Annotated in this window: 55 protein-coding genes (1 of these 55 cut by a window edge); 34 read left to right on the forward strand and 21 right to left on the reverse strand. The window is 68.6% G+C overall.

Going from position 1 to position 55849, the window contains the following annotated elements:
- The first annotated feature begins 126 nt into the window (after window positions 1–126).
- The 7 genes from ACE11G_RS04155 (at window position 127) to ACE11G_RS04185 (ending at window position 7182) form a co-directional block, all read left to right on the forward strand.
- Window positions 127–576 carry an Rv3235 family protein gene (locus tag ACE11G_RS04155; protein WP_260868579.1) on the forward strand — a complete coding sequence of 150 codons (450 nt, stop codon included), beginning with the start codon at window positions 127–129 and terminating at the stop codon, window positions 574–576.
- 69 nt (window positions 577–645) lie between these two features.
- Window positions 646–2106, forward strand: a complete 1461-nt coding sequence (locus ACE11G_RS04160; RefSeq protein ID WP_006895555.1) for a wax ester/triacylglycerol synthase family O-acyltransferase — start codon at window positions 646–648, stop codon at window positions 2104–2106.
- A 45-nt stretch (window positions 2107–2151) separates the two neighbouring features.
- Window positions 2152–2649: a DUF6912 family protein gene (locus ACE11G_RS04165; RefSeq protein WP_006895554.1), complete on the forward strand. Its 498-nt coding sequence runs from the start codon at window positions 2152–2154 to the stop codon at window positions 2647–2649.
- 104 nt (window positions 2650–2753) lie between these two features.
- Complete coding sequence (locus ACE11G_RS04170; protein ID WP_375003779.1) at window positions 2754–3347, forward strand: DUF664 domain-containing protein; 594 nt, start codon at window positions 2754–2756, stop codon at window positions 3345–3347.
- Between the two features lie 115 nt (window positions 3348–3462).
- Complete coding sequence (locus ACE11G_RS04175) at window positions 3463–4578, forward strand: ferredoxin reductase (protein WP_006895552.1); 1116 nt, start codon at window positions 3463–3465, stop codon at window positions 4576–4578.
- Window positions 4579–4681: 103 nt separating this feature from the next.
- A complete protein-coding gene (locus ACE11G_RS04180; RefSeq protein ID WP_006895551.1) occupies window positions 4682–5953 on the forward strand; it encodes a fatty acid desaturase in 1272 nt (423 codons plus the stop codon).
- Window positions 5954–5961: 8 nt separating this feature from the next.
- Window positions 5962–7182 carry a fatty acid desaturase gene (locus tag ACE11G_RS04185; RefSeq protein ID WP_006895550.1) on the forward strand — a complete coding sequence of 407 codons (1221 nt, stop codon included), beginning with the start codon at window positions 5962–5964 and terminating at the stop codon, window positions 7180–7182.
- A 27-nt stretch (window positions 7183–7209) separates the two neighbouring features.
- Here the strand turns inward: ACE11G_RS04185 and rsgA are convergent, their stop codons facing one another.
- The 3 genes from rsgA to ACE11G_RS04200 are packed head-to-tail and all read right to left on the reverse strand — an operon-like array spanning window position 7210 to window position 9953.
- The gene (gene rsgA, locus ACE11G_RS04190; RefSeq protein WP_006895549.1) at window positions 7210–8268 is read right to left on the reverse strand and encodes a ribosome small subunit-dependent GTPase A; all 1059 of its coding nucleotides are present in this window, start codon (window positions 8266–8268) and stop codon (window positions 7210–7212) included.
- Complete coding sequence (gene aroA, locus ACE11G_RS04195; protein ID WP_006895548.1) at window positions 8265–9548, reverse strand: 3-phosphoshikimate 1-carboxyvinyltransferase; 1284 nt, start codon at window positions 9546–9548, stop codon at window positions 8265–8267. The genes rsgA and aroA overlap by 4 nt, the downstream gene beginning before the upstream one ends.
- 21 nt (window positions 9549–9569) lie before the next feature.
- The gene (locus ACE11G_RS04200) at window positions 9570–9953 is read right to left on the reverse strand and encodes a VOC family protein (RefSeq protein ID WP_006895547.1); all 384 of its coding nucleotides are present in this window, start codon (window positions 9951–9953) and stop codon (window positions 9570–9572) included.
- A gap of 35 nt (window positions 9954–9988) precedes the next feature.
- On the opposite strand from ACE11G_RS04200, the gene ACE11G_RS04205 reads away from it, so the two are divergent.
- The gene (locus ACE11G_RS04205; protein WP_006895546.1) at window positions 9989–10459 is read left to right on the forward strand and encodes an NUDIX domain-containing protein; all 471 of its coding nucleotides are present in this window, start codon (window positions 9989–9991) and stop codon (window positions 10457–10459) included.
- On the opposite strand, the gene ACE11G_RS04210 is transcribed toward ACE11G_RS04205, so the two are convergent.
- The 3 genes from ACE11G_RS04210 to ACE11G_RS04220 all read right to left on the reverse strand — a co-directional run bounded on the left by ACE11G_RS04210 (window position 10404) and on the right by ACE11G_RS04220 (window position 13691).
- Entirely contained in the window at window positions 10404–11525 is a 1122-nt protein-coding gene (locus ACE11G_RS04210) for a hypothetical protein (protein ID WP_006895545.1), read from the reverse strand. The two genes, ACE11G_RS04205 and ACE11G_RS04210, sit on opposite strands and share 56 nt — an antisense overlap.
- Window positions 11526–11560: 35 nt before the next feature.
- A complete protein-coding gene (locus ACE11G_RS04215) occupies window positions 11561–12730 on the reverse strand; it encodes an aminotransferase class I/II-fold pyridoxal phosphate-dependent enzyme (RefSeq protein ID WP_006895544.1) in 1170 nt (389 codons plus the stop codon).
- 118 nt (window positions 12731–12848) lie between these two features.
- Window positions 12849–13691, reverse strand: a complete 843-nt coding sequence (locus ACE11G_RS04220; RefSeq protein WP_006895543.1) for an aldo/keto reductase — start codon at window positions 13689–13691, stop codon at window positions 12849–12851.
- Between the two features lie 119 nt (window positions 13692–13810).
- Here ACE11G_RS04220 and ACE11G_RS04225 point away from each other — a divergent pair, with 119 nt between their 5' ends.
- Entirely contained in the window at window positions 13811–13999 is a 189-nt protein-coding gene (locus tag ACE11G_RS04225) for a hypothetical protein (protein WP_039867048.1), read from the forward strand.
- 22 nt (window positions 14000–14021) lie between these two features.
- On the opposite strand, the gene ACE11G_RS04230 is transcribed toward ACE11G_RS04225, so the two are convergent.
- Entirely contained in the window at window positions 14022–14951 is a 930-nt protein-coding gene (locus ACE11G_RS04230; RefSeq protein WP_006895542.1) for an NADP-dependent oxidoreductase, read from the reverse strand.
- Window positions 14952–15189: 238 nt separating this feature from the next.
- On the opposite strand from ACE11G_RS04230, the gene ACE11G_RS04235 reads away from it, so the two are divergent.
- Both ACE11G_RS04235 and ACE11G_RS04240 read left to right on the forward strand, forming a co-directional pair.
- Window positions 15190–16680 carry an NAD(P)/FAD-dependent oxidoreductase gene (locus tag ACE11G_RS04235; RefSeq protein ID WP_006895541.1) on the forward strand — a complete coding sequence of 497 codons (1491 nt, stop codon included), beginning with the start codon at window positions 15190–15192 and terminating at the stop codon, window positions 16678–16680.
- A 405-nt stretch (window positions 16681–17085) separates the two neighbouring features.
- Window positions 17086–17388, forward strand: a complete 303-nt coding sequence (locus ACE11G_RS04240; protein WP_231875640.1) for a hypothetical protein — start codon at window positions 17086–17088, stop codon at window positions 17386–17388.
- Here the strand turns inward: ACE11G_RS04240 and ACE11G_RS04245 are convergent.
- Together ACE11G_RS04245 and ACE11G_RS04250 are read right to left on the reverse strand one after the other, a co-directional pair.
- On the reverse strand, window positions 17330–17704 hold the full coding sequence (locus tag ACE11G_RS04245; RefSeq protein WP_045537954.1) for a DUF5313 family protein: 375 nt from the start codon (window positions 17702–17704) through the stop codon (window positions 17330–17332). The genes ACE11G_RS04240 and ACE11G_RS04245 overlap by 59 nt on opposite strands.
- A 9-nt stretch (window positions 17705–17713) precedes the next feature.
- The gene (locus tag ACE11G_RS04250) at window positions 17714–18460 is read right to left on the reverse strand and encodes an SOS response-associated peptidase (protein ID WP_006895538.1); all 747 of its coding nucleotides are present in this window, start codon (window positions 18458–18460) and stop codon (window positions 17714–17716) included.
- A 55-nt stretch (window positions 18461–18515) separates the two neighbouring features.
- Between ACE11G_RS04250 and ACE11G_RS04255 the strand changes: the two genes are divergently transcribed.
- Complete coding sequence (locus ACE11G_RS04255) at window positions 18516–19289, forward strand: sigma-70 family RNA polymerase sigma factor (protein WP_375003786.1); 774 nt, start codon at window positions 18516–18518, stop codon at window positions 19287–19289.
- Window positions 19286–19582, forward strand: a complete 297-nt coding sequence (gene rsrA / locus ACE11G_RS04260; protein WP_045537950.1) for a mycothiol system anti-sigma-R factor — start codon at window positions 19286–19288, stop codon at window positions 19580–19582. The genes ACE11G_RS04255 and rsrA overlap by 4 nt, the downstream gene beginning before the upstream one ends.
- 77 nt (window positions 19583–19659) lie before the next feature.
- On the opposite strand, the gene ACE11G_RS04265 is transcribed toward rsrA, so the two are convergent.
- Window positions 19660–19734, reverse strand: coding sequence for a 50S ribosomal protein bL37 (locus ACE11G_RS04265; protein ID WP_371865352.1), 75 nt, complete (start codon window positions 19732–19734; stop codon window positions 19660–19662).
- A 123-nt stretch (window positions 19735–19857) separates the two neighbouring features.
- On the opposite strand from ACE11G_RS04265, the gene ACE11G_RS04270 reads away from it, so the two are divergent.
- Together ACE11G_RS04270 and ACE11G_RS04275 are read left to right on the forward strand one after the other, a co-directional pair.
- A complete protein-coding gene (locus ACE11G_RS04270; protein WP_006895535.1) occupies window positions 19858–20079 on the forward strand; it encodes a biotin/lipoyl-binding carrier protein in 222 nt (73 codons plus the stop codon).
- A 44-nt stretch (window positions 20080–20123) separates the two neighbouring features.
- Window positions 20124–21665, forward strand: a complete 1542-nt coding sequence (locus ACE11G_RS04275) for a sensor histidine kinase (protein ID WP_062365830.1) — start codon at window positions 20124–20126, stop codon at window positions 21663–21665.
- A gap of 100 nt (window positions 21666–21765) precedes the next feature.
- On the opposite strand, the gene ACE11G_RS04280 is transcribed toward ACE11G_RS04275, so the two are convergent.
- Entirely contained in the window at window positions 21766–22020 is a 255-nt protein-coding gene (locus ACE11G_RS04280; RefSeq protein WP_006895533.1) for a WhiB family transcriptional regulator, read from the reverse strand.
- Window positions 22021–22272: 252 nt separating this feature from the next.
- A complete protein-coding gene (locus ACE11G_RS04285) occupies window positions 22273–23220 on the reverse strand; it encodes a diacylglycerol kinase family protein (RefSeq protein ID WP_006895532.1) in 948 nt (315 codons plus the stop codon).
- Window positions 23221–23287: 67 nt separating this feature from the next.
- Between ACE11G_RS04285 and ACE11G_RS04290 the strand changes: the two genes are divergently transcribed.
- From ACE11G_RS04290 to ACE11G_RS04300, 3 genes are all read left to right on the forward strand, one after another.
- The gene (locus ACE11G_RS04290; protein ID WP_039867043.1) at window positions 23288–23713 is read left to right on the forward strand and encodes a hypothetical protein; all 426 of its coding nucleotides are present in this window, start codon (window positions 23288–23290) and stop codon (window positions 23711–23713) included.
- A gap of 65 nt (window positions 23714–23778) precedes the next feature.
- Entirely contained in the window at window positions 23779–24570 is a 792-nt protein-coding gene (locus tag ACE11G_RS04295; RefSeq protein ID WP_039867080.1) for a ParA family protein, read from the forward strand.
- Window positions 24571–24686: 116 nt separating this feature from the next.
- A complete protein-coding gene (locus ACE11G_RS04300) occupies window positions 24687–26303 on the forward strand; it encodes a DUF222 domain-containing protein (RefSeq protein ID WP_346074964.1) in 1617 nt (538 codons plus the stop codon).
- On the opposite strand, the gene ACE11G_RS04305 is transcribed toward ACE11G_RS04300, so the two are convergent.
- Both ACE11G_RS04305 and ACE11G_RS04310 read right to left on the reverse strand, forming a co-directional pair.
- The gene (locus ACE11G_RS04305; RefSeq protein ID WP_062368010.1) at window positions 26197–27456 is read right to left on the reverse strand and encodes a hypothetical protein; all 1260 of its coding nucleotides are present in this window, start codon (window positions 27454–27456) and stop codon (window positions 26197–26199) included. The genes ACE11G_RS04300 and ACE11G_RS04305 overlap by 107 nt on opposite strands.
- Before the next feature lie 35 nt (window positions 27457–27491).
- Entirely contained in the window at window positions 27492–29102 is a 1611-nt protein-coding gene (locus tag ACE11G_RS04310; RefSeq protein ID WP_006895522.1) for a DEAD/DEAH box helicase, read from the reverse strand.
- 231 nt (window positions 29103–29333) lie between these two features.
- On the opposite strand from ACE11G_RS04310, the gene ACE11G_RS04315 reads away from it, so the two are divergent.
- From ACE11G_RS04315 to ACE11G_RS04325, 3 genes are read left to right on the forward strand one after another with little or no spacing between them, the layout of a single operon-like run.
- Window positions 29334–29978, forward strand: a complete 645-nt coding sequence (locus tag ACE11G_RS04315; RefSeq protein ID WP_006895521.1) for a ferritin-like fold-containing protein — start codon at window positions 29334–29336, stop codon at window positions 29976–29978.
- A 19-nt stretch (window positions 29979–29997) separates the two neighbouring features.
- Complete coding sequence (locus tag ACE11G_RS04320; protein ID WP_045539973.1) at window positions 29998–30231, forward strand: DUF3107 domain-containing protein; 234 nt, start codon at window positions 29998–30000, stop codon at window positions 30229–30231.
- A 5-nt stretch (window positions 30232–30236) separates the two neighbouring features.
- Entirely contained in the window at window positions 30237–31421 is a 1185-nt protein-coding gene (locus tag ACE11G_RS04325; protein ID WP_062368009.1) for a serine hydrolase, read from the forward strand.
- Window positions 31422–31443: 22 nt separating this feature from the next.
- Here ACE11G_RS04325 and ACE11G_RS04330 read toward each other — a convergent pair whose 3' ends face one another.
- Window positions 31444–32094: a TetR/AcrR family transcriptional regulator gene (locus ACE11G_RS04330; RefSeq protein ID WP_006895518.1), complete on the reverse strand. Its 651-nt coding sequence runs from the start codon at window positions 32092–32094 to the stop codon at window positions 31444–31446.
- Window positions 32095–32192: 98 nt separating this feature from the next.
- Here ACE11G_RS04330 and ACE11G_RS04335 point away from each other — a divergent pair, with 98 nt between their 5' ends.
- From ACE11G_RS04335 to ACE11G_RS04350, 4 genes are read left to right on the forward strand one after another with little or no spacing between them, the layout of a single operon-like run.
- On the forward strand, window positions 32193–33179 hold the full coding sequence (locus tag ACE11G_RS04335; protein ID WP_045539968.1) for a DUF3152 domain-containing protein: 987 nt from the start codon (window positions 32193–32195) through the stop codon (window positions 33177–33179).
- A gap of 60 nt (window positions 33180–33239) precedes the next feature.
- Window positions 33240–34415: an adenylyltransferase/sulfurtransferase MoeZ gene (gene moeZ / locus ACE11G_RS04340; protein WP_062368008.1), complete on the forward strand. Its 1176-nt coding sequence runs from the start codon at window positions 33240–33242 to the stop codon at window positions 34413–34415.
- Window positions 34416–34438: 23 nt separating this feature from the next.
- Window positions 34439–34744, forward strand: a complete 306-nt coding sequence (locus ACE11G_RS04345; RefSeq protein ID WP_062368007.1) for a hypothetical protein — start codon at window positions 34439–34441, stop codon at window positions 34742–34744.
- Between the two features lie 60 nt (window positions 34745–34804).
- Complete coding sequence (locus ACE11G_RS04350) at window positions 34805–35647, forward strand: TIGR02569 family protein (protein WP_006895514.1); 843 nt, start codon at window positions 34805–34807, stop codon at window positions 35645–35647.
- On the opposite strand, the gene ACE11G_RS04355 is transcribed toward ACE11G_RS04350, so the two are convergent.
- A complete protein-coding gene (locus ACE11G_RS04355) occupies window positions 35644–35970 on the reverse strand; it encodes an MGMT family protein (protein ID WP_006895513.1) in 327 nt (108 codons plus the stop codon). The two genes, ACE11G_RS04350 and ACE11G_RS04355, sit on opposite strands and share 4 nt — an antisense overlap.
- A 2-nt stretch (window positions 35971–35972) precedes the next feature.
- Window positions 35973–36782 carry an alpha/beta hydrolase gene (locus ACE11G_RS04360; protein ID WP_375003793.1) on the reverse strand — a complete coding sequence of 270 codons (810 nt, stop codon included), beginning with the start codon at window positions 36780–36782 and terminating at the stop codon, window positions 35973–35975.
- A 63-nt stretch (window positions 36783–36845) separates the two neighbouring features.
- Here ACE11G_RS04360 and ACE11G_RS04365 point away from each other — a divergent pair, with 63 nt between their 5' ends.
- The 7 genes from ACE11G_RS04365 to ACE11G_RS04395 all read left to right on the forward strand — a co-directional run bounded on the left by ACE11G_RS04365 (window position 36846) and on the right by ACE11G_RS04395 (window position 48726).
- The gene (locus tag ACE11G_RS04365) at window positions 36846–40202 is read left to right on the forward strand and encodes an ATP-dependent DNA helicase (RefSeq protein WP_006895511.1); all 3357 of its coding nucleotides are present in this window, start codon (window positions 36846–36848) and stop codon (window positions 40200–40202) included.
- Entirely contained in the window at window positions 40195–43572 is a 3378-nt protein-coding gene (locus ACE11G_RS04370; RefSeq protein ID WP_006895510.1) for an ATP-dependent helicase, read from the forward strand. Before ACE11G_RS04365 ends, ACE11G_RS04370 begins: the two co-directional genes overlap by 8 nt.
- Before the next feature lie 96 nt (window positions 43573–43668).
- On the forward strand, window positions 43669–44733 hold the full coding sequence (locus ACE11G_RS04375) for a TrkA family potassium uptake protein (protein ID WP_006895509.1): 1065 nt from the start codon (window positions 43669–43671) through the stop codon (window positions 44731–44733).
- Window positions 44733–45647: an NAD(+) diphosphatase gene (gene nudC, locus ACE11G_RS04380; protein ID WP_006895508.1), complete on the forward strand. Its 915-nt coding sequence runs from the start codon at window positions 44733–44735 to the stop codon at window positions 45645–45647. Before ACE11G_RS04375 ends, nudC begins: the two co-directional genes overlap by 1 nt.
- 45 nt (window positions 45648–45692) lie before the next feature.
- The gene (locus tag ACE11G_RS04385) at window positions 45693–45953 is read left to right on the forward strand and encodes a mycoredoxin (protein WP_006895507.1); all 261 of its coding nucleotides are present in this window, start codon (window positions 45693–45695) and stop codon (window positions 45951–45953) included.
- 111 nt (window positions 45954–46064) lie between these two features.
- Window positions 46065–48113 carry an ATP-dependent helicase gene (locus ACE11G_RS04390; RefSeq protein WP_006895506.1) on the forward strand — a complete coding sequence of 683 codons (2049 nt, stop codon included), beginning with the start codon at window positions 46065–46067 and terminating at the stop codon, window positions 48111–48113.
- A 346-nt stretch (window positions 48114–48459) separates the two neighbouring features.
- The gene (locus tag ACE11G_RS04395; RefSeq protein WP_006895505.1) at window positions 48460–48726 is read left to right on the forward strand and encodes a WhiB family transcriptional regulator; all 267 of its coding nucleotides are present in this window, start codon (window positions 48460–48462) and stop codon (window positions 48724–48726) included.
- Window positions 48727–48741: 15 nt separating this feature from the next.
- Here the strand turns inward: ACE11G_RS04395 and ACE11G_RS04400 are convergent, their stop codons facing one another.
- The 3 genes from ACE11G_RS04400 to ACE11G_RS04410 all read right to left on the reverse strand — a co-directional run bounded on the left by ACE11G_RS04400 (window position 48742) and on the right by ACE11G_RS04410 (window position 52484).
- The gene (locus tag ACE11G_RS04400) at window positions 48742–50058 is read right to left on the reverse strand and encodes an AarF/ABC1/UbiB kinase family protein (RefSeq protein ID WP_006895504.1); all 1317 of its coding nucleotides are present in this window, start codon (window positions 50056–50058) and stop codon (window positions 48742–48744) included.
- Entirely contained in the window at window positions 50055–50969 is a 915-nt protein-coding gene (locus ACE11G_RS04405; RefSeq protein WP_006895503.1) for a hypothetical protein, read from the reverse strand. The genes ACE11G_RS04400 and ACE11G_RS04405 overlap by 4 nt, the downstream gene beginning before the upstream one ends.
- A 69-nt stretch (window positions 50970–51038) precedes the next feature.
- Window positions 51039–52484: a zinc-dependent metalloprotease gene (locus ACE11G_RS04410; protein WP_045539002.1), complete on the reverse strand. Its 1446-nt coding sequence runs from the start codon at window positions 52482–52484 to the stop codon at window positions 51039–51041.
- A 101-nt stretch (window positions 52485–52585) separates the two neighbouring features.
- Here ACE11G_RS04410 and ACE11G_RS04415 point away from each other — a divergent pair, with 101 nt between their 5' ends.
- Window positions 52586–53626, forward strand: a complete 1041-nt coding sequence (locus ACE11G_RS04415; RefSeq protein ID WP_375003798.1) for a PDZ domain-containing protein — start codon at window positions 52586–52588, stop codon at window positions 53624–53626.
- Between the two features lie 19 nt (window positions 53627–53645).
- Here ACE11G_RS04415 and ACE11G_RS04420 read toward each other — a convergent pair whose 3' ends face one another.
- Window positions 53646–54212, reverse strand: a complete 567-nt coding sequence (locus tag ACE11G_RS04420) for a PPA1309 family protein (RefSeq protein ID WP_006895500.1) — start codon at window positions 54210–54212, stop codon at window positions 53646–53648.
- 131 nt (window positions 54213–54343) lie between these two features.
- On the opposite strand from ACE11G_RS04420, the gene ACE11G_RS04425 reads away from it, so the two are divergent.
- On the forward strand, window positions 54344–55849 hold the 5' portion of the coding sequence (locus tag ACE11G_RS04425) for a UPF0182 family protein (RefSeq protein WP_156479471.1). 1485 nt of this gene lie beyond the right edge of the window; only the first 1506 of its 2991 coding nucleotides appear in the window; the start codon lies at window positions 54344–54346; its stop codon lies off the right edge, out of view.

The raw sequence follows: 55849 nt of genomic DNA on the forward strand, positions 1-55849 counted from the left end.
CCCGGAAACGAGCGTGCGCCCACCGCCGGCGGGGCGCAACGGTTGCAGGGGGTTGCAGCGGACGGGGGTCGGCCGTGCTCTCGGCGCGTCGCGGAACCGAACCCGCCCCGGGTGCGTCCGATAGATATGACGGTGAACACACTCGGGGGTAATGGGATCGTCGACCGGCCGGCGCCGCCGGTTCGGAACGGCGCTGAGCGGACGGATGCGGACCGTGCCGGTGCAGCGCGGTCGGCGACGGTGTACGCGTTGCAGCAGATGCTGGAGGTGCTCGACGGTCGCCGACCGGTGGACCATCTGCTGCGCACGGTCTCGGCCGAGGTGCAATCGCAGGTGGGCTCACTGCTCCAGCATCGGGCCGGGCCGTCGGGGAGTGCTGAGACGGCGCGGCTGCTGCGAGTCCACCTGCAGATCGGTGGACCGCGCCAGGCCGCCTACTTCGGCACCTTCGTGCGGGGACGCCGAGTGCGTGCGGTGGCCGGCCGCATCGAGATCCGGTCGGTGCCGTTGCCGTCGCGGGGCGGACCGCGCCGGATCGCGGAACGCTGGGTGATCGTCGAGTTCGCGATCGTCTGAGGCCGTGGTGTGAGGCCGCGCCGGCGATGATTCCGCGGACGCCCGCGATCGGCATAAACTCGACGCATCATGGTGAATCGGCTGTCGCCGGACGAGGCGATGTTCTACTTCCTGGACGGGGCGGGGACGACCGCCCACCTCGGAGCGCTGTTGATCCTCGACCCGAGCAAGCTTCGGAAGGACGACGCGACCGGGATCGACTACCACTCGCTCGTCTCGCTGGTGGAGAACCGACTGCAGGCGGCACCCCGGTACCGCCAGGTGATCACCGAGGTGACGCTCGGGCTGGCGCGTCCGGTGTGGGTGGACGACCGTGAGTTCGACATCAACTACCACATCAGATTGTCCGCGCTGCCGCAGCCGGGTGACTCCGAACAACTGCAGGAGTTGGTCTCGCGGCTCATGTCGCGCCCACTCGACCGGACCCGGCCGCTGTGGGAGATGTACCTGATCGAGGGACTCAGCCGCGGCCGGTCGGTGATCCTGACCAAGACGCACCGCTGTCTGCTGGGCGGCACCGGCAACCCGGAATTGAGCGAGGTGATCTGCGACGACGTCGCGGACGCCGCCCCGATGGCGGAGGATCTGTGGATGCCGCGGCGGCCGCCCGGAGCGGCCTCGTTGACCGTCGGAGCGCTGGCCGAGGCGATGGCCCGGCCCGGTGAGATGGTCGACACCCTGCTGCGCGGCAACGGCCCGGTCGCCGATCTCTGGTCGGTGGCCGACAAATCGGTCCGTCTGGTCGGCGACGCCGTCTCTCAGATGGTCAACTCCGCCCCCGACAGCCCGCTGAACGCGGTCACCACGTCGTCGCGGCTGTTCGCCTTCTCGTCGGTGTCCCGCCGCGATCTCGAGGCGGTGGCGAACCGTTTCGAGTGCTCGTTCAACGACGTGGTGCTGGCCATCATCACCGGCGTGCTGCGCCGGTGGTCGCTGTCGATCAAGGACACCGTCGGCCACGGCGAGACGATGCGGGCCACCATGCCGCTCGCGGCTCGCGATCCGGACACCGTCGAAGGAGAGCCGAGCGGCTCGTGGATCGTGGTCGGCGGGACGGAGTTCGTCACCGACCTGCCGGTGGGGGAGGACGCACCCGCCGTCCGGCTGATGCAGGTGGCCGGTCTCGCGAATCGCTACTCCCAGTCCACACGGCGGATGTCGCAGGGGCTGCGCCCCCTGCTTCCGGAGTTCGGGCTGGTGCCCTTCGCCGACCGGTCCACGCGGGCGTTCGCGGGCCTGTTCCAGCGGTCGTACAACGTGCCGATCTCGATGAGCGCCAAGCGGATCGGCCGCAAGTTCGTCGGCGGGATCCCCATCACCGGAATCTTCACCATTCCGACGCTCGCCGCGCAGAGAGCTCTGGGCATCAGTGTCAACGAGTACGCGAACCAGGTGCAGTTCGCCTTCATCGCCGACCGGGCCGTGGTGGTCGACCTCCCCGCCATGGCCGAATACGTCACCGAGTCGCTGGACGAACTGCTTGCGAGCGGGCAGTCGTACGACGGTTCCCCGGACCCCGGCAACCGGTGACGACAGGGCCCGCCGACCCTCCCGACCCCGATCGAAAGGCATCTCATGCGCGTCTATCTGCCGGCCACCCTGGCGATGATCGAACGGCTGGTGGCCGAACCCGGCCGGGCCTTCGAACCGGTCGGAGGCACCGGTTTCGCGCTGACACCGGCGCTGCGCGAGGCGTATGTGGCCGGTGACGACGAGGAACTGTCGGAGGTGGCGCTCCGGGAGGCCGCCCGGGCGTCGCTGCGACTGCTGGCCGTCGACGACTCGGAGCTTCCGGTGCGCCGGGTGGTGGTGGTCGCGGACGCCGAGGCGACGCCGCGTCCGGATCTCGACGACGCGGTGGTCAGGGTCGCCGGAACGATCCCGCACGGCGACATCGTCGCCGTCCACGTCGACGGTTCAGACGCCGAGAACGCAGTGCGGGCGGCGGTCGAGGTGATCGACCGCGCCGACCTCGGCGATGAGGACGGCGAGCTGGCGGTCGGAGACGTGGAGGACCACGACCTCGGCTGGTACGCCACGCAGGAACTGCCGTTCCTCCTGGAACTTCTCTGAAGTCCCCGAAGACTTCTCCAGAGAACTTTTCAGTACCGGACGAGAACTGTCCGGAATGCTTGTGAGTCTGAATGGGCGAGGAACACCGACCCCAGGAGGACACCATGTACGCACCGGCCCGAGACGACGAACTCACCGGCCTCATCAACTACGCCGATCAACAGCTCGGAGCGCTGCGGGCCGCGGCGTTCGGACTCACGGAGGCTCAGGCCCGACAGACGCCGTGTCGCAGCGTGCTCTCGATCGGCGGACTCATCAAACACATCGAACGCGGTCTACGCGGGGCCGCAGCGCAGTTGAACGGCACCGCCGGCGAACTGGTGCTCGACGAGGCGGCGTTGGCCGAGTACATGGGGAGCTTCGCGCTCACCGACGACGAGACTGCGGCCGGGATCATCGAGCGGTTCGAAGCCGCGCGCGCCGAGTTCCTCGAAGCGATGCGGAGCAGCGATCCCGACGGGGAGGCGATGGCGCCGCCCGCGCCGTGGGCGGGTGTCTACGAGTCGCGGCCGATGAAGAATCGGTACTACATGTGCCACCAGGTGGAGGAGTACGCCCGGCATGCCGGGCACGCCGACATCATCCGCGAGCAGATCGACGGAATGTCGGTGGCCGCGCTGGAGATGACGCTGGCCGGTGCGCCGGCCAATCAGTTCTTCACGCCGTACACACCGGCCCCGGGGACGCTGCTGGCCTGATCCGCGACGCGACTGACGTGCGCTCCATTCGCCCTCGGCGCCCCGAAACGCTAACCTACGGAATCGTAAGTTAGGTGTTCCGGGGCGGCCCGGAACCGGGCGGAGGAGGCGCGCGATGGCGTGGCGTGAACGATTCGAGGCACCGGCGGCCGACGTGGCGGCCAGGCACAAGCGTGCCCGGCTGCTTCGAGCGGCCTTCGCTCGCGTGACCACCCCGCTGTTGCCGGACGACTACCTGCACCTGGCCAATCCGCTGTGGTCGGCGAGGGAATTGCGCGGCAAGGTGGTCTCGGTGACCGAGGAGACCGCGGACAGCGCGACCATCGTCATCCGGCCGGGCTGGGGCTTCTCGTTCGACTACCACCCGGGCCAGTACATCGGCATCGGCGTCCTGGTCGACGGACGCTGGACGTGGCGTTCCTACTCACTGACCTCCGAGCCGGAGTCGTCGCGCGCGCAGCGGACGGTATCGATCACGGTGAAGGCGATGCCGGAGGGATTCCTCTCGTCGCATCTGGTGAAGGGGCTGGCACCCGGCACCGTGGTGCGCCTGGCGGCGCCCGCCGGTGAATTCGTCCTGCCCGACCCGCTGCCGGAGAAGATCCTGTTCGCGACCGCGGGCAGCGGTCTGACGCCCATCATCTCGATGCTGCGCACGATGCGCCGACGCGCTCAGCGCGCCGACGTCCGGCTGATCCACTCGGTTCCCACGGAGGACGATCTGCTCTTCGGCGACGAACTCCGGCGGATGGCCGACGAGGGCCTGATCGACCTGCACCTGCAGTTCACCCGCACCGACGGCAAGGTGACGCCGGCGCAGCTGCGAGCGCTGTGTCCGGATTGGGCCGAGCGCGCCACCTGGGCCTGTGGTCCGGGCGGGTTCCTGGACATGCTCAGCGAACAGTTCGACGAAGCGGGTATTCAGGAGAATCTGCACATCGAGCGGTTCGCGCTGGAACGCGGTGCTCACGGTGCCGAGGGCGGCGTCGTCACGTTCGGCACGCCGGATCGGCAGATCGAGGTCGACGGTGCCACGACGCTTCTCGAGGCCGGCGAACAGGCGGGCGTGCTGATGCCCTTCGGCTGCCGCATGGGGATCTGCCAGAGCTGCGTCGTGATGCTCGACAAGGGGTGCGTGCGTGATCTGCGGACGGGCGTGGAGCACGTGGAGGGTGAGCGCATCCAGACCTGCGTGAGCGCCGCGGCGGGAGACTGCACGCTCGACGTGTGAATCGGTGCCTATGACGTGGACCACGTCGTCGCGGGGTGGACAGCCTACGGAACCGTAACCTACGCTTACGTAAGTTACGAAGTCGTAGGCAACGAGGAGTGGCATGGCGATCTCCGACATCCCCGAATACGCCCATCTGACCGACGCGGACGTCGAAGAACTGGGTGCGAAGCTCGACCAGATCCGCGCGGACATCGAAGCCGATCGCGGTGAACGCGACGCGCGGTACATCCGCAACACGATCGCATTCCAGCGGACGCTCGAGGCCGCCGGTCGCGCGCTGACCTTCGGTGCGCGCAATCGGGCTCTGTGGTGGGCCGGGGCGTCGGCTCTCGGAGTCGCGAAGATTGTCGAGAACATGGAGCTCGGGCACAACGTGATGCACGGGCAGTGGGATTGGATGAACGATCCCGAGGTGCATTCCACTTCGTGGGAATGGGACAACACCGGACCCAGTGCTCACTGGAAGCACACGCACAACTTCATCCATCACAAGTACACCAACGTGCTCGGCATGGACGACGATGTGGGCTACGGCCTGCTCCGCGTGACGCGCGACCAGCGCTGGCGGCCGTTCAACCTCGGCAACATCGCCTACAACACGGTCCTGGCGCTCGCTTTCCAGTACGGTGTCGCCGCGCAACATCTCGAGTTGGGACGCAAGCGCCGGACGCAGGAGGAGAAGGACCAGTTCCGGAAGGACCTGCGCGACGTGGGCGTCAAGATCGGGCGCCAGGCGGGTAAGGACTACGTGGTGTACCCGGCGCTCGTCGGGGCCGTCACCCGCTCGCGCTCCGGGGCCCGCAAGGCCTTCACCGCGAATGTGATGGCCAACGTGATCCGCAATGTGTGGTCGAACGCGGTCATCTTCTGCGGGCACTTCCCGGACGGTGCGGAGAAGTTCACCAAGCAGGACGTCGACAGCGAGACTCGCGGTGAGTGGTACCTGCGCCAGATGCTCGGAAGCGCCAACTTCCGGTCGGGCCCGGTCCTGGCCTTCATGAGCGGGAACCTCTCGTACCAGATCGAGCACCACATCTTCCCCGATCTGCCCAGCAATCGGCTCGCGGAGATCGCGGTGCGGGTGCAGGCGCTGTGCGCGGAGTACGACCTGCCGTACACGACGGGTTCGTTCCCCGTGCAGTACGCGAAGTCGTGGCGCACCATCGCCAAGCTGTCGTTGCCGAACAAGTACCTCTCGGGCACGGTGGACGACGCTCCGGAGACCGCCTCGGAGAGGCGGTTCAAGGAGTCCGAACAGGTGCGTCTGGTGTCGACGGTCGATCCCGCGACCGGACGTCGCCGGGGCCTCAAGACTGCGATCGTGAGCCTGAATGAGCGCCGGAGGAGCCGCCGCGCACCCGCGCGGGCATAATGTGATCGATGGCGATTTCAGATATCAATGAGTACGCGCACCTGACGGACGCCGATGTCGAGGCACTGGGTGCGGAACTCGATATGCTGCGCCGCGAGATCGAGTCGAGTCTGGGCGAGCAGGACCGCCGCTACCTGCGGCGGACCATCTACGCCCAGCGCGGACTCGAGGTCCTGGGCCGGCTCGCACTGCTCGGCAGCCACCGCCGGTCGCTGTGGCTGCTCGGCACCGGCGCACTGTCGGTCGCCAAGATCATCGAGAACATGGAACTCGGCCACAATGTGATGCACGGCCAGTGGGACTGGATGAACGATCCCGAGGTGCACTCCACGACGTGGGAGTGGGACATGGTCTGCGCCTCACCTCACTGGAAGCACTCCCACAACTACATCCATCACAAGTACACCAACGTGATCGGCATGGATCACGATGTGGGTTACAAGATCCTCCGGGTGACGCGCGACGAGCCGTGGGAACCCCGCCGCGCGTTCCAGCCGCTGTTCAATCTCATGCTCGCCGCCACCTTCGAGTGGGGCATCGGCCTGCACGACCTCGACCTCAAAGAGGTCATCGCCGGCCGCAAACCGATGGAGCAGGCGCGTCCGGAGATCGAATTGTTCGCGCGCAAGATCGTCCGGCAGATCGGCAAGGACTACGTCCTGTTCCCGGCGCTGTCGGGCCCCAACTTCACGCGCACGCTGACAGCGAATCTGACGGCCAACCTCATCCGGAATCTCTGGGCCTACGTGGTCATCTTCTGCGGGCACTTCCCCGACGGTGCGGAGAAGTTCACCGTCGAGACACTCGAGGACGAGACGTCCGGCCAGTGGTACCTGCGCCAGATGCTGGGGACGGCCAACTTCGAGGCCGGGCCCGCGCTGGCCTTCCTCAGCGGCAACCTCTGCTACCAGATCGAGCATCATCTGTACCCCGATCTGCCGAGCAACCGGATGGCCGAGATCTCGGTGCGGGTGCGCGAATTGTGCGAGAAGTACGACCTGCCGTACAACACCGGTTCGCTCACCATGCAGTACCTCCGTACGCTGCGGACCATCAACAAACTCGCGCTGCCGGACCGCTTCCTCATCGCGACCAGCGACGACGCGCCCGAGACCGCCTCTGAGCGCCGGTTCGACGGACTGCCGAAGCTCGGCGGCGGGCTCAAGACCGCGCTGGCGCAAGTGCGCGCCAGGCGACGGAGCCGCCGGCGCACCGAACGGCGCCGCTGATGCCGCACGGCTGGCCGCCGTCCGCGGTCAGCCCTCCGGCTGCTGAACCGGTGTCTCGTCCGCAGCGGTGGACGTCGCGGACCTGAGCAGTTCCCGCACGGCCATCGCCCGCCGATGGGAGCTGCCGGTGAGTGCGTCGAGCGCACATTCGGGATCGGCCGGCGGGCCGAGGTGGGTGCAGCCGCGCGGGCAGTCGTCGATCGCGTCGCGCAGATCGTCGAAGGCGTCGACGATCTGATCCGGCGTCACGTGCGCGAGGCCGAACGAGCGGATGCCCGGGGTGTCGACCACCCAGCCGCGCGGCGGCGCCCCGGGGGATTCTCCGGGCAGCGGCAGTGCCACCGATTGTGTCGACGTGTGGCGGCCCTTGCCGACGCCGGACACTTCGCCGGTGGCCCGGTCCGCATCGGGGACGAGCCGGTTGACGAGAGTCGACTTGCCGACGCCGGAGTGTCCGATGAGGGCGGTGAGGTGACCGTCGAGGGTGTCCCACAGGGGACCGAGGTCGTCGTCGCGACCCGCCGTCACCACCGGCAGTTCGAGGTCGGCGAAGTGTGCGGCGAACTCCTCTGGCTCGGCGAGATCTGACTTGGTCAGACACAGGATCGGCGACAGTCCGCCGGCGTACGCCGCGGCCAGGGCGCGTTCGACGAAACCGGTCCGGGGCGGCGGGTCGGCCAGCGCGGTGACGATCAGCAATCGGTCGGCGTTGGCGACCACGATCCGCTCGTACGGATCGTTGTCGTCCGCGGTGCGGCGGAGCACCGTGCTGCGGTCGTCGACCCGGACGATGCGGGCGAGCGTGTCGGGGCGGCCGGAGAGGTCGCCGACGACACCCACGCGGTCGCCGACCACGATCGGCGTCCGGCCGAGTTCGCGGGCGCGCATGGTGACGAGCGGGCGGGAGGGATCGCCGTCCAGAACGCAACCCCAGCGGCCGCGATCCACCGAGACCACCATGGCCGTCTCGGCGTCGTCGTGCGCCGGACGGTTCTTGGTGCGCGGCCGACTGCCCTTGCCGGGCCGGATCCGTACGTCGGACTCGTCGTAGGTGCGGCCGCGAACCGTTCCCGCCCGGGTGCTCACGATGCGGTCCCCGCCATCGCCTCCCACATCTTCACGAAATCGGGCAGGGTCTTCGCGGTGGTCTCGACGTTCTCGACGGTGAGACCGTCGACGCGGAGGCCGATGAGGGCGCCCGCCGTGGCCATGCGGTGGTCGGCGTAACTGTGCCAGAGTGCGGGTTCCAGGTCGGCTGCCTCGCGCCCGGTGATGACGAGGCCGTCGTCAGTCTCCCGGCACTGCCCGCCGATGCGGTTGATCTCGGTGCTCAACGCGGAGAGCCGATCGGTCTCGTGGCCTCGGAGGTGGGCGATGCCGCGCAGTACGGAGGTGCCGTCGGCGAGCGCGCACAGGGCGGCGACCGTCGGAGTCAACTCGCCCACCTCGTGCAGATCCACCTCGATCGCCCTCGGGCGGCCGTTGCCGCGGACCGTGAGGAGGCCGTCGGGCGCGTGGACGACCGAAGCGCCCATCCGTTCCAGAATGCCGACGATCGCGGACCCCGGCTGGGTGGTGGTGGCGGGCCAGCGCGGCACGCTGACCCGCCCGCCGGTGGCCGGTGCGGCCGCGAGGAAGGCGGCAGCGTTCGACAGGTCCGGCTCCACTGTCCAGTCGACGGCTGTGACGGCCGTCGGCGCCACCCGCCAGCGGGTGGCCGTCGCATCGAACTCCACTCGGACGCCGGCCTTTTCGAGCATTTCCACGGTCATGTCGATGTGCGGCATGGACGGCACCGGTGCCCCGGAGTGGGTGATCGAGATGCCGGATTCGAAACGGGCGGCCGACAGCAGAAGACCGGAGACGAACTGGGACGAGGCCGATGCGTCGATGGTGACCGGTCCGCCCGGCACCCCGCCCCGGCCGTGAACGGTGAACGGCAGCCCGTCGCCGTCGATCTCGGCGCCGAGCGCACGGAGCGCGTCGAGGACGGTGCCGAGCGGTCGGCTGCGCGCCTGTTCGTCGCCGTCGAAGGTCACGTCGCCGGTCGCGAGCGCCGCCACCGCGGGCAGGAAACGCATCACGGTCCCGGCCAGGCCGCAGTCGATGGAGCCGGCATGCAGGGGACGCGGAGTGATGTCGACGGTGGTCGGGTCGTCCGGGTGGCAGTCGACGCCGACCCCGATGGCGGCGAGTCCATCGAGCATGAGGTCGGTGTCGCGGGATCGGAGGGTGCCGGTGATGCGGGACGGGCCGGTGGCGAGCGCGGCCAGGATGAGCGCGCGATTGGTGATGGACTTGGAGCCGGGGAGGTCGACCACGGAGTCGACGGGGCGGTCAAGGAAGGGCGCGACCCAATTGCTCATGGGTTTCAGTCTCTCACGTCGTCAACCGCGCACGTCCCGGCGCAGCGGATGGTCCGCGGGGATCTCGACCACGATCAGGCGGCGCCCATCGGGATCGGCCACGGTCATCTCGATCAGGCCCCACGGTTTGGTCTCCGGTTCGGCGACGATCGGGACCTGTTCGGCGGCGAGGGCCTCCCGGGTGGCGGCGATGTCGCGGACTTGCAGCCACAGCACGTCACCGGTCTCGCCGGCGGCGGTGGCGGCCATGTGCGCGGGAATCTCGATCAGACCCGTGCCCGCGTGGAAGACGGTGCCGCCCGGGTACTCGCGGGCCACCGCCAGTCGCAGTCGGTCGCGGTAGAAGGCGGTCAGCGCCTCGGGGTCGGGTGAGATCAGCAGGGTCCGGCTCGAAAGGATCTCCATGGCTCCACCGTAGTCGTGGGGCCTACCCTGGTCGCATGCCCAAGGCCCAGTTCAGCGCCGGAATCCTGCTCTACCGCCGTCGGCCGGCGGGATTCGAGGTGCTGCTGGTGCATCCGGGCGGCCCGTTCTTCGCACGCAGGGACGACGGTGCGTGGTCGATCCCGAAGGGGCTGATCGACGAGGGCGAGGAGCCGCTCGCGGCCGCCCGCCGCGAGTTCGCCGAAGAGACCGGTCGGCCTGCGCCCGACGGCCCGGCAATCGACCTCGGCGAGGTCCGACTGCGCAGCGGCAAACGCGTCGTCGGCTTCGCACTCGAGGGCGATCTCGACGCCGGCGCCATCGTGAGCAACACCTTCGAGACGGTGTGGCCGCCCAAGTCGGGCCGGGTGCAGGAGTTCCCCGAGATCGACCGTGGGGAGTGGTTCGGGGCTGACGCGGCGCGGATCAAGCTCAACGCCGCCCAGGCGGTGTTCGTGGAGCGGTTGGCCGAGGCGCTGAGCGTATGACGTCCGCGGCGCCGGTGACGTCGATCCCTCCGTCGGTGAGACCCGGCAGCCACGGGAGCCGAATCGGTGCGCGGATCTGGCGTCCGGTCCGCAGGTCGTACTCGCCGTAGGCGGGTTCGTCTCGCCCGGATACCACGAGCACCTTGGCTCCGCTCACGAACATCCTGGTCGTCGAGTGGGCGCCGGGGAGTTGCCAGACCTTGTCCGGCGCCGCGGGTTCTCCGGACACCGGTGACCGGTACACCCCGTTGTCCGAGCCGATGAGGTACACATCGTGGTCGAGACGGGTGAAGGCCTGAACATGGCCGCGCAACGGATGATCCGGCCCGGCCAATTCGCGAGACACCGTTCGCCCGGTTTCGGGATCGATGGACATCAGTAGCGGGCCGGTGTCGTCGTCGATCGGTTTCAGCAGCGTGATGAGGTCGCGACCGTTCGGGGCGCAGACCGCCGGCAGTCGGGTGAAGACATCCGCAGGCAGGTCGACCGCGACGCTCGCGCCAGGTTCGCCGAGGCGCCGGAGCTGGACGCGTGACGAGGGGCGTCCGGTCTCGGTGGTGGCCGCGTACCAGCCGTGTTCACAGTGCGCGACCATGGCGAGCCGGCCCGGGATCTCGGATCCGAACGGCTTGCGGTGGGGATCGACGAGCACGTACCGGGTGGTGTCGAAGGTGTTCCACATGACGGCGTGCCCGGTGTCGGGGTCGGTTGCGGAGCCGACGATGCGTCGGCGGCCTCCGGGGCCGGTCACGGTCTTCTCCCCGGGCCGCAGCACCACGGCACCGCTTCCGGCGATGCCGAAGATCCCGTCGCCGAGCCGCGCCACGGTCGAGTCGTACTCGCTGCCGCCGGTGATCCGGCCGACCTCGTCGCCTTTCGCGTCGAACGCGACGATCACGTTCGCGGCCGAGGTCGGGTTCGGCAGAACCACCTGACCGACGGAGATCGCCGCGATCGCGGTCGGCGGGAGTTCGCCCATGTCGGGCGGTGCCGCGGTGCACGAGGCTACGCCCGAGACCGTCGCGATCGCGACCGAGGCGAACAGGGACCGTCGTCGAAGGCGCATGCGACATTCTTAGCCTGTCGGGCAGAACGCCGCGATCAGATCCGGTTCATCAGGTCGCCCAGTCGGTCGATCGCCAGGGCGAGATCCTCTTCGGACGCCGCGTAGCTGAGCCGGACGAAGCGCTCCGCTCCGGCGTCGCCGAAGTCCTTGCCGGGGGTCAGCGCCACGTGGGCCTGCGCGAGGGCGGTCTCGCAGAACTCGCTGGACGTGAGCCCGGTGCCCGACACGTCGAGGTAGACGTAGAAGGCGCCGTCGGGCCGGACCGGCACATCGAGACCGATGCGCTCCAGCCCGTCGAGAACCAGTCGGCGACGTGCCCGGAACTGAGCGCGACGGTCCTCGGCCACTGCGAGGGTCTCGGGCTCGAAGCACGTGAGCGCGGCGACTTGAGACGGTGTCGGCGGGCAGATGTAGTAGTTCTGGGCGAGCCGCTCGGCGACGGGGATCATCGCCTCCGGCACGATGGCCCATCCGAGCCGCCAGCCCGTCATACCGAAGTACTTCGAGAAGCTGTTGATCACGATGGCGCCCGGGTCGTCGGCCGCGACACTGCGGGGCGGCCCGTCCGGCCCGTCATCGGCCAGGCCGAGGTAGATCTCGTCGACGATGCGCCACCCTCCGCGTTCGGAGACCGTTCCGCACAACTCGACCAGCTCGGTGTGCGGCAGTGACGTACCCGTGGGATTCGACGGAGTCGCCGCCATCACCCCGCGCGTCTCGGGGCGCCATCGGTCTGCCACCGTTTGCGCGTCGAGCTGGAAACGCGTCGCCGGCGAGGTCTCCAGCAACCGCACTCGGCCGCCGAAGCTCTCGGCGAAACGCCGGTTGCACGGGTACGAGGGGTCGGCCACCAGCACCTCGTCACCGGGATCGATCAGGGCCGCGCAGGACAGGAGCAGCGCCGCCGAGGCACCGGTGGTGACCACGACGCGTTCCGGCGCCACTCGTGCACCGAAGTGCTCGGTGGTGAATCCGGCGATCGCCCGCCGCAGGTCGTCGAGGCCGAGAGCACCGGTGTAGGGGAGGGGCCGCCCGTCGCTGATGCGCCGGACCTCGCGCAGAAACGCCGGAGGCGCTCCGAAATCGGGTTCACCGAGATTGAGCTTCACGACGTGATGCCCCTGTGCCTCGAGCGCCGCGGCGTGCTTGCCGAATTCCATCGCGTAGAACGGGCTGACGGCTTCGGCGCGGCGGGAGAACTTCATACCGTCGATGCTATGCGGCGCGGTCGGCACACCAGAATCCCCGCGCACCGGTCGGCGTCGTGCGCGCGCCGGTGCGCGGGGAGTCCGGATCGATCCTCGGGCTATCGGGGTGCGGGGCTCACTCGGGAATCCAGTTGAACTCGTCCGGGTTCGGGCCGCGGCGACGGTCGGCGTTGAGCGAATCGATGCGGGACATCTGCTCGTCGGTCAGTTCGAAGTCGAAGATGTCCCGGTTCTCGACGATCCGTGACGGGGTGGTCGACTTCGGAAAGACGATGTTGCCGAGCTGGACATGCCACCGCAGCACCACCTGCGCGACCGTCCGGCCCGTCTGCGCCGCGATCGCCTTCAACTCCGGGTCGTCGAGAACGTCGCCCTGGGCGATGGGCGACCACGCTTCGGTCTCGATGCCCTTGGACGCGTTGTACTCGCGCAGTTCGGTCTGAGAGAGGTACGGGTGGACCTCGATCTGATTCACCGCGGGCACCACCTCGGTCTCGGCGAGCAGTCGCTCGAGGTGTCCGATCTGGAAGTTCGAGACGCCGATCGCACGCGTCTGTCCGTCCTCGTAGAAGCGCTCCATGGCACGCCAGGTATCGGTGAAGTCGCCGACCGCGGGCATCGGCCAGTGGACCAGATACAGATCCATCGGGCCGATGCCCAGTGCGTCGATGCTGCGCGCGGTGGCGTCGCGAGCCGCCTCCGGATCATGCGCGTTGTTGTTGAGCTTGCTGGTCACGAAGATCTCGGCGCGGTCGAGCCCGGACTCTCGGACGGCCTCGCCCACCTCGCGCTCGTTGCCGTACATCTGGGCGGTGTCGATGTGGCGATAACCGGCTTCCAAGGCCGTCAGGACGGCCTCCTTGGTGTCGGCGGGTGCGATCTGGAAGACGCCGAACCCGAGTTGCGGAATGCGGACGTCGTTGTTGAGGGTGATCTCCGGAATCGTGTTCTCTGCCATTCAACGACCAACGCCCGCGGGCCCTCTCGGTATTCCACCGGTCCGGGAGGACCCTGAACTTTCCCTGGTATCGGCGGTCGAGGGGTGACATATCGGCCGGGAGCGACCACCGTGGAGTCATGAGTACAAACCTGGAACCCCGGAAGTCCAACAGCACGTCGGTCTGGAAGATCGTGCTGATCGTCATCGCCGTGCTGATCGCCCTGTCGATCATCGGCCCGCTGCTGAAGGCCGCGTTCTGGGTGGTCCTCATCGGGCTGGCGATCGTCGGCGCGGGAGCGCTCTTCTTCGGCGGCCGCAAGTCCTGACGCCGCCCCGTACGAACGCCCGCTATTTCGGTTCGAAGACGTACTTCCCGCGAGGGTGCGCACCGAGCAGTTCGTCGAAGGCCTCGGCCGCATCGTCGAACCCGAAGGTGCGGGCGATATCGACAGTGATCCGTCCGGAAGCGGCGTCCTCGAGGAGCGGCTCGACTGCCGCACGGCGATGGTGGCGACTCTGCTCGCTGCTTCCGTCGACGACGACGATGCCGTCGTCGACTCTGCCCCACGCGGCAACGCTCACGATCCGGTGCGGCGCGACGAGGTCGAGGGAGACGTCGATCGCCTCGTCGGTGCCGACGGTGTCGATCACCCCGGTGACGCGCTTGCCGTCCCGAGCCTCGGTGATGGCCTCGGCCAGTCCCTCTCCGTACGCCACCGGGACCGCGCCCGACTCGCGCAGATGATCGTGGTTGCGGTCGGAGGCCGTGGCGATGACCGTGGCTCCGGCGGCCACCGCCTCGCTCACGACGATCGACCCGACCGCACCGGCGCCACCGTGAACCAACAGGACGTCGTCTCCGGTGACACCGAGGGTGGCGAGCGTGTCGACCGCGGTGACGCCGGCCAAGAGCAACGACGACGCCTCGGCGAAGCCTAGATCGGCCGGCTTGCGGTGGACGCGATCGGCGTCGGCGAGGACGTACTCGGCGAGTGCGGCCGCCGCCGGGTAGACGACCACCTCGTCGCCGGCTCGGTATCCGGACTCCGCGCCCGCGGCATGGACGACGCCCGCGACCTCGGCGCCGAGCGACAGCGGGAGCTTCTCGGGTTTGGTGCCCATGACGCCGCGCACGAGCTTCACGTCGTACGGGTTGAGACCGGCGGCGCGCACGGCGACGACCACGTCGGTGGGGCCGGGGGAGGGGACGTCGACGTCGGTCACCGCGAGGACGTCGGCCGGGTCGCCGTAACCGGTGGCAATGATCTTCTTGGCCATGTCTGCTCCAACTCTCTTGTGTGTCAATCGGATTCGGCCCTGATCGTGCGGCCGGCCCGCCCTTCGCGCGCCTGGTGGGCGAAGGGCTCGTGCATGCGGGCCCTCGAATCCATCATGCCAACCGTGCCCCGGCCCGCAAACGATGCTCGCGGCGATCGCGGAACCTGTTCATCGTCGGCCTCGCGAGTTAACGTGTACTGCACGTCACACTAAAGAGGTTCGTGGATCGGAGACGGTGATGAGTCAGCGACGGGTCGACCACGAGGTGGTGATCGTCGGAGCGGGCTTCGGCGGCATGGGCGCGGGAATCGAGTTCAAACGGCTCGGCGTCGACGACATCGCGATCCTCGAACGGGAGGACGACCTCGGCGGCACCTGGCACGTGAACCACTATCCGGGACTGGCCGTCGACATCGCATCGGTCACCTACTCGTACTCCTTCGAACCCAACCCCTACTGGTCGCGGCTGTTCGCGCCCGGAGCCGAACTCAAGAGGTACGCCGAACACGTCGCCGACAAGTACGACCTCCGGCGCCATATGGAGTTCGGGGCGGTCGTCGAGCGCGCCGACTGGGACGAGGCGAAGGAGTGCTGGGCCGTGCGCACCGCCGACGGTACAGTCCGCACGGCCCGGTACCTGGTGACCGCGACCGGGTTCCTCTCGCAGCCGCACACCCCCGACTTCCCGGGGATCGACACCTTCGCGGGCGACATCATTCACACCACGGCGTGGCCCGACGGATACGACTTCGGCGGCAAGCGCGCCGCGGTGATCGGGACCGGTGCCACCGCGGTGCAGTTGATTCCCGAGATCGCCCGCACGGCGCGCGAACTCACTGTCTTCCAACGGACGCCCATCTGGGTGGTGCCGAAGATCGACTTTCCGATCCCGCGTCCCGTGCAGCATCTCTTCGCCCGGATCCCGTTGGCGCAGAAGGCGGCCCGCGCGGTCAACACCTCGCTGCTCGAGGCGTTGATGGTATTCGGGGTGCTGCACTACCGGCAGGCCAAGCCGGGCAATCGGCTCGCGGCGCTGCTCGCGAAGACCCACATGCGGCTGCAGGTGCGCGACGAGGCGATCAGGAGAGCGTTGACGCCGCATTACGACTTCGGTTGCAAGCGGCCGACGTTCTCCAACACGTACTTCCGCGTGTTCAACCAGCCGACCGTCCATCTCGAGACGGCCACGATCGATTCCGTCGTGCCCGGCGGAATCGTCCTGGCCGACGGACGGCGGGTCGACGTCGACACCCTGGTCCTGGCGACTGGGTTCAACCTGTGGGATGTGAACTTTCCCGCGTTCACGATCGTCGGCCGTGACGGCCGCGATCTCGGGAAGTGGTGGCGCGAGGGCAGGTTTCAGGCGTACGAGGGGATCAGTGTTCCGAAGTTCCCGAACTTCCTGACGCTGAACAGCCCGTACTCGTACAGCGGATTGTCGTACTTCACCACCATCGAAGGCCAGATGAAGCACATCGCGAGGCTGTTCGGGGAGATGCGCCGCCGCGGTGCGACTCGCTTCGAGGTCACGGAGCGGGCCAATGCCGAGTTCCTCGACCGCGCGACCCGAAACCTCGCATCGTCGGTGTTCTACGCCGGTGATTGCTCCACGTCGCGCAGCTACTACTTCAACCAGCACGGTGAGGCGACGCTCCTGCGGCCCAACGCGACCCTGACGACGCTGTACGAGCAGGCCAACTTCCCGGTCAGTGATTACGTGTACTCGTGATCTCGCGGCACCGGTGGGGGAGGGGTATCGCCTACGTCCGTCAGACCTGACCCGGCGATCATAGGGCGTCCAGAACGCTCGATGACCAAGTGGCGGCGATCGAGCAGGCCATGACCCGGGCTGAGGCCTCCGAGACACAGCCGGTGGTCGTCGTGGCGCACAGCGGAGCCAATTCTCCGATGAGCCTTGTGCTCGATCGCCATCCCGGACTCATCGGCCGGGTGGTGTGGGTCGACAGTGGGCCGGTCGCCTCCGGCAGCGTCTTCGCACCGGATGCGTCCGACGACTCGGACGAGCTCCCCCTGCCGCCCTTCGACGTGCTCGGGCAGCAGGCCAATCTCGAGGGCCTGAGCCCCGACGCTCTCGACCGTTTTCGAGTCAGGGCAGTGCCGGAGCCCCGGTCCGGTGCTGCGCGGGCGCGTGGAACTCACCGACGACGCGCGTCTGGCGGTCCCGGCCACTCTGGTGTGCTGCTCGATTCCGGCAGCGCGGATCATGGAGTCGGCCGAAGCGGGTCACCCGATGTTCGCCGAGGTGTTGAACCTCGAGAACGTCGACTTCGTCGACCTGCCGACCGGACACTGGCCGATGTGGAGTCGTCCCGGCGACCTCGCGCGCATCCTCGCCGCGGCGGCTGCCCGACTACCGCTCAGCGCCCGTACCGCTCGCGGTACTCGTCGTGAATCGAATCGGCGCGCTGGATCCTGACCTTGTCGAGCAGCGCCGGGTCGAGGCCGTTGTTGACCAGCAGATGTCGGCGGTAGACGCGGCTGAGCGCCACCTGGAAGTACAGGAACGGGATCAGTAGCAGAACCACCATTCCCAGCTTCACCCACAGCATCCCCGGAATGAACATGAAGGCGACGAACAGGGGGATCACCGGCAGCAGCCCGCGGATCACGTAGCGACGGATATGTCCCGGACCGGTGAGGTCCTCGACGATCCAGTCCCGCATCGATCCGGGCAGCGGTCGGCCGAGCAGATAGCCGATCTTCTGCAGGAATCCGGGACGTTCAGGGCTCATGGCCACCGACTATCCCACGGTTCCGACGGGTTCGAGAAGTTCGGGACCGTCGTTTGCGACACGGTTCACCAGGCTCGACACCTCGCGGATCTCGATCGCCTCGGCCAACTCGGCGGCCGGCGGCGCCAACAGATCGGGATCCGCGCGGTGATCGGGATCGAGCCAGGCGTCCCAGAACTCCACCGGCATGATCAGCGGCATTCGGTCATGGACTTCGCGCAACGGCCCCACCGAGTCGGTGGTGATGATCGTCGTACTCGAGATCCACTGCGAATCGTCGCCGGCGGCGCGGGCCTGCGCCGGCCGCCACGCCGCCCACAGACCGCCCATGAACAGGCGGGTGCCGTCGGCGGGCGTCATGTAGAACGGGACCTTGGTCGGTTTGCCGTTCGCTCCCGGCGGACCGGGCTTCCACTCGTACCAGCCGTCCATCGGCACCAGGCACCGCTTGCCTCCCAGCGACCCGCGGAAGGCCGGTTTGTCGGCGAGGGTCTCGGCGCGTGCGTTGAACAGCAGCGGCCCCTTGCCCAGTTCCTTCGTCCACGACGGCACCAGGCCCCACCGCATCGCCCGCACGCGCCGCGCGGGGATGTCGTCGGGCCGACCGTGCTCGTGGCGTTGCACCACCGTCATCACCGTCGTGGTCGGCGCGACGTTGTACGACTCCCGTACCGTGTCCGCAGGCACCTCGTTCACCGCGTCGATCTCGGCGGCGAGTCTGGCCGGGTCGGTGGTCACTGCATAGCGTCCGCACATCCTTCAATGCTGGCACGCCGGAACAAACTGCGCGGACGGGTTGTTGACCGAGTCGATGAGCGAACGACCCGACTCGGGTGGACGGACTGAAGGAGGTGGCGCAGGCGTGGCTGCAGCAACCCTGGACCGTGGTGCGACCGTGCGTGGACGGCCGGAGGGCGCCCCCGCGGCGCGTGGATCGCTAGACTTGGTGGAGCACATTTCCGGCGAAGGGAAGTTCGTGTCATCTGACAGTCCAGCACCGGCCGAGACGCCCGAGCAGCTCACCGAGCGGTTCGAGCGGGACGCGTTGCCCCTCCTCGACCAGATGTACGGTGCCGCGCTGCGCATGACGCGCAACCCGGCCGACGCCGAAGACCTGGTGCAGGAGACCTACATCAAGGCGTTCTCGGCGTTCGCGTCGTTCCGCGAGGGCACCAATCTCAAGGCCTGGTTGTACCGGATCCTGACGAACACCTACATCAACTCCTACCGCAAGAAGCAGCGCCAGCCGGCGCAGTATCCGACCGACGAGATCACCGACTGGCAGCTCGCGGCCAACGCGGAGCACACGTCCACGGGTCTGCGTTCGGCGGAGATCGAGGCGCTCGACGCGTTGCCGGACGACGAGATCAAAGAGGCGTTGAGCAAGCTGCCGGAGGACTTCCGGATGGCCGTGTATTACGCCGACGTCGAAGGGCTCCCGTACAAGGAGATCGCCGAGATCATGGACACCCCGATCGGCACCGTCATGTCGCGTCTGCACCGCGGCCGCCGCCAGTTGCGCGATCTGCTGGCCGACGTCGCTCGGGAGCGTGGTTTCGGACGGACCAGCGAGGTGGCGAAATGAGTGGCGCCGGCGAGAGTGAATTCGAGAACCTGGACTGCTCCGCGGTCCTGGCAGACATCTGGCTTCTCCTCGACAACGAGTGCGACGCCGGTGCGCGCGAGCGACTGGAGGGCCACGTGAACGCGTGCCCGTCCTGCCTCGAGCACTACGGGGTGCAGCAGCAGCTGAAGGAGCTGATCAGCCGCAAGTGCGGCGGGGACCACGCCCCGGACGGTCTGCGCGAACGGCTCCGCGTCGAGATCCGCCGATCGGTGAGTATCCGGCAGACGACGTACCGCGTCGAGTCCGACTGACACCGCGCCAGAACAGACGAAGCGGCCCGGATCCCCTCGAGGAGCCGGGCCGCTTCGTCGTCGTTGAGTGCGACGACTCAGGCGTTGGGACGCTTGCCGTGGTTGGCTGCGTTCTTCTTACGACTGCGCTTCTTACGTCCGCGCTTACCCATGACGGACCTCCTTAGATCGTGCGGGCCGGTATGCGACGACGATTATTTCACGTCGCCGGGCGCGGACGTTAATCACGACGACAAGCGAACGCGCCGAACGGCCGCTCGGTTACCATGTCATCCATGGCGGAAGACGTGGTCAATGAAATCGTTGCGACTGTCCTCGAGGTCTCGGCGCAAGCCGGTCAGCGGGTCGACGTGGGCGACACCCTCGTGCTGCTCGAGTCGATGAAGATGGAGATCCCGGTGCTGGCCGAGGACGCCGGCGTGCTCTCCGAGGTCAAGGTCAACGTCGGCGACGTGATCCAGGCCGGCGACATCATCGCCACCTACGAGAAGGACTGACCACCGTTACGGGCCGCCGCACCGATTCGCTCTGAACCGCGCCCATGGCGACACTCACTGATCTCCTCGCCGAGCACACGACGCTTTCCGCGGCGGCCGCCGAGCACCTCCAGCGGCTGGTGGCCGAATGGCAGTTGCTGGCCGACCTCTCCTTCGCCGACTACCTCCTCGCGGTCCGCGATGAGGACGGTCGTGCGGGCGGAGAGCCCCCGAGCCTGGTCTATGTGGCTCAGGTGCGGCCGAACACGGCGTCGACGGTGTTCCCCCGGGACGAGGTGGGGCATCGGGTGGACCGGCCGGCGAGTGCCCAGGGCGCCAACCCGCTGATGGCCGCGGCGCTGCGGTCGGGGGTCATCGAGCGCGAGGGCATCGCCACCCGTTTCGGGAACGTGCTCATCGAACGCACCGCCATCCCAGTCGGTTTCGACGGCGAGGTGATCGCGGTGCTCGGCCGCGCCGGCGACGCCTCCGATCCGCGTCCGCCGTCACCGCTCGAATCCGCGTACCGCGACGCCGCCGAGGCGCTCTGCCGGATGGTCGTCGAGGGTGCCTTTCCGCTCGACGAGGCCAATACGCTCGGACTGTCGACGCCGCGGGCGGGTGACGGGTTCATCCGCATCGAGGTCGACGGCTCGGTCACGTACGCCAGCCCCAATGCACTGTCGGCCGTGCACCGGATGGGCTGGACCACCGACCTCGGCGGCTCGCGCATCGCTGAGGTTCTCGCCGCCCTGCTGACGGATCCCTTCGAGTCTGCCGATGCCGAGGCGATGATCGCCGCGGCCGCCGGAACCCCCGACGGCGCCTGCCTGCCCTCTCCGGATATCGCGCTGCGGATGGAACTCGACGCGCGCCGTGCCACCGTGCTGCTGCGGGCGGTGCCGCTCCGATCGGCGGGGCAGTCGCGGGGAGCGGTCCTGCTGATCCGCGACGTGACCGAAGTGCGCAGGCGCGATCTCGCGCTCATCAGCAAGGACGCGACGATCCGCGAGATCCATCATCGCGTCAAGAACAACTTGCAGAGTGTGTCGGCGCTGCTGCGCCTGCAGGCGCGCCGTTCGGGCAACCCGGAGACCACCGCGGCCCTCGGAGAAGCGGTACGGCGCGTCTCGTCGATCGCGCTGGTGCACGAGATGCTCTCCGGCAGCGTCGACGAAGAGGTGGACCTCGACACCGTGGTCGACCGACTGGGGTCGTCGCTGGTGGACGTGTGGCTGCCCGACGGCGGTACGCGCGTGACGGTGCGGCGGGAGAACCGACTCGGAGTCCTGCCCGCCGATCTGGCCATGCCTTTGGTCATGGTGCTCACCGAGGTGATCCAGAATTCGATCGAGCACGGCTTCGCTCCTGGCCAGGACGGTGCGGAGATCGTGGTCGGCGCGATCCGCGACGTGCGCGACCTGCAGGTGACGGTCACCGACAACGGGTGCGGTCTGCCGGAGGGGTTCGATCTGGCGGCTTCGGACCGGCTGGGACTGCAGATCGTCCGGACTCTGGTGTCCAACGACCTCGGCGGGCAGATCGAGATCGCACCGGTGCCGGAGACCGGCGGCACCCGGGTGCGGCTCGACATTCCCCTGCACTGAGGAGCCCCGCTGAGGACCGACCTCCACTGAGGACATGGACGCGACCACGAAGGGAGCCCCCGGTCTCGGACCGGGGGCTCCCTTCGTGAACTGGGTCGCGTCAGACGGCGCTGCGGGCGCGGGTACGCGCGTTGCGGCGCTTGAGCGCGCGACGCTCGTCCTCGCTCATGCCGCCCCAGACGCCGGCGTCCTGACCGGTCTCAAGGGCCCATGCCAGGCACTCAGCGGTCACCGGGCAGCGCTGGCAGACCAGCTTCGCATCAGCAACCTGGGCGATCGCCGGGCCCGACGTGCCGACCGGAAAGAACAGCTCCGGATCCTCGTCACGACAAATAGCCTTGTGGCGCCAGTCCATTACGTACTCCTTCTAAACCTGCGGCGTTGTCGCGCACGCATGCGTGATCGTCAAAATTCGACTTGGGCTGCAATACCGAATTCACCTGGCTTGGGGCGCAGGACGTCGCTTGGCAGGGGGTGGGTGATTGCGTCAACAACTGTTGTACTACTGTGCATCGCCGCTTGGCTATAGCTGCGCGGCGAATGCCGGATAGATCACAACAGGTTGGCAAGCGGCCCAACACGTGCTTACCGGCCAGTAGCGCAGGGGTTAACCGGCCTTCTGCGCCGCCACCACATCCAGTACTGCGCGACGGTAGCCGAACTCCATCTTGTCGTAAACGCCCAGGTAGTCGCCGTCCATCTGGACGTCGGCCGGCTCGGGTGAAGTGAATCGGACCCATTCCACATCGTCGTCGCGATACAGATGGTGAGCCCTGGGTTCGGTGCCGGCCAGGAGGCGAGCGCCGAGCACCACATTCCGTGCCACGGAGACCGACGTGGCGGCGAAGATGCCGAGTCCGTGGTCGAAGTCGGTGTGTGGATTCGTCCGGATCTCCCGGGTGCCGAAGTAGGTCCACGGGCCGGTATTGCTGACGAAGCCGAACCGCACGCCGTCGATCGCGGGGCGTCCGGGGACTTCGACGGTGAACGTCGGGGGAGTGATGGAGGGTTTCACGAACGAACTGACCGTGGTCCGGAAGTAGCGACCCGCGGTCGCCTTCTTGCCCTTGTGTCGCAGTTCCTCCATCCGGCGGACGACGATCGCGTCCATGCCCATACCGGCGTTGAAGAGGAACCAGCGGTTGAGTGTGTGGCCGAGGCTGATCGAGCGGCGTTCGCCGCGGTCGAGTATCGCCATGAGTTGCGCGGTCGCGGTCAAGGGGTCACGGTCGATCCCGAGGGCCCGCGCGAAGACGTTGGCGCTTCCTCCGGGAACGACGCCCAGAGCCGGCAGGCTCGAAGGAGGGCGGGACAAGGAGTCCGGGGAGCCGAGGATGCCGTTGGCCGCCTCGTTCACCGAGCCGTCGCCGCCGTGCACCACCACCGCGTCGTAGCCTTCGGCGGCCGCGCGCGCCCCGAGTTCTCCGGCGTGGCCGCGATGTGTGGTGTGTTCCACATCGACGTGATATCGGGAATCGAGAGTGTTGGCCAGCGCGTCACGTCCCTCAGCAGTCGTGAAGGTGGCGAACGGATTGGTGATGAGCATGACGCGCACGAGGCATCACACTATCGGGCACGAGCCCGATTCACGAGTCGGGGGTGCTCGGCCATACCCTGGAGTAGTGAGCAGTTCTGATCCCATCCGCCGAGTTCCCGGCGTCCCGAGCACCCTCCGCTGGGCGGGCTACGTGACGGCGGTCCAGGGTGCACTGGGTCTCATCGTCGCGGTGGTCCTTGTGATTCGCGAGATGGCAGGGCACCACGAGGCCGCGATCAGCGGGTACGGCACCGCCGCGTGGTTCGCGGCGATCGGCGGCGGCGTCTTCGCGGGAGGCCTCGCCCTGACTCGCGGACGGCGCTGGGGTCGCGGGGTCTCGTTGATGGCGCAGATTCTGCTGTTGCCGGTGGCCTACACCCTCATCACCGGCAGCGGACTTCCCCTCATCGGGGTGCCGGTCGCGATCGTCGCGCTGGCGGTCCTCGTGCTGCTCTTCGCGCCGGCGTCGCTCACCTGGCTGAATGCGGACGATCTGCCGCCGGACGCGTGAGCCGGACGTGTGACCCGGACGCCTGATCCCGGTGGTATGAGGGACGCCACCGTATGGTGGTGGCCATGACGCGCACCCTTGCCATCGCGAATCAGAAAGGTGGAGTGGCGAAGACCACCACCACCGCGTCGATCGGCGCCGCCCTGGCCGACGAGGACGTCTCGGTTCTCGTGGTCGATCTCGATCCCCAGGGCTGCCTCACTTTCTCGCTGGGGCACGACCCGGATCAGCTGACCAAGTCGGTGCACGACGTGCTGATCGGCGCCGAGGACATCGCCGACGTTCTGCTCGATACCGACGACAATGTGACCTTGTTGCCCGCCACCATCGACCTCGCCGGTGCCGAAGCGCTGCTGTTGATGCGGCCGGGCCGCGAATACGCGCTGAAACGGGCCTTGGCGGAGGTGGCGCAGGATTACGACGTGGTGCTCATCGACTGCCCGCCGTCGCTGGGGGTTCTGACGCTCAACGGACTCACCGCTGCCGACGAGGTGGTGGTCCCGCTGCAATGTGAGACGCTCGCGCACCGCGGCGTCGGACAGTTGCTGCGTACCGTCACTGAAGTTCAGCAGATCACCAATCCGGACCTCAAGATGCTCGGTGCGGTCGCGACCCTGTTCGATGCCCGGACCACCCACAGTCGCGACGTGCTGTCGGACGTCTCGGACCGCTATGCGCTGCCTGTGCTGGACCCGCCGATCCCGCGGACCGTCCGCTTCGCCGAGGCCTCGGCCTCCGGTGCGTCAGTGATGCGCGGGCGGAAGAACAAGGGCGCCACCGCGTACCGCGACCTCGCCGACAACCTTTGGCAGTCGTGGAATGGTGCCGACGTCCGGACGTATGAGTTGGAGATCTAGCGAGGCGAACTGTCGGTCGATTGGTTCGGGAGTTCTGTCAGACCCCCTTGGTAGTGTTCGGATAGGTCAAGAAAACATGGTGTGACCAGCTGAAACACTCGGGGGAGGTGGCGGCGATGAGCGATTCGATCACTGATTCGGTCGCGACTGTCGTTGCCACAGGTGCGCTGCCGGACCAGCCCGCGGAGTTGTTGGCGTTGATCGATGCCGCGGCGGTCAAACTCGCCGAGACCTCGCTGTCGCCGGAGACCGAACCGGAACTGCTGGCGCACACGCAGACCGCCGAACGCATTCGGCGACGCTGGGACGGCGTCTCCGCGGCGCTGCTGGTGGAGGTCTCCGACCGCAACGCGCACCGCACCGCCGGCTATCTGAATCCGCATCAGTACCTCTCACAGGGCTTGCGGCTGGGAACCCGGGAGGCGGGTCGGCGGTTGCGGATGGCTGAGGCGATCGGCGAGTTCTCGAACTTTCAAGGGCAGACGCTGCCTCCCCGGAAGCCGGCGACCGCCGCCGCGGTCGCGGCCGGGACTGTCGGCGCCGAACACGCGTTGGTGATCTCGGCCGTTTTGGCGAAAGTGCCCGGCTGCATCTCGCCGGAGGTCAAAGCCCGTGCGGAGGCCGAACTCGCTCAGGCTGCCGTCGGGTTGAATCCGGATGATCTGGGCAAGGTCGGTGACCGCCTGCTCGCTCACCTGGACCCCGACGGGCAGGAGAGCGATCACGTCGACCGGCAACGCCGACGCGGAATCACCATCCTCCCGCAAGACCGACAACTCATGAGCAAAGTCCGCGGCGCCATGACCCCGGAACTACGCGCCAAGTTCGAAGTCATCCTCACCGCCTGGGCCGCACCCGGCATGAACAACCCCGCCGACCCCGACTCCCCGACTGGAACCATTGACGCCGAGAGCATCGACGTTGAGGTTCTGGCGGCGGCGCGGGGTCGGGATCTGCGCAGTGCCGCTCAGCGCACGCATGATGCGTTGCTGGCGTTGTGTGATTACGTTCTCGCCCACGGCGGACTCGGTGCACCGAGTCGGATACCGGCGGAGTTGGTCATCACCGTTACCGATCAAGAACTCGCCGCCCACGCCGGAATCGCCCTGACTGCCACCGGCACCCGGGTGCCGATCGGCGAACTCGTCCGGCTCGCCGCCGACGCCGTGCCGCACCTGGCGGTCTTCCGGAATCACACCAGCGAAGTCCTCTACCAAGGCCGCGGTGCGCGGTGTGCGAGTAAGGCGCAGCGGTTGGCGTTGTTCGCCCGCGACCGCGGCTGCGCCGCACCCGGCTGCGACCGCCCCTTCGCCCAAACTCAAGCCCATCACGCACCGGACTGGGTCACCCCGGCCGGGCGCACCGACATCGATGCTCTCGGCGCCGCGTGCGGGCGCCACAACCGCGCCGTCGGCACCAAACGCGGACAGTGGGAGACCATCATCCTCCCGGATGGGCCCGATGCCGGACGCATGGCCTGGCGACCAGCCACCACCGAACACCCCTGGCGCCTGAACCCCATCCACCACGCCGGACAACCGAAGAATCGGCACCCGCCGGACTCAGATGGAAGACGGTCGTCGCGTCCCGCAATTCGCAGTGCAGAGGACAGCGGCCCTGTCACACTCAGCGCAATGCGACGACCTGCGTGCCCCGCTGCTCGAGGATCGTATCGCCGAGCACGCGCAGCGCCACCGGTCCGACCACCTGACCGCGATCCACCGGAATGCTGAACTCCTCGTGGCCGTCGAACACGCGGCGCACGCTGATGGCCCCGGGCATCGGCACCAGCAGTTGCCCCGCCATCACCGCCCCGGGTCCGATGGCATCTGTCACCTGGAACATCGGGTTTCCATTCGAGGCGTCCAGTACCACGGTGGCCTTGCCGGTCCAGAACGAGACGACACCCTGATCGATGATCGGATCGCTCCGCTCGGGAACCTGGGCGTCACCGGCCACCGGGTGTTCGCTTCGGCTCTCGGCTTGCGGTGTGAATAGGCGCAGACGCGGTCCCTGCGGGGCGCCGACGGAACCGGACGGGTCGGCGCCGCCGTCGTAGACCACGATCGTGGAATCGGTCGCCGCCACCACTCGGGGAGCGGGACCCGCAGCCGATGTGGTGATCAGGGTCGAACCCCACTGGCGGATCTTCTCGTCGCTGGTCAGATTCGAACTGAGCACCGTCAGCCGATAGCCGGGATCGTCATCGCATCGCTCCACGATCGCCACCCGATCCGCACCGGAGACCGCAGAGTACAGCCGGCAATGCGTCCGGTCGGGCGCCACGTCGGGGTTCACCGGTGCCGTGACACGCCCGTACTCGATCCCGCGCACCAGATTCGAACCCCACGTCTCGAGGCGCGTCGGGCCGTACAGGAGGGCGTAGCCGGTATCGATGGAGAGGTGGACGGTGTCGTCGGCGTCACTGGTGCGGGCGGCGTGACGAGCACCGTCGGAACCTCGCAACGATGTGACCTCGCTGCAACCCCGGCTGTTCCGGTACACCGCGAGCACGTCGTTGTCGCCGCCGGTCCATCCCGCGGCCGCCGCGCACAGCGGCAGATTCCGCCGGTAGCTCCAGAGGTCGGTTCCGTCGCTCAGCCGATGCGCGACCACCGTGCCGCCGGACGCGGTCACCAGGGAGTCGCGGGTGATCTGCGGGACCGTGGTGACGTCCGACTGCGCGGACCAACGGACCGAGACCTCGCGCGGAACATTCTCAGCCGGCAGCTGGACCGGGGCGGGTGTCGTCGCGGTCACCGACTCGGTATGGCGGGCGGGGCTGGTCCACCAGACGGCGACACCCGCCGCGACCACGATCGCCGCGATCAACGCGGTCACGATGAGGTCGGTGCGGGTGCGCCGTTCGGGTTTGATCCGTCCCATTCTCGCGAGGGTATGCGAAAAGCGTCCGGGCGGAGCTACTCGGCCGCTGCCGCGGGCGCTGCGTCGCGCGAAGCGCCGTCACTGCCCTCACCGGACTTCGCACCACCGCTGCGACGACGACGGCGGCGGCGCGGCCGCTTGGCCTCACCATCGGCCTCCGGCTGCTCGGTCGAGGCGGTGGGACTCTTCTCCGCCTGCTCGGCGTCGTCCGCCGATGATGCGGTCGTGGCGCCCTCGGCGCCGGCGGGCTTGCCGCCCCTGGTACGGCGCCGCTCACGCTTGGGACGATCGGCGCGCGGCGCGCGCGGCTCCCGCCGTTCGTCGGACGAACGCTCCGGGGCGCCGATACGGCCGTTGGCGTCCGCGGGGATGCCCAGATCCTCGCGCAGATGCTCGGAGGTGGAGTAGGTCTCCGCCGGGTCGGGCATGCCGAGGCCGAGCGCCTTGTCGATCAGCTCCCAGCGATGCAGCTCGTCCCAGTCCACAAGGGTGATCGCGATGCCGGTGCGCCCGGCGCGCCCGGTGCGTCCGATGCGATGCACGTAGGTCTTGTCGTCGTCCGGGCACTGGTAGTTGATGACATGGGTGACGTCATCGACGTCGATGCCGCGCGCCGCGACATCGGTGGCCACCAGTACGTCGATCTTGCCGTCACGGAACTTGTTCAGCGCCTTCTCACGGGCCACCTGGCCGAGGTCGCCGTGCACCGCGCCCACCGAGAAGCCACGCTCGGCGAGGTCGTCGGCCACCTTCTGCGCTGTGCGCTTGGTGCGGGTGAAGATCATCGTCGCGCCACGGCCCTCCGCCTGCAGCACGCGGGCCACCAGTTCGGCCTTGTCCATTGCGTGGGCGCGGTAGACGTACTGGGTGGTCCGCTCATGCACCGCGGAGTCGTTCGCGTGCTCGGCGCGGATATGTGTCGGGCGGTTCAGGAAGGTCCGCGCCAGGGTGACGATCGGACCCGGCATGGTGGCCGAGAACAGCATCGTCTGCCGGTCGGTGGGCAGGGCTCCCATGATCCGCTCGATGTCCGGAAGGAAGCCGAGGTCGAGCATCTCGTCGGCCTCGTCGAGCACGAGCACTCCGACCTTGCCGAGGACGAGGTGTCCCTGCTGCGCGAGGTCGAGGAGGCGTCCCGGCGTGCCCACGACGACGTCGACGCCGGCCTGGAGTTCGGCGATCTGCTGCTCGTAGGGGCGGCCGCCGTAGATCGACGTGATCTTCATCGGGCGAACGGTGCCGTTCGAGAGCGTGACGTCGACGCCCTTGGCGGCGGTCTCGAGGTCTTCGGTGACCTGGACGCAGAGTTCGCGGGTCGGCACGATGACGAGGGCGCGCGGAGTGTTGTCGAGTGCGCGCAGGCCGGTCGCCTCGGCGTTGGCGAGCCGGTGCATCAGCGGGATGCCGAACCCGTAGGTCTTGCCCATGCCGGTGCGCGCCTGACCGATCAGATCGGAGCCGGCCAGCGCCAGCGGCAGGGTGAGTTCCTGGATCGCGAAGGTACGGGTCTTGCCGTCGGCCTCGAGGGCGGCGACGATCGCGGGGTCGACGCCGAGTTCGGCGAAGGTCGGGGCGGTGTGCTCCTCGTCGACGATCGTCGTCTGGACGTCGTCGGTGGCTTCGCCCACCGTGGGATCAATGGTCATATGCAGTTCAAGCCTCTCGCGGGTGTTCGCGCACGCACACAAGAGAGGCCACGGGGTCCTGATCGTTAGTCCGGACCCTCGGCGGCCGGGCCCGGAGGCCCTTCGCAGGTGCGCGCTCAATGTCCGACGGGCCGCTCGAAGTGGCCGCGCGGTGCCCATGAACGTGCATTCGGCGAGCGGAACGGCGACTCGTCTGTCTCCGAGTGTACCGCCTTGCATACTCTGACTTGCATGTCGAACAACGCAGCGGCCATTCGCAAGCTCTACGAAGTCCTTCTCGCGGGCGAGTTCGCCGCGTGCTATCGCCTGATCGAAGAGTCCGCGATGGCGCCGACGACTGCCGACCGCATCGCAATCGCGCGACTGATCGCGGCCGAGATGGGCCACTTCGAGGTGTTGGCCGAGCAGATCCGCTCCGACGGCGGCGCACCCGAGGAAGCAGTGGCCGCGCACGCCCGGGTGTTCGACGAGTATCACCGCGTGACGACACCGACGTCGTGGCTCGAGGTGCTGGTCAAGATGCACGTCGGTGACGGTCTGGCCGCCGACTTCTACGCCGAGATGGCCGATGTGATGCCCGAAGAGGTGCGTCCGACGATGAAATCGGTGATGGCCGAGACCGGTTCGTCACAGTTCGCCGTCGACCAGGTGCGGGCGGCGGTCGCCGCCGATCCGGCCGTGGCGTCGCCGCTGGCGCTGTGGGGCCGTCGATTGCTGGGTGAGGCGATCACGCACATGCAGTGGGTTCTCGCCGAGGAGGAAGACGTGATGGCGCTGCTCTTCGAAGGTGATGCGACGCTTGCCAACGCCGCCGCTTTCTTCGACAACATGGCGGCTCGCCACGGGCAGCGCATGGCCGAGCTGTCGCTGGCGTGACGAGTAGGATTCCGGAGTTATGAGCGTTGAAGTCAAGATCGGTATCGAGAACAGCCCGCGCGAGTTGGCATTCACCTGCCCGGACAAGGCCGATGACGTGTACGCGGCCGCCGACCGCGCGCTGAGCGGAACCGACGCCGTGCTGTCGCTGACCGACGACAAGGGATCGCGCGTGCTGGTCCCGGCAGCCAAGATCGCCTACGTGGAGGTCGGCAGCGCCGAGAACCGACGGGTCGGCTTCGGGGCGGCCTGAGCTCGATGAGCGGAGTCGACTCCGACCGACTCAGGGCGTTGCTCGACGATGCGGTGACCGGTCCGGACTCCGACCGGGTGCCGGGCGTCGTCGCCTCGGTGACCGACGCGAGGGAGACGGTCTTCACCGGCGCGGCGGGGAGCACGAGCGTCGCCGACGACCGCCCGATGACGGCCGACACGGTCGTCGCCCTGTACTCGGCTAGCAAGCCGCTGACCGGCACGGCCGTGCTGCAGTGCGTCGAGGAGGGGCTGATCGACCTCGACGCGCCGGCTGCGCAGTACGTGCCGGAGATCGCCGAGATCGGCGTGCTGGACGGTTTCGAGCCCGACGGGAGTCCGCGGATCCGTTCGGCAGCGACGCCGGTCACCACTCGGATGCTGCTGCTCCACACGGCCGGATTCGCCTATCCGTTCTTCGACGAGAACTACCGCTCCCTGGTGCGGCAGGGCCATTACCCGGATGTGGTGACGGCGACGCGTGCGTCACTGATGACGCCGCTGCTGTTCGACCCGGGTACGCGCTGGAACTACGGATCGAACATGGACTGGGCCGGGCTCGTGGTCGAAGCAGTACGCGGCGCACGGCTGGGGGAGGTTCTCGCTGAGCGGGTCTTCGCCCCGCTGGGCATGGACGATTCGGGATTCCTGCTCACCGATGCCATGCAGGAGCGCCGCGCCGCCGTGCATCTGCGCAGGCCGGACGGTTCGCTCAAAGCCACCGGCATCGTCATGCCGCAGAACCCCGAGGTCCAGATGGGTGGTCAGGGCCTGTACTCCACAGTTCCGGACTACATCCGATTCCTCCGCATGTGGCTGCGCGGCGGGGCGGGCGACGGTGGGCGCGTGCTCCGCAGCGACACTGTCGAGTGGGCGGCTCGCAACGGTCTCGCCGAGGGGCAGCGGGTCACGGCGTTGCGGGGCGTCGACCCGGTGATCACGCACGACGCCGAGTTCTTCCCGGGTCTGCCGAAGTCGTGGGCCTACACGTTCATGGTGAACGACGACGCTGCGCCGACGGGCCGGAGTGCGGGTTCACTCGCCTGGGCCGGCCTGGCCAACCTGTACTTCTGGATCGATCGGTCCGCGGACATCGCCGGGATGTGGGCCTGTCAAGTACTGCCGTTTGCAGACCCCGCCGCCCTGCGCCACGCTCTCGACTTCGAGAGCGCCGTCTACCGGTCCGTGTAGACGGACCGGTTCTCGGAAGTTCTCAGTCGTCGCCCGGAGTCTGGCGGGGAATGCCGGCCAGACCGCCCCAGAGCAGCGCCGCGGTGATCTCCACCGCGCTGGCCTTGTCGATGGGGCGGCTCGCGTCCACCCAGTACCGAGCGTTCACGACACTCGCACCGACCAGTCCCGCGGCGAGCATCCGGGACCGGTACGGATCCATCCCCGAATCCTGCATGACGAGACCGTGGACGGCGTCGACGCAGGCCTCGGTGGCGCCTTCCACACGCCGGATCACGGCCGGGTCCATGGCGTCGGAGGCGAAGATGAGGCGGTATCCGGAGTTGTCGTCGTCGATGAAGTCGAAGAAGGCCTCGACAGCCGCGAGGACACGACGGCGGTTGTCGACGGTGGTCAGCAGCGCCCGGTTCACGTCGGCGACGAGCTTCTCCGCGTGCGAATCGACCACGGCGATGTAGAGGTCGAGCTTCGACGGGAAGTGCTGGTACAGGACCGGCTTGCTCACACCGGCGTGAATCGCGATCTCATCCATTCCGGCGGAGTGATAGCCGCGCTCGACGAAGATCTCACTGGCGGCGTCGAGAAGCTGGCGGCGGCGTGCACTTCGCGGAAGGCGCGTGCTCGAGCGCCCGGCTGCGGCCGGAGCCGACGTCTGGGAACTGGGAGACGACATCCCCAAAGGATACTCGGAGCGCTTCAGATCACACTCATCCGGATCGCGGCCGAGGGTGGATGCGAGGTGAGAGGGGGCATCTATGAGAAAGTTGTGGCGTGACCGGTACACCAGACAACGGGGCGCAGCGTCCCCGCCGCCCGCGGCCCGACCAGCCGCTGCGTGCCCGCTGGGATCCGATCTCCGACAGCGGACGGTCGCGCTCCGAGCGGGTGGAGCGGCGCAAGCGCAGCACCCTGGGGCGGTTCGTCAGCACATACGGCTGGCGCGCCTACGCCATTCCGGTGCTGGCCGTACTCACCGTGGTGCTGCTTGTGATGACCGTCCGCAACGACGGCGACACCGCGGTCGACAAGACCGCCGCTACCGGTGACGACGTACGCAACACCCACGTGCAGGACGAGACGACGCCGATCGGCGCCCCGACCGGGCAGATCCAGGAGGCGGCGCTGCCCGCCGGCGCCCTGCCCGGAGGCGGTCCGTTCACGCGCAAGGGAGACGAGGTCTACCGCGTGGTGCGCGGCACCGGCGACAAGCTGGGCACGGCCAAGCAGGTCTACACGTACACGGTCGAGGCGGAGAAGGGACTGTCGCCGCAGGACTACGGCGGCGACCAGGCCTTCGCGAAACTCGTCGACACGACGCTGGCGAACAAGAAGAGCTGGATCGGTGACGGCCGCGTCTCCTTCCGCCGCATCGACACCGGCGAGCCGGACCTACGGATCTCGCTCACGTCGACCGACACCGCCCGCGAACTGTGTGGATATCAGATCAAGCTGGAGACCTCATGCTTCTATCCGCCCGACAAGCGCGTGGTGATCAACGAGGCGCGGTGGGTGCGCGGCGCGCAGGCCTTCCAGGGCGACGATCTGACGTACCGCCAGTACCTCATCAACCACGAGACCGGTCACGGCATCGGATATGAGAAGCACCAGCCGTGCAAGGAGAACGGTGCGCTCGCGCCGATCATGATGCAGCAGACCTTCGGTACCGCGAATGCGCAGATCATGGCGCTCGACCCGGACATGGAGGCCGACCGTACGCTGGTCTGCAAACCGAACGCCTGGCCCTTCCCCGCGAACTGACCACCGCCCGCTGACGGGATGGCTGGAACGTATTCGGGATCGGAGACGGAGGTCTGAAGAATGTCGCCCTTGCCGCCACTGGTGGAACCGGCAGCCGAACTGAGCCGGGACGAGGTCGCGCGCTACAGCAGGCACCTCATCATCCCGGACGTCGGCGTAACCGGGCAGAAGCGGCTGAAGAACGCCAAGGTGCTGGTGATGGGCGCGGGTGGGCTGGGGTCTCCGACTCTGCTCTACCTCGCGGCGGCCGGAGTCGGCACCATCGGCATCGTCGACTTCGACGTGGTCGACACGTCCAATCTGCAGCGCCAGATCATTCACGGGCTGGGAGACGTCGGCCGACTCAAGACCGAGAGCGCGCGCGACTCGATCGCCGAACTGAACCCGTTCGTCGACGTCCGGCTGCACAACCGGCGGCTGGAGGCGAAGGACGCGGTCGACCTGTTCTCGGAGTACGACCTGATCCTCGACGGCACCGACAACTTCGCGACGCGATATCTGGTGAACGACGCCGCGCTGCTGGCCGGGAAGCCCTACGTGTGGGGATCGATCTACCGGTTCCAGGGGCAGGTGTCGGTGTTCTGGGAGAACGCTCCCGACGGTCGCGGCGTCAACTATCGCGACCTCTATCCGCAGGCGCCGCCCCCGGGCTCGGTGCCGTCCTGCGCCGAAGGCGGCGTTCTCGGAGTGCTGTGCGCGTCGATCGGCTCGATCATGGCGACCGAGGCGGTGAAATTGATCTGCGGCATCGGTGAACCGCTGCTCGGCAGGCTGATGGTGTACGACGCGCTCGAGATGACCTACCGGACCGTGCGCCTCCGCAAGGATCCGCAGGGACGGCCGGTGACCGCACTGATCGACTACGACGAGTTCTGCGGCGTGGTGACCGACGAGGCCGCTGCGGCGGCCGCCGGGTCCACCCTCACCCCGGCGCAGGTCGACGCGGCGCTGCGTTCGGAGGCGCCGCCCGCGCTGATCGACGTCCGCGAGCCGGTGGAGTTCGAGATCAATCGCATCGCGGGCGCACAGCTGATCCCGAAGGGAGAGATCCTGTCGGGACGTGCAATTGGAGACCTGCCGCACGATCGGCCGATCGTGCTGTATTGCAAGACCGGAATCCGATCGGCGGAGGTGCTCGCCGCACTCAAGAGATCCGGGTTCGACGACGCCGCACACCTGCAGGGCGGCATCGTGGCGTGGGCCGCGCAGATCGATCCGACCATGCCGGTCTACTGAGCGCGGCAGTCACAATCGGCGACATGACCAGGCGACCGAGAGCACTGCTGCCCGCCGCGTTCAACACGGCGGCGGTGGCTGCGGCCGGGGTGGCGACGGGCCTGATGGCTGCCGTCCCGCTGTGGTTCCTCATCCCGGTGCTCGTGCCCGGCCTCGACCCGCTGTGGACGTACATCGGGGCGTGCGTGCTGGTCGTGGCCGGGTCGGCGGCGGCAATCGCCGTTCGGCTGACCGGTACCGCGCGCATGCTGGCACTGGTCTTTCCGCTCGGCTTCGCTCTGGCGTGTGCGGTGCCGCCGGTGGTGAGCGAACTGGTGCAGAGCCTCTGACTGGACCGGTGTCGCTGCCCGGGAACGTCAGGCGTCCTGGGTAATCTGACGGACGTGACCATGATTGTCGAGCCGCCCGAACAGGTGTTGACCACGTTCGGCCTCACCGCGCATCCGCCCATCGCGATGGACGGCACCGGATGGCGCGTCGGCGAGGTGGTCCTGACGCTGGTTCCCGATCACGCGCGCGCCGCATGGTCGGCCACTGCGCGAGAGAACCTGTATGTCGAGGGAATGCGGATCGCGCGGCCCATCCGCGCCACCGACGGCCGTTACGTGGTGTCCGGCTGGCGGGCCGACACCTATGTCGCGGGCAGTCCCGAACCCCGGTACGACGAGGTCGTGGCGCTCGCTGACCGGCTGCACGCGGCGACGGCCAAACTCGAACGACCCCGCTTCATGCTGCAGCCGCCCGCGCCGCCGTTCAACGACGTCGACGTCTTCGTCGCGGCAGACAGGGCCGCCTGGGAGGACGTTCCGCTGCGGACGGCACGCGCCGCGGGAATGCCGGAGCCGACGAGCGAGGACGGGGAGCGCAGTCTCGCCGAACTGAAGATCCTCGGGAGTCTCCGCCGACCCGTCGACCTGCCGTCTCAAGTGGTGCACGGCGACCTTTTCGGCACGGTGTTGTTCGCGGGTGCCGCAGCTCCGGCGATCACGGACATCGTTCCGTACTGGCGTCCCGCGTCGTGGGCCGCGGCCGTGGTGGTCGTCGACGCGCTCGCATGGGGCGGTGCCGGCGAGGACCTGGTGGAGCGGTGGTCGAATCACCCGGAGTGGCCGCAGATGCTGCTGCGCGCGGTCATGTTCCGGCTCGCCGTCCACGGCATGCATCCGCGGTCGACCGCCGGTGCGCTGCCCGGACTTCTCAGGGTCGTCGACCTCGTCCGGATGATGGTTTAGTCCGGAACTCCCGTCGGTCCCGGACCGTCGGGGCGCATCCGGTGCGACTTCAGATCGATGCGGTCGTCGACGATTCGGACGCCTTCTTCGCGCAGTCGAGTCAATTGCCGCGCACGCAGGCCGGGCGATGGACGGCCGGAGGCCGGAACCACCCGATGCCACGGCAGGTCTGCCGAGTCGGTCCGCATGATCCACCCGACGATGCGCGGGCTGGACAGTCCCGCGGCGGCGGCGAGGTCGCCGTAGGTGCTCACCGCTCCCGGTGGGATGGCGGCGACCAGGGCCCGTACCGCCTCCACCTGATCCTCGGTGACCGCGGCCACGGCTACAGCAGGTCGCGCACCAGCGCGGCGCAGAAGTCGGGGACGAGGAACGGGATCATGTGCTCGGTGTCGACGCGGTGCACCGTCACCGTGTCCGCGCGCTCGGCGGCGCAGGCGGCGAGGAACTCCTGCCGGACGAAGGGCGGCTGCACCCGCTCGGCGACCACGACGTGCGTCGGGATGCCGGCGGGCGGGAGACGGAAGGCGCCGCTCATCTCGCTCCACGCGGTCGCGGCGGCCGGGGCCGACACTCGCCAGGCCACGCGTCCGCCGGCCGCCGGAACCAGGTGTTCGGCGATCTCGGCGTCGAGCACGTCGGCGGGCACCGCACTCCAGCCCTCCATCCGCTTGGCGGCTCTGGCGTCGTCGGCGTCCTGGTAGCCCCAGTTCGCCATCGACGTCTCGGCGATGAACCGGGCCCGTTCGGGGTCGAGACCTTGGGCCGGATCGAGCAGGACGAGGCCGCGAAACGCATCCGGCCGGCGCTCGGCGAGGGCCAGGGTCACCGCGCATCCGAAGGAGTGGGCCACCGCGACGACTGCCTGCCCGACGGGGACATGAGCGTCGAGGGCCGCGCCGAGCGCATCGGCGTGTTCGATGATGCTCCACGGCGGCTCCCAAGGGCTGCGGCCGTGACCGAGCAGGTCGGGCGCCACCACCCGTGTGCCGGGCAGGTGGTCGGCGGCCATCTGCTCCCAGCGGCGCCCGTGCCCGGTGAGGCCGTGAACCGCCAGTACCGCAGGCGCGCCGGGATCGTCGGTACCGAACAGGCGCGTGTGCAGCGTGCGCGTCGGCGAGGCGGGTCCGGGCATGCCTCGACTCTAATGGGGACTTCCGCCACCGGGACTGTCGGAGGCGCGTGCTTCCATAGGTTCATGACCCGTCCCAGCACCCGACTCGTCGCCGCGCCCGCCCCGGCGGACGGCGTGCGGTCGTGGCCGGCGTCGGCGTCGGCGGTGATCGGGGGACGGCACCGCGCCGATCCCTCGCGGCCCTGGCGGCCCTGGCGCGTGCACGGCGGTCCGGGAACGGGCAAGACGTCGCTGATCGTCGACGCGGCGGTGGCGCGGCTGCTCGACCCGGAGGTACACCCGGAGTCGGTGCTGGTGCTGGCGGCGAATCGTCGGGCCGCCGGTGAGCTGCGGTCGGAGATCACCCGGCGTGTGCTCTCGGCAGGCGGGAGTCTGGGCGGGGCCCTGCGGGAGCCGCTGGTGCGGACGGTTCACTCGTACGCCTTCGCGGTGCTGCGGCTGCAGGCGTCGGCGCACGGCAATCCACCGCCGCGGCTGATCACCGGATCGGAGCAGGACGTCATCCTGCGCGAACTGCTCGCCGGCGATGTGGAGGACGGTGCCGAGTACTGGCCGGAATGGCTGCGACCGGCGCTGACGACCGACGGTTTCGCGCAGGCCCTGCGCGACCTGATGATGCGGGCCGCCGAACGCGGGTTGGGACCGGACGATCTCGCCGAGCTCGGACGCCGGCACAACCGGCCGGAGTGGGTGGCCGCGGGACATGCCTTCCGCCAGTACGAGGAGGGAATGCTGCTGCGCGGGGCGGTCGGGCTCGATGCACCCGAGGCGAGTGTGACCGCGGTCGACGCCGCCGAGCTGATCGGTTCCGCGCTGTCGGCGTTCGCCACCGACCCCGAGGTCCTCGCCGGACAGCGGCAGCGCATCCGTCATGTCCTGGTCGACGACGCCCAACACCTCGACCCCCAGGCTGCGTTCCTGGTGCGCTTGATCGGGACCGGCGCCGACTCGACGGTGGTCACGTCGGACACCGATCAGTCCGTGTTCGGGTTCCGCGGCGCGGATCCGGCGTTCGCGGACGGGCTCACCGAGGACGATCCGGAACGAGACGTGGAGTTGACGACCGACTACCGGGGTTCGCCCGCGGTGAACGCGGTCGGCCGCGCGCTCGCGCTGCGGCTTCCGGGGAGCCGGCCCCACGGCTATCCCGAACCGGCCGACCGAGGCGATGACGCGGCCCGCCGTGGACACGCCGACGTCCGGGTCTTCTCGTCCGCAGCGAAGGAAGCGACGGCGGTGGCGGACATGATGCGGCGCGCCCACCTCTTCGACGGGGTGCCGTGGTCGGAGATGGCGGTCGTGGTGCGGTCGGTGCCCAGAGCGCTGCCCGCGCTGCGGCGGGCGTTCTCCTCGGCGGGGGTGCCGATGGCCACGCCCGCCACCGACGTCCCGATCCATCGGCAACGTGCGGTCGTGGCGTTCATGTTGATTCTCCGGGTGGCTGGGGGCGGGCCGCCGCTGGACGCCGACGAGGTGGTGTCGTTGCTCACCGGACCGGTCGGATCCGCCGATCCGTCCGGTCTGCGTCGGCTCCGCAGGGGAATCCGGCGCATCGACGAAGCGCGCGGTCGAGATGCCGATTCGCTGAGCTCGCTCGCCGCGGCCCTGGGCGATGCCGACCTGATGGACGTCTATCTGGCCGGTCTCACGGACTTCGAGGCGATCGCTCTCAAGCAGGTGTGCAAGGCGGTGGACGCCGCGCGAGCGGCGGAGGCGGCAGGCGTCGGCGTGGAGGAGACTCTGTGGCGCGCCTGGCGGGCCAGCGGACTCGAGCGGAGGTGGACCGCGCAATCGCTGCGGGGCGGACGCGGCGGCGACCAAGCCGACCGGGACTTGGACGCGATGCTCGCCATGTTCGAGGCGGCGGGGACCTTCGCCGACAACCTTCCGGCTGCCGGGGTATTGGGCTTCGTCGATTACCTCGGCCAACTCCAGATCCCGCGCGAGTCGCGGATCGCGGTGTCGGGCACGGAGGCGGTCGCGGTGGTGTCGGCACACGCCGCGACCGGCCGCGAATGGGAGGTGGTCGCGGTGCCGGGTGTGCTCGACGGTCTGTGGCCGTCGCTGCGCAGCCGGGGCAGCGTGCTGGGGACACCCGCGTTGATCGACCTGTTGAGCGGAGTGGGCGCCGACGCCGTCGACACCATCGCGCGCGGTTCGGTGATGCTCGCAGACGAGCGGCGACTGCTGCTCGTGGCATGCAGCCGGGCACGGTCGCGGTTGCTGGTCACGGCGGTCGAGGACGGCAGCGGCGACGCATCGCCGTCGCGGTTCGTCCCGGAACTGGCCGACGCGGTCGGCGGCTACGGCGCCGACGCAGACGGCGGCGAAGACGCCGACGAGGAAGTGCCGATCGATCCCGGTGTCAGGCGCGTGCTGTCGCTGCCGTCGCTCGTCGCCGAACTGCGGGCGGTGGTGGTGTCCGGCGCGGACGCCGACGGCGGACCCGACGAGCGGACGCGAGTGGCGGCGGCGCTGCTCGCCGATCTGGCTCAGGCCGGGGTGCCGGGCGCGGCTCCGGCCGACTGGTTCGGTCTGATGGGACCGAGCACGCAGAAGCCTCTGTGGACGGCGGACGACGGTCCTCGCACGCTCTCGCCGTCCAACGTGGAGGCCTTGACCAAGTGCTCGCTTCGATGGGTGCTGGAGCGGCACGGCGGGCGTGACGGCGACGCCGAACAAGCGGTCACCGGAACTCTGGTGCACACGCTGGTGCAGGCGGTGGCCGGCGACATGGATCGCGCAGAGGTCACCGAGGCGCTGCACGAGGTCTGGGGGAGGGTCTCGTCTCCTGCCCAGTGGTACAGCGCGCGCGAGTTGGAGCGGGCCGAAGGCATGCTCACCAACTTCCGCGACTGGCTGCGGCTGTCCCGGGCCGAGCTCACCGAGGCCGGTGTCGAGGTGGAGGTGGACGCCACGCTGCCCGCGGGCGTCGACGAGGCGGGGAACGCGTTGCTGCCGGTGCGGTTGGTGGGCCGCATCGACCGGCTGGAGACGGACGGCTCGGGTCGGCCGGTGGTGGTCGACGTCAAGACCGGTAAGACGCCGATCCGCGCCGCCGATGCCGAGATCCACCCGCAGCTGGCGTCCTACCAGTTGGCGTTGAAGCTGGGAGGGGTCCGGGCGAGCGCAGCGACGGGGAATGACCGGGCGAGCGCAGCGACGGGGGTTGCCGCTGACCCCGGTGGCGGTCGGCTCGTGTACGTCGCGAATGCGAACAAGACCACCGGTGCGGCCGAGCGTGTGCAGCCGCCGCTGACGCCGGAGCAGGTGGAGGAGTGGATCACGGTGGTTCGGGAGGCCGCGCGTGCCAGCGTGGGACCGGTCTTCGCAGCGACGCCGAACAGCGGGTGCGGACACTGTTCGCTGTCGCAGTCGTGCCCCGCGCAGCTGCGGGGGAAGGCGGTCATCGATGACTGATTCGTTGGTCCGGGAAGAGAGGTCGAGGCGGGCGCCGAGGATCGGGGCGCGGTCGCTGGCATCCGCCTTGGGACTGCCGCCGCCGACCCCGGAACAGGTGGAGGTGATCGAGGCTCCGCTGGAGCCGATGCTCGTGGTGGCCGGCGCGGGCGCGGGAAAGACCGAGACCATGGCTTCCCGCGTGGTGTGGCTGGTGGCGAACCGGCTCGTGGGACCGGAGGAGGTGCTCGGCCTCACGTTCACCCGCAAGGCGGCGAGCGAGCTCGCCGCCCGAATCCGACGCCGGCTGTCGATGCTCGCGGGGAGCCCGGCTCTGCTCGAATGGGATCCGGGCGGCGAGTTGGCGAGCCGGTTGCGCAGCGCGGACGCGGAGGTGAGCACGTATCACGCTTATGCGGGCCGTCTCATCGCCGATTACGGGCTGCTGTTGCCCGTGGAACCCACGGCCACTCTCCTCAGCGAGACCGAACTGTGGCAGTTGGCGTTCTCGGTGGTCGCGTCGTGGCCGGGTGAGCTGAAGACCACGAAGGTTCCCGCGTCGGTAACGGAGGCGGTCTTGCGCCTCTATTCGGAGATGGCAGAGCATCTGGTCGGCGTCGACGATCTGCGGGCGGCGGGTACCGACCTGTATCGCTTGGTCGACACCCTCCCGAAGGGGCCGGGGCAGCGCGCCGAACCCAACAAGAAGCTCCGCGACATCCAGGCGGTCATCGACGAACGCCGGGAGTTGATTCCGCTGGTGTCGGCGCTCCGCGAGGCGATGGCGGCGCAGGGTGCGCTTGATTTCGGCAGTCAGATGTCGCTGGCCGCCCGACTGGTGTCGGAGCATCCCGAGGTCGTCGACGCCGAGCGCGCCGGTATCAAGGCGGTTCTGCTGGACGAGTACCAGGACACCGGCCACTCACAGCGGATTCTGCTGTCGGCGTTGTTCGGCGGGCATTCGGTCGGCGGCAGGCGGGCGATCGCGGTCACGGCCGTCGGCGATCCGATCCAGTCGATATACGGCTGGCGTGGTGCCTCGGCAGCCAACCTCCCGCGCTTCGCCCGCGACTTCCCGCGCCCGGACAGCAGGGACGCTCATCGCCGGGAGCTGCTGACCAGTTGGCGGAACTGCCGCGGTGCCCTCTACTTGGCGAATCGGACCTCGGAGGAGTTACGACGCCGGGGCGTGCCGGTGAGCGTCCTGCGAGCCCGTCCCGACGCGCCCGCGGGCACGGTTCGCCTGGCACTCACCGAGACCGTCGTCGAGGAGCGATCATGGATCGCCGACCGCATCGAGGACTACTACACGTCCGCTCAGCGGGACGGGGTCGCGCCGCCGACCACCGCGATCCTCGTGCGACGCAACGAGGATTCGGCGCCGCTCGCCGCGGAACTGGAACGGCGGGGCATCCCGGCCGAAGTGGTCGGCATCGGCGGACTGCTGCACGTTCCGGAGATCACCGACATCGTTGCGACGCTGCGACTGATGGCCGATCCGATGGCCGGCACCGCCGCGATGCGACTGCTCACCGGTGCACGATGGCAGCTGGGGGCGGCGGATCTCGCCGCGCTGTGGCGCCGCGCGCGCGAGCTCGCCGCGGGCGTCGGTGCGCCGACCACCGGTGCCGTCACCAGCCGGGAGGCGCTCGACGAGGCCCTGGACGCGGCGTTGCCGGGCGAGGCCGTCGACTCGGCGGGACTGTGCGATGCGCTCGCCGACCCGGGCGACGCCTCCCGCTACAGTGCGGCCGGATACGAACGGATCACGACCTTCGGCAGGCAGCTCGACGGATTGCGACGACGGATCGGCCAACCGCTGCCCGAGCTGGTGGCCGACGTCGAACAGACGATCGGCGTGGCGGTGGAGGCGCAGATCCGTGCGCGCCGGATGCGCGGCGAGGTCACCGGGCGTGAACACCTCGACGCCTTCGCCGAGTACGTGACCCACTACGCCGAGCGTCCGGGGGCGACTCTCCCCGGGTTGCTCGCCTTCCTCGACGCCGCCGAGACCGTCGAGAAGGGACTCGAAGCCGGGCAGGTGGAAGTGGCGCAGCAGCGGGTCCAGATCCTGACCGTGCATGCGGCGAAGGGCCTCGAATGGGATGTGGTGGCGCTGCCGCACGTGGCCGAGCGGATCTTCCCGAGTGGAAAGGCGGAGACCACCTGGCTCGGCTCGGCGCGGGAACTGCCCGCGGAGTTGCGCGGAGATCTCGCACGCGACGGTGACGAGGGCTTCCCGCCGCTCGACCTCACCGACGTCGGCGACCGCAAGGAACTCGAGGCGGCGATCGACGCGCATAAGGAGGCGATCGGCCGACGGCGGCTCGAAGAGGACCGTCGCCTGCTGTACGTCGCGCTCACCCGCGCCAAGCACACACTGCTCGTCTCCGCGCATCACTGGTCGGAATCGGGAGACAAGCCGCGCGGTGGTTCGGAGTTCTACATCGAGCTGGCCGAACTCGTCGCCGACGCCGCGGCCGGCCGTGCCTCCGACGAGGTGGAACCCTCGGGCTTGCACATCGACGTCGACGCGCCGCCGCCCGCACCGGATGCCGCCAACCCTCTCACCGAGCAACAGATCAGCGTCGCCTGGCCGGTGGACCTCCTCGGCGACCGGCGTGCTCCGATGATCGCGGCCGCCGAACTGGTCGACGCCGCCCGCGCCGAGCGGGCATTGTTCGCCGTCGCCGATACCGAGCCGGCGGATGTGGACGCGCGCGAGTGGCAGCGCGAAGTGGCCGTCCTGCTCGAGGAGCACGCGCGGGCGGGGGAGACGACGGTGGACGTGGAACTGCCGGGACACCTCTCGGTGAGTCAATTGGTGGAACTCGACTCCGACCAGGAGGCATTCGCGGCCCGTCTCCGGCGGCCCGTCCCGTATCGCCCCAACCCCATGGCACGACGCGGTACGGCGTTTCACGCCTGGGTCGAGCGCAGGTTCGGCGCCACGCGGCTGCTCGACGTCGACGAGCTTCCGGGAGCCGCCGACGCGACAGCCGGACCCGCCGAGGACGATCTGGATCTGTTGCGCAGCCGGTTCCTCGCCTCCGAGTGGGCCGACCGCACGCCGCTGGAGGTGGAGGTCGGCTTCGAGACGGTCATCGGATCGACGGTGGTCCGCGGGCGGATGGACGCGGTCTTCGCAGACGGCGACGGCGCGTTGATCGTCGACTGGAAGACCGGCGCCGTACCCGAGCCGGCGCGGCGCAAGCCGCTGTTCGTTCAGTTGGCCGCCTATCGTGTCGCGTGGTCTCAGCTGTCGGGAATCCCCCTAGAGAAGGTGCGGGCGGCCTTCGTCTACGTGCGGCACGACTTCACTCTGGAACCGGCCGATCTCCCCGGCCCCGATGAACTCGCGCGGATCCTCGCCGACCCGGGCGCATCGTGACCGCTGCCATCGTGACCGCTGACCGTCGGCGGTCCGGTCCATGCAGTAGCCTCCCATGCGTGATGTCACAGTCGGCGCGGGCGAGGTGGAGTTCCCGTGCGTGAGCGGTTACGGCGGCGGCGCGGCGGCGGACTGGTGGACGAGCCGGACTACGCGCTCGTCGGCGTCGTCCGGATCCCGGAGCATGAGAAGAGCCCGGCGCGGGCGATCGGCAGGCGCGTGGCGTGGGCTTTGACCGCGCTGCTCGTCTGCTCGGTGGTGGTCTATCTGGATCGCGACGGATACCACGACGCCCGCGACGTCCCGATGAGCTATATCGACGCGCTGTACTATTCGGCGGTCACCCTGTCGACCACCGGTTACGGCGACGTCACTCCGATCACCGAGTCGGCACGATTGGTCAACATCGTCTTCATCACCCCGCTGCGCGTGCTGTTCCTGATCGTGCTGATCGGTACGACCCTCGAAGTCCTGACCGAGCGTTCGCGGCAGGCGATCAAGATTCAGAGCTGGAGGAATCGGGTGCGCAACCACACCATCGTCATCGGCTACGGCACCAAGGGGCGCACAGCGATCGACGCGGTGATCGCCGACGGCGTCAAGCCCGCCGAGATCGTCGTGGTCGACAAGGACCCGAACGCGCTCGAATCGGCGAGTGCTCACGGTCTGGTCACCGTCCGCGGCGACGCCACCAAGTCCGACGTGCTGCGGCTCGCCGGCGTCCAGCACGCCTCCGCGATCGTGGTGGCCGCCAACCGAGACGACACCGCGGTGCTGGCGACGCTGACCGCACGCGAGATCAATCCGCGCGCCAAGATCGTTGCGTCGATCAACGAGGCCGAGAACACCCACCTGATGCGGCAGTCGGGCGCCGACTCCGTCGTGGTCTCGTCGGAGACCGCCGGTCGTCTCCTCGGCATCGCCACCATCACCCCGTCCGTGGTGGAGGTGGTGGAGGATCTGCTCAGCCCAGAAGAGGGTTATGCGATCGCCGAACGTGAGGTGGAACCGTCGGAGACCGGCGGTTCACCGGCGCACACCAAGGATCTGGTCCTCGGTGTGGTGCGCGACGGCAAGCTGTACCGGGTCGGAGACGAACGCGTCGAGGAGATCGAGGTCGGCGACCGACTGCTGTACGTCCGCCAGGGCGGATCGGTCTGATGGCCTCGTTCGAGCTCGTCGAACCGCCGCTGCTGTCGCGGGCGGAGATCGACCGCGCCGACCAGGTGCGCAAAGACCCGGAGCGTCTCGCTGCGGGATGGGCGCAGGCGCGCGTCCTGCCGGTGGACCACCGCGGCCGCTATCCGGTCACCGACCGCGGCGCGCTGCGATGGGCGCGGGCCGCGGAGTACGGTGCTGAACCGGTCGCGGGAGCGGTCTTCCTGGGGGTGGCGGACTGCGATCTGTGGGCCGTTCGGGTGGATGAGGTTCACGAGCCGGTGGCCGATCCGCGAACAGGCGCCCATCTGCTCTCCGCCGACGAGGCGGGACTGCTGGCGACAGCGCTGGGGGTGCTGAACTGGCACCGCACCGCGCAGTTCTCGCCGGTCGACGGCCGCCCGCTCGATCTCGTGCAGGGCGGTTGGCTGCGCCGCGACGGCGGTTCGGGTGCCGAGGAGTATCCGCGCACGGACCCGGCGGTGATCATGCTCGTGCACGACGGAGCCGACCGTGTCCTTCTCGGCCGGCAGGCCGTGTGGCCCGACCGTTGGTTCTCCACGCTGGCGGGTTTCGTCGAGCCGGGAGAGTCGCTGGAGCAGTGCGTTCGGCGCGAGGTGTTCGAGGAGGCGGGGATCCGGGTCCACTCGCCGCAATACCTGGGCTCGCAGCCGTGGCCGTTCCCGAGGTCGCTGATGCTGGGTTTCGAGGCGCTCGGCGACCCCGCCGAACCGCTGACCTTCCGCGACGGCGAGTTGGGCGACGCGAAGTGGTTCCACCGGGACGAGGTGCTCGAGGCGCTGGCGCGCGAAGACGACTGGGGCGCCGACAACCCCGGCTCGCGGCTGATGCTGCCGGGATCGGTATCGATCGCACGGAGCCTCATCACCGGTTGGGCTCGGGCACCGAGGCGCTGATACCCCGCGCCTCCGACGACTCCCGGAATGTGCTGAGATTGCGGCATGAGTGATGCGGCAGCGAACCCGGAACTGACTCTGTACACCACCTCCTGGTGTCCGTTCTGCAACCGGCTGAAGGCCGGTCTGGAACGCAACGGCGTGGAGTGGACCGAGATCGACATCGAGGCCGACCCGGACGCCGCCGAGTTCGTCGGCAGCGTCAACGGCGGCAACCACGTCGTTCCGACCGCTCTCTACGCCGACGGGTCTACGGCGACCAACCCGTCCGTCGGCGAGGTGATGAGCAGGCTCGGCAGGCTGTAGGACGGCCCAGCGCGGGGGCTCGGGCCGCCGGCTGGGCTCCCACGACACTGAGGAACCGGCTCTGAACTGCGGAGACGAGCAGTGTCGCAGGGGCATGAGAACGTAGTAGGCATGACAGTGATCGGGCATCCAGCGGCGGAAGGCGGAGTCACCTCAGGCCTTGATCCAGAACAGCTCGAAGCGGTTCTCGCGCCCCGAGGACCCGTCTGCGTGCTCGCCGGCGCGGGTACCGGCAAGACGCGCACCATCACCCGGCGGATAGCGCATCTGGTCGACTCCGGGCAGGTGAACCCCGAGCAGGTGCTGGCCGTCACGTTCACCGCGCGAGCGGCCGCGGAGATGAGGGAACGGCTGGAGTCGCTCGGCGTCGCCGGACCCGGCAACCGGATCGCCGCCCAGACCTTCCACGCCGCCGCCATGCGCCAGCTCCGCTACTTCTGGCCGATGGCGATGGGCGACATGCGCTGGGAACTGCTGGAGCACAAGTTCCGGATGGTCGGTAGAGTCTCGCGCGAATTGGGCCTCGACGTCGCCGACCGCGATCTGCTGCGGGATCTGGCATCGGAGATCGAATGGGCGAAGTCGTCGGGTCTGGGTCCGGGGCAGTATGCGGAGGCGGCGCGACGCACCCACCGCGACCTTCCGGCCGACCCTGCGACGGTCGCGCAGGTGTTCTCCGCGTATGAGGCGGCCAAAGTCGCGCCGAACGGCGACCGACTGCTCGATTTCGAGGATCTGCTCACCTTCACCACCACGATCCTGCGGTCGGACCCGTCGATCGCCGAAGAGTTCCGGTCCCGCTACCGCAGCTTCGTGGTGGACGAATACCAGGACGTCACTCCCATCCAGCAAGACCTGCTCGACGCATGGCTCGGCGGACGCGACGACCTCACCGTCGTCGGCGACGCGAATCAGACCATCTACAGTTTCACCGGCGCGACGCCGACGTACCTGCTCGACTTCACCCGCCGGTACCCGGAGGCCACGCTGGTGCGACTGCAGCGCGACTACCGCTCCACTCCGGAGGTGGTGAGTCTGGCGAACGCGGTCATCGGCAAGGCCCGCGGCCGCATCGCGGGCACGCGGCTCAAACTCGTGGGCCAACGGCCGTCGGGACCGGAACCGGTCTTCGCCGGATTCGACGACGAGATCGCCGAAGTGGTCGGAGTGGTGGCGAAGATCCGGTCGTTGATCCGCACCGGTGTCCCGGCCTCGGAGATCGCGGTGCTCTACCGGGTCAACGCTCAGTCCGAGGCCTACGAGGAGGCGCTGTCGGAGGCGGGGATCGACTACCAGGTCCGCGGCGCGCAGAGCTTCTTCGAGCGGCCCGAGATCGTGGCGGGGATGCGGCGCCTGACGTCTCTGGCGGCGGGGGCCGCACCCCCGCCGATGGCGCCGGTGGACGCCGTGCGGCATGCGCTGCACTCCGTCGGGCTCACCGAGTCCGAGCCGAAGGGCGCCAACGCGCGTGCGCGATGGCAACAGCTGCTGCGTCTGATGGAGATCGTGGAGTCGATCGCCGGGGAGTCACCAGAACTGGACTTCGCCGGACTGGTGGCAAGGCTCGAAGAGCGGTCGCGGATGCGACACGCGCCGGTCGGTGCGGGCGTCACGCTGTCGTCGATGCACGCGGCCAAGGGCCTCGAATGGGATGCGGTGTTCCTGACCGGACTGCATGAGGGATCGATGCCGCTCGGGCGTGCGTCCAAGACCACCGAAGAAGTCGAAGAGGAGCGCAGGCTCTTCTATGTTGGTGTCACGCGGGCACGTGAACACCTGCACCTGTCGTGGAGTCTTTCGAGAGGGGAGGGGCGGGGCGCCAAGCGTCGTCGTTCCCGATTCCTCGAGGCACTGGTGCCGAATCCGGCCGCCGACCTCGATCCGCTGCCCGAGCGCCGCGACCCCGATCCCGACGTCCTCGCCGCGCTGACCGCCTGGCGCAAGGACTTCGCCGAGTCCGAGGGCATCTCGGCGGTCAACGTGATGAGCGTGTCGATGATCCGCTCGATCGCCACTGCGGTGCCGACTTCGATCGACGAGCTGGCGAAGGTGCGCGGCTTCGGAGCGGAGCGGGCAGACGTGATCGGGGCGCGGATCCTTGACGTGATCGATGCCGCCCTCCCCGGGCGCCGACGCGGCGAAACCGCAGGTAGAAAATAAGTTGTGCGCCGTTGGCGGCGCGCATACAGTACAGAAGTACATCACGCGGTGCGGAGATCCTCTGTGCCGTCCGGAGCCGCACGAGAGAAGGGAATCGACCAGTGAACTGGCAGACAGTACATCTCGCTGCAGCGGCAGCGCCCATGGCGCGAGCGCGCCGGCGATTCCCAGTGGCCCCCGTGGACGGCGATCCGACGTCCTACCGAATGTCTCACTCCTAGAGACCAGCGGAACCTTCGAGGCCACGGCGAATCGCGATAGCGAACCCCGTGGCCTTTCTCATCGCACCACCACGAGTAGGCCCGGGTTCATCAGACCAGCATCTGCGAACGAAAGCCGACCTACTTTGTCTACCTTGACCATTCCCCGAATAGAACTGCCCTGCCAGTCCACCGACTACGACGCCGACCTGTGGTTCGCCGACCGACCGGACCTCCTGGAGGAGGCGAAGAGCCTGTGCCGACAATGCCCACTGCGGACCCAATGCCTCGAGAGCGCGATGGAGCGCGAAGAGCCGTGGGGAGTCTGGGGTGGGGAGATCTTCGAGCGCGGTGTCGTCATCGCGCGGAAGCGGCCCCGTGGCCGTCCGCGGAAGAACGCGGCCGTCGCATGATCGTCGCGTCGCCGCTCAGCTCGCGAGGCCGGGCACCCATTCGTTCAGAATCGCGCGATACGGTGCCTCCGCGTCGAGTTGAGCGGCGATCCCGACACATCCGATGAGGACACGGAAGACCATCACGTACTCGCGTGGAACATTCAGATTCCGCGACGTCTTGTAGACGTCGCCGTTGATGTCGGTGGCCATCCCCGCCGCGCGCTGCAGCCACTTGCGCGTGAAATGGAAGGTGTCGCTGTACAGCGGATCCACGTACGGCTGCAGGTAGTTGGCGAGGTCCTCCGGGCTCACGCGGTCGGCGTGCGAAGCCTGAATGAAGTTGGCGGCCACCATCTCCTCGCGCAGTTCGTCGTACCGCCTGTCACGCGCGAGGGCCAGAATCGGGCCCGTGTTCGCAGGCAGCCCGTCCGGGTAGTGCCCGACGGCACCGAAATCGAGGATCCCGAAACGCCCGTCGTCGAGAACGTAGAAGTTTCCGGGGTGCGGATCACCGTGCAGCATTCCCACACGCGCAGGCGAGCTGATCTCAAAGGTCGTCATCTTGGTGGCGGCGTCGTTGCGCTGCTCCTGCGTGCCCTCGACGATCAGCTTCGACAGCCGGGTGCCGTCGATCCACTCCGAGACCACGACCTTCGGCGCACTCGCCACCACCTTCGGAACCAGGAAATCCGGATCGCCGTCGAAGGCGCGGGCGAACGCCCGCTGGTTGTCGGCTTCGGTGATGTAGTCGAGTTCGTCCTCGGTCCGGTCGATGAGCTCGTCCACCATCGCCTTGACGTCAGTGCCGGGCGAGAGCTTCTGAATCAGTCCCGACATGCGGCTCAGGGTCTTCAGATCGGCCTTCAGGGCATGGTCGGCGCCCGGATACTGGACCTTCACCGCGACCTCGCGGCCATCGGACCACACGGCCTTGTGAACCTGGCCGATGCTGGCGGAGGCGGCGGGCTCGTCGCTGAACTCGCGGAATCGTTCGGGCCAGCGGGTGCCGAGCTGCTGATCGAGCACCTTGTGCACGGATTTGGCGGGAAGCGGCGGCGCTTCCGCCTGCAGCTTGGTCAGCGCTTCCCGGAAGGGCTCACCGAATTCGTCGGGGATCGCGGCCTCCATGATCGAGAGCGCCTGTCCCACCTTCATGGCCCCGCCCTTGAGTTCCCCCAGGACCGCGAACAATTGCTCGGCGGTCTTGTTCATCAACTCGGCGTTGACTTCTTCTCGGCTCTTGCCCGCGATCCGCTTGCCGAACCCGGCGGCAGCGCGCCCGGCCATGCCCAGGGGGAGTGCGGCCAGTTTCGCGTTGCGACGACCCTGGCCGCGTGTGATCTCGCTCAATGGTGTCCTTTCGCCGCGTGATCGAGGATAGTGGAAACCGTTTCGCCCGGTGCACCGCCGCATCGCACGAAGCATTCGCAGCGCGGATGCACCGGTGCCGGGGCGAGCGTCATCCCGCACGGCAGCGGCCGGAACTCGAGCCGCTTTCCGGCCACCGCCGGCGGCGCCGGATCCGCGGCTCGCAGTGCCGCGCCGATCTCGCCGATCTGCGCGTGCGCCATCGCCACCGTCGCCAGACGGGTCGCGGTCCCGCCGGCGCCGGCGACCCCCTGCAGGGTGGCGGCGAGCACCGGCCATCCGGGATCGACGTCGGTGCGGTGCAGCTCGAGGCACCGCAGGCAGCTGGTGGCTCCCGGCAGCACCAGCGGCCCGACGACCCCCACGTCGTCGTGGATGTGCACCGCGAGGTGGGGGATCCGCGCAGACATCAGCGGCTCGTACACGGCCGGGTCGGGAACCGGCTGGTCGGCGAGAACCACCAGCTGCGGCCGGGGCCCGGGACCGCCGAGCGGACCGCGCGGATCGCAGACCTCGGTCCGGTGTCCGTCGAGCGGCAACCCGGACAGCAGCAGCCTGGCGATTTCGCCGTGACCGACGATGCCGATGGCGAGGCGTGCGGATGCAACAGTTTCGGACTCCACCGCCTTGCCCGCGGCGACCAGCCGGTCGAGCATCTCCCAGAACCTCGACGCCGAGAGACCAGACGACCGCAGATCACGGCGCAGATGGCGGTAGCGCTGCGGCGTCCGGAGGCGTTGCAGAAGCGCCGCGACCGCAGCCGTCGACACTCCGCGACCGAGTTCCACCGTGAGCGCGGTCAGCGGGTCGGAGCCGATGTGCAGCCGGCCGTCGGGGCGGATGAGGACCGGTGTGCCGGACGTGAGAACCGGGAGCGCGTCGCGTGCGGGCATGACGACCACGCTGGCAGCGCAGCCGGTTCTCGGCGAACCCGAATTCCACAGGTTCGACGAGCTCTGGAATCAGCGCTGGTCGGAACCCTCGCCGTCGCCGCCGGAAGCTCGGCCGTCGTCGCCTGGCTCGGCGTCACCGTCGCCGCTCTCGGCAGTGAACTGGCGCTCCAACTCGGCGATGGCGTCGTCGATACCGGAGACGTCGCCTCCGACGATTCGGTCGATGAAACCCGCCGGATTGTCGAGGTCGTCGGCGTCGGGAAGCAGGTCCGGATGGCCCCACACACCGTCGCGCGTCGCGATGTCCGACGCCTCGGTGAGCGCCCGCCACAGGGCGGCCGCCTCACGCAGTTTGCGCGGACGCAGATCCAGACCGATCAACGTCGCGAAGGTCTGCTCGGCGGGACCGCCGGACGCGCGGCGCCTGCGCATCGTCTCACTGAGCGCGGCCGTGCTCGGAATCCGGTCTCCGAGCGCATTCGACACCACCAGCTCCACCCAGCCCTCGACGAGTGCGAGCAGCGTCTCCAGACGGCTGAGCGCCGCCTGCTGCGCCGGGGTCGTCTCCGGTTCGAATGAGGCGGCCGAACCCATCAACTCCTCGAGCTTGCCCGGATTGGAGAACAACTCCTGCGGGTCGATCTCCGTCGCCAGATTCTGCAGTCCGCCGAGGTCGATGCGGATGCCGCGGGCGTACTCCTCCACGGTCGCCAGCAATCGCTGCTTGAGCCACGGAACGTGCGCGAACAATCGCACGTGCGCGGCTTCCCGCGCCGCGAGGAAGACGACGATCTCCTGCGCGGGCAGATCGAGTCCCTCGGCGAATCGCGCGATCGCCTCGGGAAGCAGCACCCCGAGACCGTCCGGCGCCAAGGGCAGGCCGATGTCGGTGGAGGTCAATACGCCCCCGGCCAACTGCCCCAGTCCCTGACCCAGCTGGGTCCCGTACATCGTGCCGCTGAGCTGGCCGATCATCGCCATCATCGGGCCGGCGAAAGCCTTCGCCTCCTCGGGCAGACCGGCGTCCATCGTCTTCGACATCTGCTCGGCGATCGGATCGCACAGCGTCCGCCACGTCGGCAGCGTGTTCTCCAGCCAGTCCACGGGCGTCCACGCCGCCGTCGAACGGATCCCCGCGGGCATCGCGGTCTGCTCATCGAGCCAGACCTCCGCCAGCCGGACCGCGTCCGCCACCGCCTGGTGCTCCTTCTCGAGCATCGGAGTGAACGAGCCGATCTGCCTGCGCGCCAGGTTCGCGGCCACGTCGTAGTTGACGGGACCGGAGCCGCCGCCGGCCATGCCCGCGCCCATGCCGCTGAACATGTTCCCGAGTTGACTGAACAACTGACCCAGCTGCGAGGGATCGACCGCGCCGCCTTCGCCCAGCGGGAATCCGAAGGGGTTCGACGGGTCGCCGCCCGGCGTGCCGCCGCCGCTCTGGCCACCGTTGTTCTTGTCCGGGTCGTTCTTGTCCCGGTCGTTCGACGACGAGAACCCGAAGGGCAGATCATTCATACCTTCAACGGTACCGGGCCGAAGCTCGGCACATCTCCCGTCGCTGCGCTCGCCCGGTCACCTGCGGGCTCCGGGAATCGGGCTGCATTACCCTGGGCCGGGTGACCATCAAGCCCGCCCATCGCCGTATCGCCACGATCACCGTCGGCGTGGTAGTCCTCCTGGCGTTCGTCATCGCAGGCATGACGCTTCGGGTGCCGTATGTGGCGCTCGGGCCCGGCCCGACGGTCAACACGCTCGGCGACGTGGACGGCAAACCCGTCGTCGAAGTGACCGGAGCGGTGGATCCGGACCCGAAGGGCAATCTCAACCTCACCACGGTCTCGCTCCGCGACGGATTCTCGCTGTTCCAGGCGCTCGGAATGTGGGCCTCGGGCACGTACGAACTGCAGCCGCGTGAGCTGTACTACCCGCCCGACCAAACGGTGGAACAGGTGCAGCAGCAGAACACCGAGCAGATGAGCGGCTCGGAGACCAACGCGACGATGGCCTCGCTGAACTACCTGCACAAGCCGGTCGCGATCGGCGTCGGCGCCGTCGCGAGCAAGGGGCCGGCCGACGGCAAGCTCGCTCCGCGCGACCGCATCCTCACCCTCGACGGCGTCGCGATCGACGGGCCCAAGGCACTCGCCGACGTCCTCGCCCGGCACAAGCCCGGCGACGAGGTGGAACTGACGGTCCAGCGCGGACCGCAGCGACTGACCCAACAAGTCAAGCTCGGGGCCCGCCCGGACGATCCCGCCAAGGCCTTCCTCGGGGTGACGCCGCAGATGATGGCAGCGGACCCGAATATCAACATCGTGTTCAACGTCGGAGACATCGGCGGACCGTCGGCGGGTCTGATGCTGACCCTCTCGGTGATCGACCACCTGACGCCCGGCGACCTGTCACACGGTCAGTTCGTCGCGGGCACCGGCACCATCGACCCGAACGGCAAGGTCGGCACCATCGGCGGCATCCCGCACAAGATCAAGGCGGCCCGAGACGCCGGAGCGACGGTGTTCCTGGTTCCGGCCGGCAACTGCGATGCCGCGAAGTCCGATGCGCCCGACGGCATCGAACTGGTCAAGGTCGACACGCTGACCGACGCGGTGAACGCGCTCAACACCCTCGGCACCGACGAGGCCCGCCCGCACTGCTGAATCGGCACTGCTGAATCGGTCAGCCGTGCAGAGTCTCGGCGAGAGCGTCGAGCAGATTCGGTGCGATGTCCGGGTGAGTCTGCAGATCCCCCGACTGCTGCTCGCCCTCTCGGAGCGCGAGCAGCGCCACCCGCTGCCCGGTGCGGAGCACCCCCGCCGCGAGCCGTGCCGTCTTCCGCTCGGGATGGCTGTGAGCGGCTCGCCGCGCCGCCTCGTCGGCGGCGTCGGGATCGGCCAGCAGCGGTTCCAGCGCCGCGTCGAGATCGGCCTCGGCGTCGGGCGGCAGCAGGGTGATCTCGGTGACGACCGCCGAGCCCACCACTTGCTCCGGCCACGCGACGGTGGTCAGCAGCTCTTCGAGGTCGGCGGTGCTGGTCTCCTGCACCACCGGGCTCAGAGCGGAGTCGTCGCCGGGATCGACGAGGCCCGGCGCCTGGGACGCGAGCACCGCGGTCGGTACCAGGGCGAACAGTGTCGGCGCCGAGCCCCAGGGCAAGTCGGAGGCGTAGGCGAGGCACTGGGCGAGGGCATTGCCGAGATCGGCTTGGGAGAAGCCGGCGCCTGCGGAATCATCGGAAGACGTCACGCGCCCATTGTGCAGCCTGGACGGTTGCGGCGGAGAACGGAGCCGACTCGGGCGAATCGGTAAGCTGGTCGGCATTGCTGTCGCACGCGCGCGAGCAGAGACGAATCAGGGAGCTTATACAAGTGGTGAGCATGACCGGATCGGGCGGACGGCCGACGTTGTCCCGGAGGGCGAAGATCCTGATCGGGATCGGTGTCGGACTGCTGATCCTGCTGTTGGTGGGTCCGCGAGTGGTCTCACTGATCACCGACTGGCTCTGGTACTCCGACCTCGGGTACTCCGAGGTGATGTCCACCATGCTCACGACGCGTCTGGTGACCTTCCTGGTGGTCGCGGTCGTGGTCTCGGCGATCGTCTTCGGCGGCATCTTCGCGGCCTACCGTGCACGTCCGGACTTCGTGATGCTGGCGAGCCCCACCGACCCGCTGGCGCGCTACCGGACGGCGGTGGGCATGCGGCCCAAGCTGTCGGTTCTGGTGCCGTCGGTGTTCATCGGCATCGTGGCGGGTCTCATCGCCCAGGGCTCCTGGGCCACGGTTCAGATGTTCATCAATCGCGAACCCTTCGGGATCAAGGATCCTCAGTTCGGCCTCGACATCGGGTTCTACTCGTTCTCGCTGCCGTTCTTCCGGATGATGCTCGACATCATCTTCATCTCGCTCGTCATCGCGTTCATCGGGAACCTGATCACGCACTACGTCTTCGGCGGACTGCGGCTCGGCGGCGGCGGACGTCGCGGATCGTTGACGCGGGCGGCACGCATCCAGCTGGCCGTGATCGCCGGACTGTTCATGATCGCGAAGGCCATCGGTTACTGGTTCGACCGATACGACCTGCTCAGCAGCGACCGGCGCGGCGACATCTTCACCGGCGCCACCTACACCGACATCAACTACGTGCTGCCGTCGAAGCTGATCCTGATGGCGATCGCGATCGTCTGCGCCATCGCATTCTTCGCCGCGATCGCCCTGCGCGACCTGCGCATCCCGGCGCTGGCCGCGGTGCTGATGCTGCTCTCGGCGCTGGTGATCGGCGTCGCGTGGCCGGCGGCGATGGAACAGTTCGCCGTCAAGCCCAGCGCCGACACGAAGGAAGCCGAGTACATCGAACGCAACATCGCGGCGACCACCGAGGCCTACCGGATCCGCAACGGCAAGGACGTCGTCTACGACAACGACTGGGCGCGCAGTCCGGCGAATCCGGCCACCGTCAACTCCGACGCAGCGACGCTCTCGAACATCCGCATCCTCGACCCGGCGGTGATGTCGACCGCGTTCTCGCAGCGGCAGGCGCTCAAGAACGTCTACGGCTTCCCCTCGCAGTTGGCGGTGGACCGCTACCCGGTCACCCAGGACGGCGAGACCCAGCAGCGCGACTTCATCGTCGCCGCGCGCGAACTCGATCCGTCGCGCCTGAGCGGCAACCAGAACAACTGGCTCAACAAGCACACCGTGTTCACTCACGGCAACGGGTTCATCGCCGCGCAGGCCAACAAGGTCGACGAGGCACCCAACGGCGACACCAATTCCGACTCCGGCGGACTCCCGGTGTTCCTGGTCTCCGACGTCAACACGGTGAATACACCCGAATACAAGGCGACCGCACCGATCAAAGTCCGTGAGCCGCGCATCTACTTC

It is taken from the genome of Gordonia sp. PS3, from assembly GCF_041950545.1.
In the GTDB taxonomy this organism is placed as follows: Bacteria; Actinomycetota; Actinomycetes; order Mycobacteriales; family Mycobacteriaceae; genus Gordonia; species Gordonia sihwensis.

Coding starts and splice junctions, on each gene's coding strand:
- ACE11G_RS04225 (WP_039867048.1), top strand. CDS start 13,811: ATGAGTACAAACCTGGAACCCCGGAAGTCCAACAGCACGTCGGTCTGG.
- ACE11G_RS04280 (WP_006895533.1), bottom strand. CDS start 22,020: ATGGACTGGCGCCACAAGGCTATTTGTCGTGACGAGGATCCGGAGCTG.
- ACE11G_RS04360 (WP_375003793.1), bottom strand. CDS start 36,782: ATGCCCGGACCCGCCTCGCCGACGCGCACGCTGCACACGCGCCTGTTC.
- ACE11G_RS04180 (WP_006895551.1), top strand. CDS start 4,682: ATGGCGATCTCCGACATCCCCGAATACGCCCATCTGACCGACGCGGAC.
- ACE11G_RS04270 (WP_006895535.1), top strand. CDS start 19,858: ATGGCGGAAGACGTGGTCAATGAAATCGTTGCGACTGTCCTCGAGGTC.
- ACE11G_RS04350 (WP_006895514.1), top strand. CDS start 34,805: ATGATTGTCGAGCCGCCCGAACAGGTGTTGACCACGTTCGGCCTCACC.
- ACE11G_RS04275 (WP_062365830.1), top strand. CDS start 20,124: ATGGCGACACTCACTGATCTCCTCGCCGAGCACACGACGCTTTCCGCG.
- ACE11G_RS04390 (WP_006895506.1), top strand. CDS start 46,065: ATGACAGTGATCGGGCATCCAGCGGCGGAAGGCGGAGTCACCTCAGGC.
- ACE11G_RS04305 (WP_062368010.1), bottom strand. CDS start 27,456: ATGGGACGGATCAAACCCGAACGGCGCACCCGCACCGACCTCATCGTG.
- ACE11G_RS04255 (WP_375003786.1), top strand. CDS start 18,516: ATGAGCGAACGACCCGACTCGGGTGGACGGACTGAAGGAGGTGGCGCA.
- aroA (WP_006895548.1), bottom strand. CDS start 9,548: ATGAGCAATTGGGTCGCGCCCTTCCTTGACCGCCCCGTCGACTCCGTG.
- ACE11G_RS04160 (WP_006895555.1), top strand. CDS start 646: ATGGTGAATCGGCTGTCGCCGGACGAGGCGATGTTCTACTTCCTGGAC.
- ACE11G_RS04205 (WP_006895546.1), top strand. CDS start 9,989: ATGCCCAAGGCCCAGTTCAGCGCCGGAATCCTGCTCTACCGCCGTCGG.
- ACE11G_RS04365 (WP_006895511.1), top strand. CDS start 36,846: ATGACCCGTCCCAGCACCCGACTCGTCGCCGCGCCCGCCCCGGCGGAC.
- ACE11G_RS04310 (WP_006895522.1), bottom strand. CDS start 29,102: ATGACCATTGATCCCACGGTGGGCGAAGCCACCGACGACGTCCAGACG.
- ACE11G_RS04250 (WP_006895538.1), bottom strand. CDS start 18,460: ATGTGCGGACGCTATGCAGTGACCACCGACCCGGCCAGACTCGCCGCC.
- ACE11G_RS04385 (WP_006895507.1), top strand. CDS start 45,693: ATGAGTGATGCGGCAGCGAACCCGGAACTGACTCTGTACACCACCTCC.
- ACE11G_RS04215 (WP_006895544.1), bottom strand. CDS start 12,730: ATGAAGTTCTCCCGCCGCGCCGAAGCCGTCAGCCCGTTCTACGCGATG.
- ACE11G_RS04155 (WP_260868579.1), top strand. CDS start 127: ATGACGGTGAACACACTCGGGGGTAATGGGATCGTCGACCGGCCGGCG.
- ACE11G_RS04405 (WP_006895503.1), bottom strand. CDS start 50,969: ATGCCCGCACGCGACGCGCTCCCGGTTCTCACGTCCGGCACACCGGTC.
- ACE11G_RS04300 (WP_346074964.1), top strand. CDS start 24,687: ATGAGCGATTCGATCACTGATTCGGTCGCGACTGTCGTTGCCACAGGT.
- ACE11G_RS04330 (WP_006895518.1), bottom strand. CDS start 32,094: ATGTCGTCTCCCAGTTCCCAGACGTCGGCTCCGGCCGCAGCCGGGCGC.
- ACE11G_RS04165 (WP_006895554.1), top strand. CDS start 2,152: ATGCGCGTCTATCTGCCGGCCACCCTGGCGATGATCGAACGGCTGGTG.
- ACE11G_RS04185 (WP_006895550.1), top strand. CDS start 5,962: ATGGCGATTTCAGATATCAATGAGTACGCGCACCTGACGGACGCCGAT.
- ACE11G_RS04345 (WP_062368007.1), top strand. CDS start 34,439: ATGACCAGGCGACCGAGAGCACTGCTGCCCGCCGCGTTCAACACGGCG.
- ACE11G_RS04370 (WP_006895510.1), top strand. CDS start 40,195: ATGACTGATTCGTTGGTCCGGGAAGAGAGGTCGAGGCGGGCGCCGAGG.
- ACE11G_RS04175 (WP_006895552.1), top strand. CDS start 3,463: ATGGCGTGGCGTGAACGATTCGAGGCACCGGCGGCCGACGTGGCGGCC.
- rsrA (WP_045537950.1), top strand. CDS start 19,286: ATGAGTGGCGCCGGCGAGAGTGAATTCGAGAACCTGGACTGCTCCGCG.
- moeZ (WP_062368008.1), top strand. CDS start 33,240: ATGTCGCCCTTGCCGCCACTGGTGGAACCGGCAGCCGAACTGAGCCGG.
- ACE11G_RS04200 (WP_006895547.1), bottom strand. CDS start 9,953: ATGGAGATCCTTTCGAGCCGGACCCTGCTGATCTCACCCGACCCCGAG.
- ACE11G_RS04235 (WP_006895541.1), top strand. CDS start 15,190: ATGAGTCAGCGACGGGTCGACCACGAGGTGGTGATCGTCGGAGCGGGC.
- ACE11G_RS04220 (WP_006895543.1), bottom strand. CDS start 13,691: ATGGCAGAGAACACGATTCCGGAGATCACCCTCAACAACGACGTCCGC.
- ACE11G_RS04170 (WP_375003779.1), top strand. CDS start 2,754: ATGTACGCACCGGCCCGAGACGACGAACTCACCGGCCTCATCAACTAC.
- ACE11G_RS04410 (WP_045539002.1), bottom strand. CDS start 52,484: ATGAATGATCTGCCCTTCGGGTTCTCGTCGTCGAACGACCGGGACAAG.
- ACE11G_RS04315 (WP_006895521.1), top strand. CDS start 29,334: ATGTCGAACAACGCAGCGGCCATTCGCAAGCTCTACGAAGTCCTTCTC.
- nudC (WP_006895508.1), top strand. CDS start 44,733: ATGGCCTCGTTCGAGCTCGTCGAACCGCCGCTGCTGTCGCGGGCGGAG.
- ACE11G_RS04230 (WP_006895542.1), bottom strand. CDS start 14,951: ATGGCCAAGAAGATCATTGCCACCGGTTACGGCGACCCGGCCGACGTC.
- ACE11G_RS04325 (WP_062368009.1), top strand. CDS start 30,237: ATGAGCGGAGTCGACTCCGACCGACTCAGGGCGTTGCTCGACGATGCG.
- ACE11G_RS04245 (WP_045537954.1), bottom strand. CDS start 17,704: ATGAGCCCTGAACGTCCCGGATTCCTGCAGAAGATCGGCTATCTGCTC.
- ACE11G_RS04295 (WP_039867080.1), top strand. CDS start 23,779: ATGACGCGCACCCTTGCCATCGCGAATCAGAAAGGTGGAGTGGCGAAG.
- ACE11G_RS04210 (WP_006895545.1), bottom strand. CDS start 11,525: ATGCGCCTTCGACGACGGTCCCTGTTCGCCTCGGTCGCGATCGCGACG.
- ACE11G_RS04320 (WP_045539973.1), top strand. CDS start 29,998: ATGAGCGTTGAAGTCAAGATCGGTATCGAGAACAGCCCGCGCGAGTTG.